This is a genomic window from Streptomyces sp. NPDC056479 (assembly GCF_042795335.1).
Classification (GTDB): domain Bacteria; phylum Actinomycetota; class Actinomycetes; order Streptomycetales; family Streptomycetaceae; genus Streptomyces.
Genome location: NZ_JBHTRZ010000008.1, coordinates 503,801 through 549,475, shown reverse-complemented (window position 1 = coordinate 549,475; position 45,675 = coordinate 503,801). Strand labels below are relative to the sequence as shown.

Below are 45,675 nucleotides of genomic sequence, written 5' to 3'. Positions count from 1 at the left end.
GCGGGGGCGGGGGCCGGGGCAGCCGGGGCCGGGGCGGCCGCCGGAGCGGCACCCGCGACGCCGATGACGGCCAGCTTGGCGCCGACCTCGGCCGTCTCGTCCTCGCCGACCACGATCTCCAGCAGCGTGCCGGAGGTGGGGGCGGGGATCTCGGTGTCGACCTTGTCCGTCGACACCTCCAGCAGCGGCTCGTCGGCCTCGACGCTGTCACCGACCGACTTCAGCCAGCGGGTGACGGTGCCCTCGGTGACGGACTCGCCGAGCGCGGGCAGGACCACGTCCGTGCCCTCGGCGGAGCCGGCACCGGCGGCGGCCTCGGCGGTGGGCGCCGGGGCGGGAGCGGCCTGCTCGGTGGACGGAGCAGCGGCGGCCGGGGCCGGGGCGGGAGCCGCGGCGGGCTCGGGCTCGGCGGCGGGGGCCGGGGCGGCAGCGGGCGCGCCCGTGCCATCGTCGATCACGGCCAGCTCGGCGCCGACCTCGACCGTCTCGTCCTCGGCCACCTTGATGGAGGCCAGGACGCCGGCGGCCGGCGAGGGGATCTCTGTGTCGACCTTGTCGGTGGAGACCTCGAGCAGCGGCTCGTCGGCCTCGACGCGCTCACCCTCGGCCTTCAGCCAGCGGGTGACGGTGCCCTCGGTGACGCTCTCGCCGAGCGCCGGAAGGGTTACGGAAACCGCCATGGTTTCGGTTGCTCCTTACGAATTGCGGAAGTCTGAGTCGTCGCTTCGTCGACCGAGGGTCAGTCGTGCGCGTGCAGCGGCTTGCCGGCCAGGGCCAGGTGGGCCTCGCCGAGCGCCTCGTTCTGCGTCGGGTGGGCGTGGATGAGCTGGGCGACCTCGGCCGGCAGCGCCTCCCAGTTATAGATCAGCTGGGCTTCGCCGACCTGCTCGCCCATGCGGTCGCCGACCATGTGGACGCCGACCACGGCACCGTCCTTCACCTGGACGAGCTTGATCTCGCCCGCGGTGTTGAGGATCTTGCTCTTGCCGTTGCCCGCGAGGTTGTACTTCAGAGCGACGACCTTGTCCGCACCGTAGATCTCCTTGGCCTTGGCCTCGGTGATCCCGACGGAGGCGACCTCGGGGTGGCAGTACGTCACCCGCGGGACACCGTCGTAGTCGATCGGAACGGTCTTCAGACCGGCCAGACGCTCCGCAACCAGGATGCCCTCGGCGAAGCCGACGTGCGCGAGCTGGAGCGTCGGGACCAGGTCACCGACGGCGGAGATGGTCGGGACGTTGGTCCGCATGTACTCGTCGACGAGGACGTAGCCGCGGTCCATGGCGACGCTGGCCTCCTCGTAGCCGAGGCCGGCGGAGACCGGGCCACGGCCGACGGCGACCAGCAGGACCTCGGCCTCGAACTCCTTGCCGTCGGCGAGGGTGATCTTGACGCCGTCGGCGGTGTACTCGGCCTTCTGGAAGAAGGTGCCCAGGTTGAACTTGATGCCGCGCTTGCGGAACGCGCGCTCAAGAAGCTTCGAGGAGTTCTCGTCCTCGACCGGGACGAGGTGCTTCAGACCCTCGACGACGGTGACGTCCGCACCGAAGGACTTCCAGGCGGAGGCGAACTCGACGCCGATGACGCCGCCGCCCAGGATGATCGCGGACTTGGGCACACGGTCCAGGACGAGGGCGTGGTCCGAGGAGATGATCCGGTTGCCGTCGATCTCCAGGCCCGGCAGCGACTTCGGCACGGAGCCGGTCGCCAGCAGGACGTGGCGGCCCTGGACACGCCGGCCGTTCACGTCGACGGAGGTGGGGGAGGACAGGCGGCCCTCACCCTCGATGTACGTCACCTTGCGGGAGGCGACGAGACCCTGCAGGCCCTTGTACAGACCGGCGATCACGCCGTCCTTGTACTTGTGGACCCCGGCGATGTCGATGCCCTCGAATGAGGCCTTCACACCGAACTGCTCGCTCTCGCGGGCCTGGTCGGCGATCTCGCCCGCGTGGAGCAGGGCCTTGGTGGGGATGCAACCCCGGTGCAGGCAGGTGCCGCCGACCTTGTCCTTCTCGATCAGGGCGACGTCCAGGCCCAGCTGCGCCCCGCGCAGGGCCGCGGCGTAACCACCGCTACCACCGCCGAGGATCACTAGGTCGAAAACGGTGCTGGCGTCGTTCGCCACGTCACGTCCTCCATGCATGTGCGCCGTACGCCGGTCAGCGTTGACCGGGCGGCGGCTGGTGTCCGGCCGCTCTTTCTTCGGCCCTGTGGTGGGGGCCCTGTCCTGCCGAGCCCCATCTTCGCACTTGTCCACACCGAACGAGACGCCGGGCCGGTGTGTGAGACGTCCCACGTTCGGCGGAGCGGGCATGGAAGAGGGGGCTCCGCCCTACCCGCGCGCGGAGCCCCCTCACTCGGAATCGACGTCAGCCCAGGTCCCCGGCCGCCGTCAGTTCGGCCAGCCGCACCAGCGTTCGCACCGCGCTGCCGGTGCCGCCCTTCGGCGTGTACCCGAAGGCCCCGCTCTCGTTGAACGCGGGACCCGCGATGTCCAGGTGCGCCCAGGTGATCCCTTCGCCCACGAACTCCCGCAGGAAGAGACCGGCGACCAGCCCGCCGCCCATCCGCTCACCCATGTTCGCGATGTCGGCGGTCGGTGAGTCCATGCCCTTGCGCAGGTGCTCGGGCAGCGGCATCGGCCAGGACGCCTCGCCGACCTCCTCGGCCGCCTCCACCACCGCGGAGCGGAACGCGTCGTCGTTGGCCATCACACCGAACGTGCGGTTGCCGAGCGCCAGCACCATCGCCCCGGTCAGCGTCGCCACGTCCACGATGGCGTCCGGCTTCTCCTGGGAGGCCGCCCACAGGGCGTCCGCCAGCACCAGCCGCCCCTCGGCGTCGGTGTTGAGCACCTCCACGGTCTTGCCGCTGAGCATGTGCAGCACGTCGCCCGGGCGCACCGCGGACCCCGACGGCATGTTCTCGGCGAGCGCCAGCCAGCCGGTGATGTTCACCTGCAGCCCGAGCCGCGCGGCGGCGACGACGGCGGCGAACACGGCCGCCGCCCCGCTCATGTCGCACTTCATCGTCTCGTTGTGCCCGGCCGGCTTCAGCGAGATGCCGCCCGAGTCGTAGGTGATGCCCTTGCCGACCAGGGCGAGGTGCTTGTCCGCCTTGGAGTGCGTGTACGTCAGCTTCACCAGCCGCGGGCCCGCCGCCGAGCCGGAGCCGACGCCGAGGATGCCGCCGTAGCCGCCCTTGGTCAGCGCCTTCTCGTCGAGCACCTGCACCTTGATGCCGTGCTCCTTGCCGGCCGCCGTGGCGATCGCGGCGAAGGACTCGGGGTTGAGGTCGTTGGGCGGGGTGTTGATCAGGTCGCGGGCGCGGTTGAGCTCCTCGGAGACGGCGGTGGCGCGCTCGATCGCGGCCTTGTGCTCCTTGTCGCGGGGCTTGGTGCCGAGCAGCGCGGCCTCGGCGAGGGGAGCCTTGCCGTTCTTCTTGCCCTGGGCGCCGCGGCCGGACTGGGCGTCCTTGCCGTTGTCCTTGTAGACGTCGAAGGAGTACGCCCCGAGCAGCACGCCCTCGGCGACGGCACCGATGTCACCGGAGTCGCCCAGCGGCAGCGCGAACGCGGCCTTCTTGGAGCCGGAGAGGGCGCGGGCGGCGACACCGGCGGCCTTGCGCAGCGCCTCGCCGTCCCAGGCTCCGTCCTTGGTGTCCTCGGGCGCGGCGCCCAGCCCCACCGCCACCACGAGCGGGGTCTTGAAGCCGGCGGGTGCGGGGAGCTTCGTCACCTCGCCCTCGGCGCCGGAGGCACCGAGGGTCTCCAGGACGCCGGCGAGCTTGCCGTCGTAGGCCTTGTCCACGGCTTCGGCGCCGGGCGCGACGACCAGTCCGCCGGACTTGGACACGGCGCCCTTGGCGACACCGATCACGATCGCGTCGGCTCGCAGGCCGGGCGCCGCGGCGGTGCTGAGAGTGAGAGCAGTCACGGTGGTGAAATCTCGCTTCCGATGTGAAGTTGCGATGGCCGAATAGTGTGGGTCGACCGGGCCCGACGGCCGACCCTAGTTCCGACCTATGGGTGCGGTGGCAGCGGGGCCTTCCCCGGTACGGCGAACACTCGGGATGAGCCTACGCTCGCGTGAGCGTTCGCTCATTCTTTCGGGCGTTCACCTGTCGGTGGCGTCGCGGCCATTTCTTGATTCCCGCCCCCGGTGAGCTGAGTCACACTCGTCTGGTTCCGGCGAGCTTCCCGCTTGCCGCTTTGCATGATTTCCACGGATCCTCCGCCGATTCACCACATGCGGTCACAAGAGGATCTTCTGGGGGGAAGGGACAACCAATGGCGCACACCGCGCACAGACGGAGAAACCACAGAAACGCGGCCGCCGTACTGGCGGCCGCCGGTCTGCTGACACTGGGCCTGTCGGTGCCCGGCGCCGCGGCCGCCGAGGAACCGCGCGTCGATCTCAGGGTGCTGGTGGTGGACAACGGCGACGGCCCCGTCCAGGCCATCACCGCTCAGTTGCGGAGCACCGGCATCCCGTACACCACCGTCGACCTGAACGACGCGAACCGCCCGGCCATCACGTCCGCGTTCCTCAGCGACACCGTGGGCGGCAGGCCCCGAGCCAGGTTCCAGGGCGTCGTCCTGCCCAACGAGGCGCCCTTCGGCGCGGGTTCGGCCGAGCAGACCGCGCTGGAGGGCTACGAGCGGACCTACGGCATCCCGCAGGTCGACGCCTACACCTGGGCCCACCCGGGCGTCGGCCTCGACTACACCAGCGAGGGCGGCTGGGCGGGCACCCTGGACGGGCAGGAGCCCTCGGTCACCACCCAGGGCAGGGCCGGGTACTTCGGCTATCTCGACGGCGCCTTCGACTTCGAGGACAACGACCCGTCCGTATCGGAGAGTTACGGCTACATCGCCCGGCCCCGCACGGGCTTCACCAGCTACGTCGACGTCCCCGTGCCGGGCGGCTCCGGGCGTGGCAGCCTGGTCGGCGAGTACAGCCACGACGGGCGCCGCGAGCTGGTGGTGACCTTCGCGTACAACCAGTACCAGCAGCAGTTCCGCGTCCTCGCCCGCGGCATCGTCGAATGGCTGACCCAGGGCATCCACCTCGGTCAGGCCCGCAACTACTTCGCGGTGCACGTCGACGACGTCTTCGCGCCCGACGCCCGCTGGGACACCGAGCGCAACTGCACGCCCGGCGACATCGACTGCGTGGGCGGCGGCGGCGAGGAGGCCGCGCCGATCCGGATGACCGCCGCGGACGCGGTGTACGCCGCCCAGTGGCAGCGGGACCACGGCTTCAAGCTGGACATGGTCTACAACGCCGGCTCCGGCGAGGAGTGGAAGAGCGAGAACGGCGGCACCGACGCCCTCACCGACCGGCTGCTCGCGGACCGCACGCAGTACCGCTGGATCAACCACACCTACACGCACCCGTTCCTCGGCTGTGTCCAGGACACCTCGACCGTGCCATGGAGCTGCGCGAAGAACGCAGGCGGCTCGACGCAGTACATGAGCCGCTCGGAGATCTCGGCGCAGATCAGGAACAACCACAACTGGGGTGTGAGCAAGGGGCTCCCGCTCGACCGCACGGAACTCGTGACCGGCGAGCACTCGGGCCTGAAGACCCTGCCGCAGCAGCCGGCCGACAACCCCAACCTGGCCGGCGCCCTCGCCGACAACGGGGTCAAGTGGATCGCCTCGGACAACTCCCGTGAGCCCGCGCAGCGTTCGGCCGGCGCCGCGCTCACCGTGCCCCGGTACCCGATGAACGTGTACTACAACACGGGCACCGAGGCGGAGATGGCCGACGAGTACAACTGGATCTACACCTCGACGGCCGACGGCGGCAGCGGGATCTGCGCGACCAACCCCGCCTCCACCTGCCTGGACGAACCGCTGGACACCGCCACCGGATACGACGACCACATCGTGCCGCAGGAGGCCCGCATCGCCCTCGGGCACGCCGTCTCCAACGACCCGCGTCCGCACTACGCCCACCAGTCCAACCTGGCCGAGGACCGCATCCTCTACCCGGTGCTGGACAAGGTGCTCGCCGACTACCAGGCCCTCTTCGCCGCCGACACGCCGGTGGAGAACCTCGCGCAGAGCGCCATCGGCACCGAGCTCCAGCGCCGTACCGCCTGGCAGAACGCCGTCGCGAACGGCTCCGTCACGGCGTACCGCATCGGCAGGACCGTCACCGTCAACGCCCCCTCCGGGACACAGATCCCGGTGACCGCACCGGAAGGCACCGTCAAGCAACTCCTGCTCGGCACCTCCGCGTTCGGGACGCCGTACGCGGGCAAGCGCTCGGGGTGGACCACGCCGGGGCTGCTGCAGTCGGCGGTCACGCTCAGGCTGCCGTAGCAACAACGCCTTGAGGGGCGCGGGGCTGTATTTGATCTGCGGCTGCCGCCGCGTGGGCGCGACCAGCCACGACGCGGCGGCAGCCGGGGTCGGACGGCAGTTCCCCGCACATCATCCGCACATCAGGGGGGAGCCGCGCAGCGATGCGCACGGGCCGTCGTGTCACCATGCTCACAGAAGGCACCTATCCGCATGTCCACGGCGGCGTCAGCACCTGGTGCGACCAGCTCGTCAAGGGCATGCCGGAGGTCGACTTCCATATCGTCTCGCTCACCGGAACGGGCCGCGAACCCGTCACCTGGGAGCTGCCGCCGAATGTCCAGCGGCACACCTCCGTACCCACCTGGGGTCCGCGTCCGGGTCGCAAACGAGCGCCGTACGGCCGGGCCCGTCGCCGTTTCACCGACTCCTACGAACGTTTCCTGCTCTCCTTCCTGGACCCCGAGGCCCACTGCGACTTCGGCGAGGCGCTGGACGAGCTGACCGAACTCGCCCGCGACGGACGTCTGCCGGCGGCGCTGCGCACCGAGTCGGCGCTCAGGTCGCTGATGTGGATCTGGACGATGCCGCATCTGCCGACCGCGGCCGCCCGCCCCACCGTGCACGACGCCCTGACCGCGACCGACCTGCTGGAACACGCGCTGCGTCCCCTCGGGATCCGCGTCCCCGAGGACTCCGTCGTCCACGCCGTCAGCAGCGGCCTCGCGACCCTCCCGGCGCTGGCCGCCCGCAGGCTGGACGGCGTCCCCTTCCTCCTCACCGAGCACGGCATCTACCTGCGCGAGCGCTACCTCGGCTATCGCGGCGAGGCCCAGCGCTGGCCCGTGAAGGCGTTCATGCTCGGCTTCTACCGCGCGCTGAACTCGCACGGGTACCGCACCGCCGACCTGATCACCCCGTGCAACCAGTACAACCGCCGCTGGGAGGAGCGCGGCGGCGCCGACGCCGACAAGATCCGCACCGTCTACAACGGCGTCGACCCGCATGCCTTCCCGCACGCCGGGCCCGAGCCCGACGTCCCCACCCTCACCTGGTGCGGCCGCGTCGACCCCATCAAGGACCTGGAGACCCTGCTGCGGGCCTACGCCATGATCCGCGCCGAACTCCCCGAGACCAGGCTGCGGTTGTTCGGCCCGGTCCCGCCCGGCGGCGAGGCCTACCGCACCAGGCTGGAGAAGCTCGCCGCCGAACTCGGCGTGACGGACGGCCTGACCTTCGAGGGCCGGATCAGCGAGGTCTGGCGCGCCTACGGCGCCGGTCACCTCGTGATGCTGTCGTCGATCTCCGAGGGCTTCCCCTTCTCCATCATCGAGGCCATGTCCTGCGGCCGTACGACGGTCTCGACGGACGTCGGGGGAGTGCGCGAGGCCGTCGGCGACACCGGCCTCGTCGTCCCGCCGCGCGAACCGGAGAAGATGGCCGCGGCCGCCCTGACCCTCCTCCGCGACGACGAACGGCGTCTGGAACTGGGCGAGTTGTCCCGTCAGCGGGTGATCGACCGGTTCACGCTGCGCCGCTCCGTGGACAATTTCCGGACGATCTACCAGGAGCTCGCGGGCAGCTCCGAGGTGTACGAGCCCACGCTGGAGACGGTCACCGACTGGACCGTCGAACTGCGCGACCCCTGGTACGAGAAGGTCGCGACGGACGGAACGGGCTGGTGAGCGGAAGCATCCGGATGCCGCCCGGCTCCCGCCCGGACACCCTGCCCGCGATCCCGCGCCCGCGCACCAGACCCGGCTGGGCCCAGGCCGACCCCATCGACGAACTCGCCGCCCGCCTCGACGACTTCACGGCCGCCGCCGTCCACCCGGACGAGATAGCCGCGCTGCTGGAGTCCGACGGCTTGTCGGACGACCAGATACGCGAGCGCTACGGCGTGAAGAACTCCTTCGCCCTCGCCGAGGAGTTGTACGAACGGGTCGAGCGCCGCCACCCGGAACCGGACGGCCCGGTCCACGACCCGTGGCGGGTGGGTCTGCTGGGCTGTCTGCTGCGCGGCGTGGTCTTCGCGCTCCCGGGCCTCGGCTACGTCCTCGGCGCTCCCCTGCTCGCCGGCCCGAGGGACGACTTCGGCCTCCCGGCGGGCACGGTCCCCATGCTGGCCGGAGCCCTGGTCGGCTGGACCTGGAATCAAGGGCTCGCGCATCGGGCGTACTCCTGGCTGGGGTTGGGTGATCGATCGGCGGCCCGCCGCTCACTTCTGTTCGGCGCACCGCTGGGTGCCCTGCTGGGGTCCCTGGTCGCGTTCGCCGTGGCCGGCCCCGGCCATCCGGCGGCCCCGGCCTTCGCCGCCGGTCAGTCCTGCTACCTGGGCGCGGCCACGGTCCTGTTGGTCATGGGCCGGGAACGGGCCCTACTGGTGGCTCTGCTGCCCATGGCGGCGGGCGCGGTCGTGGCGTTGGCCCACTCCGTACCGGACGCTGTGCGACTGACCCTGCTGTTGGGGTCACTGACGGTGGTGGCCGTCCTCGGCCTACGCGAGGTAGCGCCGCGCAAGGGGCGCGGGGCCGCACACGGAACCCGCAGCCGATCGGCCACAAGCGGCCCCCCACTCATCGGCTCCCTCCCGCACGCCCTCTTCGGCCTGGCCACCGGCGTCCTCGTCCTGTACACCGCCCTCGGGGACTCGCTCACCGACGACGGGACCGGCCTGGTCGCCCTCACCCTCAGCATGGGCCCCGCCGAATGGCTGCTGTACCGCTTCCGCAGCGACAGCCTCGCGGGCCTGCGCTCCAGCAGCACAACGAGGGCGTTCCGGCGGACGACGCTGCTCACGGTCGTGAAGTGCCTCGCCGGCTACCTGGCCGCCCTGCTCGCGCTCGGCCTCGCCCCGGCGGCCCTGTGGCCCCAGGGCCCCGGAATCTCCGGCGTCCGCCTCGCCGGGCTGCTCCTGCTGGGTGTGGTCCTGTGGACGGGCCTGCTGCTCCAGTCCTTCGGCGCGGTGCTCGGTGCGACGACGGTCTGCTGTGTGGCGGCCCTCGCCCAGACCTTGGCCCTGGTGACCCACACCGGCAGCCCGCACTGGATCGGCCCGATCGTCCAGGGGACTGCGGCCGTGGCCCTGGCCGCCCTGGTCTGCGGCCTGTTGGGGAGAGCGACCGCCCACCGATGACCGACCTGCTGATCCCCTACTACGAGCACCCGTCCGTCCGCCCCGCCGAATGGAACGCGATCATCGCGGCCGCGCCCTGCCTGTACGGAGTCGTACTGAACCCGGCCGGCGGCCCCGGCGAGACGCCCGACCCGGCGTTCGCCGAGGTCGCGGCCCGGCTGCGGAACGCCGAGGTGAGGGTGCTCGGCTATACCGACACCGACTACGGCCGCCGACCGTACGCAGACGTCGTACGCGACATCGCGCGGCACCGCCACTGGTACCGCGCGGACGGCGTCTTCCTCGACCAGGTCGCCGCGAACCGCGAGGAGTTCGCGCACTGCCAACGGCTCGCGACGGCGGCGTGGGGCGCCGGCTGCGGCACCCTCGCGCTGAACCACGGCACGACCCCCGACCCGTGTTACGCCAGGATCGCGGACCTGCTGGTCACCTTCGAGGGAACCTGGAAGTCGTACAGAACCCTCGCCCCGCGGGAGTGGCGCGGCGCCGGGGGAGTGCGACTGTGCCACCTGGTGTACGGCGTCCCGGCAGGCGTAGACCTGACGGAGCAGGCGCGGTCGCGCGGCGCCTCGGTGCACTGCGCGGTACCGGGCACGGGCGCTCATCCGTGGGGCACGCTGCCGTACGGCGTGGAGCCCCTGCGGTGAGTCGGTTCGCTCCGGTCAGCCCAGGGCCAGCACGACGAGCGCGGTCGTCGCCGACGTCTCCGCGAGGCCGCCGAAGACATCACCGGTGACACCGCCGAAGCGGCGGACGCAGTGCCGCAGGAGCAGTTCGGCGACGGCGAGCGCGGCGAGCACCGCGAGGGCGGTGCGGACGATGTCGTCCGTCCCGAGCGGCGCCCCCGCCGCGGCGGCGACGCCGGTCACGGTCAGCGCGACGGCCAGCGCGCCCCGTACCGGAACCACCCCGGCCACTGCGGCTCCCAGCCCCTCCGGCCGGGCCGCGGGCACGCCGGTCCGGGCGGCGAGGGTGAGGGCGAGGCGGGCGGCGACGGCCGAGACGAGCGTCGCGAGCGCGCCCCGGGCCCAAGAGTCGTCGTACAGCTGCGACAGCGCCGCCACCTGCGCGAGCAGGACGAACAACAGGGTGATCACGCCGAACGGCCCGATGTCCGACTGCTTCATGATCCGCAGCGCGTCCTCGGCGGGCTTGCCGCTGCCGAGCCCGTCGGCGGTGTCGGCGAGCCCGTCGAGATGCAGCCCCCGGGTGAGCACGGCGGGGACGGCGGCGGCCGCGACGGCGGCGAGCAGGGAACCGGCACCGAGGACGAGCAGGACCAGGGCGAGGGCGGCGGCACCGCAGCCCAGCACCACCCCCACGAGCGGGGCACACAGCATCCCGCCGCGCGCTGCCTGCCGGTCCCAGCGGCTCACCTTGACGGGGAGGACGCTCAGGGTGCCGAAGGCGAAGCGGAGGCCGTGCAGCGGCGGCGGGGTCATGGACACGGCGGCAGACTAGCTCGGACGTCGTACCCGCCAGGCAGCCCACCCCCGTCGGGAACACACTGAGAACATGGGTGACTGGTGGCAGCGCAACATCATCGAACCGGGCAAACTCCCGCTGCTCCTGGCCCTGGCCGCCTTCGTGGTCACGTTCGTGGTCACCCGCGTCATCACCCGCCTCATCCGGGCCGGCAAAGGGCCCTTCCGCAACATCGAGACCGGCTCCGTCCACATCCACCATGTCGTCCCCGGGATCGTCCTCACGATCATCGGCGGCTTCTGCGCGGTCGCCGGCGGGCAGCGCGGCTTCGGCTCGGCCACGGCCGCCGTGATCTTCGGGGTCGGGGCGGGCCTGGTCATGGACGAGTTCGCACTGATCCTGCATCTCGACGACGTCTACTGGACCGAGGCCGGCCGCAAGAGCGTCGAGGTCGTCGTGCTCACCGCCGCCCTCGTCGGCCTGCTCCTCCTCGGCTACGCGCCCTTCGGGGTGAACGACCTGAACGACAACGAGATGCAGAACCGCGGGACGGTGCTCGCCACGATCGCCGGAAACTTCCTCCTGGCCCTGATCGCCCTCGCCAAGGGCAAGGCCCGCGTCGCGATCTTCGGGGTGATCATCCCCTTCATCGCCCTGTTCGGTGCGATCCGGCTGGCCCGCCCCACCTCGCCCTGGGCGAAACGCTTCTACCGTCGCCGCCCGCGTGCCCGAGCCAAGGCCCAGTTGCGCGCCTACCACCACGACCGGCGCTGGGTCGGCCCCAGCCGCAAATTTCAGGACTGGATCGGCGGCGCGCCCGACGTGGCCCCGGACCGGGCCCTGGAACGCCGCTGACGCACCGCAGCCAGCGCGCACAGCACCAGTACCGCCGCGATGGCCGCCAGGTGCTCCTTGCCGGCGAGGTTCCCCTTCAGCGCGACCTCGAGCACCATCGCCACGATCACCACTGCGGCCGTGACATACGCGCCGTAGCGCCAGCCGAGGAAGACGGCGAGGCCCACCACCGCGGCCGACGGCCCCGTGTCCACGACCCGCGCGTCGGAGGCGGGCAGCCCGAAGGGGTTGTCCGGGCCGAGCGCGATGCCCACGCGTGCGTAGAGGGTTCCGGCGAGGGTGGCGACATAGGCGATGAGGAGCGTCCGCCACCAGCCGAGGCACATCTCGGCGATCCCGAACACGAGCAGGATCTGCGCCAGCGCACCCCACACCGGCAGATCGAGGGCGGGCACGAACAGGGAGAGCGGCGTGCGCAGGAGCGCCAGCCACAGGGGGTCCTCGGCGCGCACGGCCCCGAGGTCCTGGACGACCGGGTATCCCCAGGACTGGTTCTGCACGGCCTGCGTGAGCCCGGTCAGGCAGACGGCCCCGACGGTCATGGGCGCGGCCCGCCACCGCCGCGTCACCAACGCCTCTCGCACGGCGAGATACAACGCCCCCCACTCGGCACGGGCCCAGCGGCCGAGGGTGTCAACGCTCACGAAGGTTGATCTTATGGGCGTATGTCCGTATTTTCCCGCCGTGACGGTGTAGTCCGGCGGCGCCGAACCACCCGCGCCCCCTACTCGGCCTCGGCCGCCCCCGTCGGCTCCGCCGTCTCCACCGTCTCGGTGTCGTTCGGCTCCTCCGGCTTCTCCGGCTCCTCCGGCTTCTCCGGCTCCTGCGGCTTCTCCGTCAGCTCCGCGGCCAGTGCCGCGGCCGCCTGTACCAGCGGCAGGGCCAGCAGCCCCCCGGCGCCTTCGCCGACCCTCACGCCCTGGTCGAGCACCGGCTCCAGGGCCATCCGGTCCAGCGCCTTCGCCTGGCCCGGCTCCCCGCTGTCGTGCGCCGCCAGCCACCAGTCCGGCGCCCGGAACGCGACCCGCTGGCCCACCAGCGCACAGGCGGCGACCACGACCCCGTCCAGTACGACCGGCATCTTCCGCACCGCACTCTGCAGCAGGAACCCGGTGATCGCGGCGAGGTCGGCACCGCCCACCGTCGCGAGCAGCTGCAGCTGGTCGCCGAGTACGGGCCGGGCCCGACGCAGCGCGTCCCGGATCGCCGCGCACTTGCGCATCCACGTCAGGTCGTCGATGGCCAGGCCGCCCCGCCCGGTCACCACGGACGCGTCCGTACCGCACAGCGCCGCGACCAGTACCCCCGCCGCCGTGGTCCCTCCGACGCTCACATCGCCGAGCACCACCAGATCCGTACCGGAGTCGGCCTCCTCGTCGGCCACCGCCACGCCGGTCCGGAAAGCGGCCTCGGCCTCCTCGGCCGTCAGTGCGTCCTCGACGTCGATACGACCGCTGCCGCGCCGCACCCGATGCCGTACCACCGTCTCCGGCAGTGACTCCGGGTCGCAGTCCAGCGCCATGTCGACCACCCGCACCGGGATCCCGAGCCGCCGCGCGAGCACGGACACGGGCCGGCCGCCCTCGAGGATCTCCCGCACCAACTCCCCGGCACCGCCCGCGGGCCGCGCCGACACGCCCAGCTCGGCAATGCCGTGGTCACCGGCGAACAGGACGACCCGCGGCTGTTCGATCGGCCGCACCGGAACCGCGGACTGCGCCGCCGCCAGCCACTCGCCCAGTTCGTCGAGGCGGCCCAGCGCCCCGGGCGGCACGATCTGACGCTCACGGCGCGCCTCGGCATCGCGGCGCACCCCACCGTCGGGGCGCTCGATCAGATCAGTGAAGTCGTCGAGATTAAGCGAGCTCATTCGCCGAACAGTACCGGCACCGGTCGAACAGAGCGGCGCCACATGGCCACCACCGGCTGCGCCACGTCACCCCCGTTTCCATGCGACGTCGTTGCACCCAAGATCGCCATCCCATACGTTCCGTTTTGCAGTGGATTGTCGGGGCATGCTCGCACCGTCTCGCACCGCCATCGCCGTACGCCCCAGCCGTACGCCCCCACGCCCGGGAGCCGCCCATGACCGCGACCGCATCCTCCGAACGCCCGCACGCCGTCTGCGCGTTCACCCTCACCCCGTGCCGGGAGCACACCTACGTCCCCCGTCACCTGGGGCTCACCCGGCGGGGGCCACGCCGGCTCAGAGCCGCGGCCCGCACGGCGCTCGCCTTCCCGGAGCCGGAGAGCTGGCTGGATGTGGGCACGGGATACGCCCGCTTCCCGGAGACGGCGAAGGAGCTCTTCCCGTACACGTCGTTCGACGGCCTGGACCCGACCTACCGCGTCCTGCACGGGCGCGTGGCCGAGCGCGTGGAGGAGGCCCATGTCGGCGGCCTCAGCGACCGGCGCATCACGGCCCGGCTGCGCGGCCGCTACGACATCGTCAGCATGTTCCGCCACCTGGAACACGCCCGCGACCCCCGCGAGGAACTCCGCGCCGCCCTCACCGTCCTGCGCCCGGGCGGCCACCTCCTGCTCGAACTGCCCGACCCCCACTGCCTGTTCGCCGCACTGCTCGGCAGACTGTGGGTCCCGCACAGCCCTCCGGGCCATCTGCACCTGCTGCCCATGGACACCCTGTGCGAGGAACTGCGGGCCCAGGGCTGCACGATCGTCTCGACGGACCGCCGGGCCGCGCACATCCCCTACGACATCGCGGCCGCGACCTCACTGGTGGTGTCACACCTGCTGCCGTCCCTGCTGTCGAGCCTGGGCGCGCCCCTGGTGGCCGTGGCCTGGGCGCTGGACCACCTCCTGGCCCCGTTCCTCCGCCACACCCGCTTCTCCAACGCCTACAGAGTCATCGCCCGCAAGGAACCGGCCTGAGGTTCGGCGCGGCACTCTCATCCGCGAAGCACCAGCGCCTGCCCCGCCACAACGAGAACCACCTGCTCGCACTCATTCGCGAACGCGGCGTTCAACCGCCCGAGCTCATCGCGGTACCGCCGTCCCGAAGCTGTGGCAGGCACAATCCCCGACCCCACCTCGTTGGACACGGCGACCACGGTCCGCCGCGTCTGACGGACCGCCTCCGTCAGCTCCCGCACCCGCTCCCGCAGCGCCTTCTCCCCGCCGTCGGCCCACACCGCGTCGTCCCACGCCCCGACGGAGTCCATCGCGTCCGTCAGCCACAAGGACAGACAGTCGATCAGCAACGGCGCCCCACCCTCGGAGAGAAGCGGCACCAGGTCGCACGTCTCGGTCGTACGCCATGACCCCGGCCGCCGCTCCCGGTGCAGGGCGACCCGCGCCGCCCACTCGCTGTCGCCGCCCCGCGTGCCTCCGGTCGCGACGTACAGCACGTCCGGAAAGGCCTCCAGCCGCCGCTCCGCCTCGACCGACTTCCCGGACCGGGCGCCGCCCAGCACCAGGGTCCGCCGCGGCACGTCCGGCACGTCCTCGTACGCCCCCACCACCAGCGTCGTCCCGTCCGGCACCGCCCGCGCGCCCGCCGCGGCCAGCCGCCGCCGCAATTCGCCGCCCGGCGGCGCGTCATGGTCCAGATGGACGGCGATGACATCCGTAGTCGGCCCGACGGCCCCGACCGCCCGCAGCTTGGCCACGGCGTCCGGCCGCCCCACGACGTCGGCGACCACCATGTCGTACATCCCGACGGCCCCGTTCTCCAGCCCGGCCGGCGCACCCCCCGGCGGCAGATAGAGCAGCCGCTGCCCGTCCGGCCCGGTCACCGCGTACCCCGTGCCCGGCGCGTCCATCGCCACCGCCCGCACCCGGTGTCCCGTCAGCAGCGCCAACTCCCGCCCGTCCGGCACCCGCCCGGGCTGCGGCACCCCCGCCGGCACCTCCACGGCGGGCCCGTTGTGCGGATGCGACAGCAGCACCTGCTGTACGGCCCCCAGCGAACGCCCGGCCCGCGCCGCGGCGAACGCCGCCCCGGGCGTCAGATCGAGCAGCAGCGCCCCGTCCACGAGCAACGCGGTCGCCGCCCGCGCCTCGTCACCGAGGGCACTGGCACACGCCGCGCAGGGACAGTCGGGGCGGGGGAGTCCCGCGGGGGCACCGGTGCCGAGGAGAGTAAGTTCCACGGGACCGATTTTCGCGTGTCCTGCAGGTCTCGCGCTCCCCCACTCCCGACTTCGTTCGAGCGGAGGGACCCCCGCGACTAGGCTCAGGAGAGGAGCCGGACCTCGATCCGGCTTTCACTGTGCATGTGCTGAGACCTTGGAGGCGTACATGGCGGCATGGACGTGGCGGTTCGAGAAGGCCGACGGGGCGGAGGTCCAGCCCGCGGTGCAGCCCGAGGAGTTCACCACCCAGGGCGACGCCGAGTCCTGGATCGGGGAGCACTGGAAGGCGCTGCTCGAGGGCGGTGTGGACCAGGTACGGCTGTTCGAGGACGCCGCGGAGATCTATGGGCCGATGAGCCTGAGCGCCGCGGAGGCGTAGTCACCCGGGCGAGGGTCGACCGGCCCTCGCCCGCCCCCGTCACTGCTCACCCAGCGTCACATCAGCCTTCTTCTCACTGCCGTCGCGGGTGTACGTCACCGTCGTCCGGTCCCCCGGCTTGTCGGCGGCCAGCGCCTCGGACAACGAGGTGATGGTGGTGATGTCCGTGTCCCCCAGTCGGGTGATGATGTCCCCGGACTCCAGACCGGCCTTGTCGGCCGCCCCGCCCGACTGCACCTCGACCACGGCCACACCCGCGGCCCGGAGGTCGTCGTTCACGACCGTACGGCCGGTGATGCCCAGCGCCGCCCGACCCGAGTCGGTCACTCTGCCGTCCTGGACGATCTGGTCGGCGATCGTCTTCACCGTCGACGCGGGGATCGCGAACCCGATGCCGGGCGCCGCGCTGCCGCCCAGGTCGGGGTCGGTGGCGGCGAGAGTCGGCACGCCGATCACCTCGCTGTCGAGGTTCACCAGTGCGCCGCCGCTGTTGCCGGGGTTGATGGCCGCCGAGGTCTGCACCATGTTGGCGATCGTCGCGCCCGTACCGCCGTCGTCACTGCCCTCGGTGACGGTCCGTCCGGTCGCCGAGACGATGCCCTGCGTCACGCTGGACGACAGCCCGAGCGGCGAGCCCATCGCCAGCACGATCTGCCCGACCTCGGCCTTCGAGGAGTCCCCGAACTTCGCCGCCCGCAGCCCGTCCGGCGGGTCGGCCAGCTTGATGACGGCGAGGTCCTGCTGCGGGTAGGAGGAGACGAGGTCGGCGGTGAACTGTTTCTCGCTGTTGGCGGTCGTCACGGTGAAGGTCTTCTCGTCACCGACGACATGCGCGTTGGTGACGATGTGCCCCTGGTCGTCGTAGACCACGCCCGAACCCAGGTCGCTCTGGCCCTGGATCTGCACGACCGACGGCAGCACGTCCTTGATCACCTTCAGATAGCCGTCCTGAAGATCGTCGGCCGCTCCGACCGTCCTCGGCACGACGGCCTGCGTCGTCGCGTCCTCCTTCTCGCGCGTGGACGAGGAGGACGAACAGGCGCAGAGGAGGCCGAGGCAGCAGACGAGGGCGATGGCCGTGACGGCCGAACACCGGGCACGCAAGCGGCGAGCATCCATGCCCCGAGTCTCGCCGCGGGGCCGGGGGTCCGGCGCGTACTGCTCACCCGAACGGGATCAGCCGCGCACCCCGCACAGATGCAGCAGCGCCGCCACGCTGCGATAGGGGTCCGTCTTCCCGGCGCGCTCCTCGACGGCCAGCAAAGCCTCGAGGTCCGCCGGGATCTCCGCCCCGTCGGCCGCCGTGTCGGTGAACGCCCGCACCCCGTACCAGGCGTGCAGGGGCGCCCCGATCCCCGCGAGGGTCGCGGTCAGGTCGGACAACCGGTCGGCCCGTACGTCCAGGCCCAGCCGGTTGCGATAGGCGGTCGTGTCGAAGGCCGACAGAGCCGCCACCCAGTCCCCGGACAGTCCGGGCCGCATGGCGAGCGCGTCGCCGTTGCGGACGAGGAGGGAGAGCAGTCCGCCCGGGGCGAGCATCCGGGCCAGCCCGGCCAGCATCGGATCGGGCTCGTCGATGTACATCAGCACCCCGTGGCACAGCACGAGGTCGAAGCTGCCCGGCAGAAAATGGACGCCGGTGTCCCGCCCGTCGCTCTGGACCAGGCGCACCCGCTCCCGGATCCCCTCCGGCTCGGCGGCCAGCTCCTCGCGGGCCGCCGCGATCATTCTGGGGTCCTGCTCGACACCGGTCACCTGGTGCCCGGCCCGGGCCAGGCGCAGCGCCTGGGTGCCCTGGCCCATCCCCACGTCGAGCACACGCAACCGCTGCCCGACCGGGAACCGCCCGGCTATCTGCTCGTCGAGCTGGCGGGCCACCAGCTCCTGCCGTACGACATCACGCAACCCACCCAGCCTGCTGAGCCACGCGTCGGCCGCACCCCCGGAGAAAGCCGCAGCGCTCAGGGCCGCTCTCCACGCTTGACCTGCGGCTTGGGCAGCCGGAGCCGGCGCATCTGGAGGGAACGCATCAGCGCGTAGGCGACGGCGCCGCGCTTGTTGTCGTCGGGGAAGCGCTCGGCGAGCCGCTTCTTCAGGCGGACACCGGTGACGACCGAGTCGAGCACGATGAGCACGATCACGATCAGCCACAGCAGCAGCGCGATGTTCTGCAACGCAGGCACCTGCACCATGCTCAGCACGAGGATGACCACGGCCATCGGCAGGAAGAACTCCGCGATGTTGAAGCGCGAGTCGATGAAGTCACGCGCGAACTTGCGGGCCGGACCCTTGTCACGGGCCGGCAGATACCGCTCGTCGCCCCCGGCGAGTGCCTTGCGCTGACGCTCCAGGGCGGCCCGGCGCTCCTCTCGCCCGCGCTTGGCGGCATCCTTGCGCGTCGTCGACGTGTTGGCCACGCTGCGACGCTGCGACTGGGCCTCACTGCGCTTGGGCGTGGGGCGGCCCTTCGGGGCCTCGGGGTGACGGGTCTGAGTGGAGTCGGTCACCAGCGCCTTGTCGGCGGCCTGGGCCTTCTCTTCCTTGGCACGGCTACGGAACACAAAACCCAAGGGTACGGGGTGCCAGGGGTTGGACCCCAGCCCCGTGGGGAACGATCCGGCAACACCAGTCGTCGTAGGGGGACAGAGGGGACGTTGCAGACGGTTCGTCCGGCGGTCACGGGGGAGGCACTCGGGCGGCACCGGGTGGTCACCATGAGCTCACCCATGAGCTCGCTCATGAGGCCCCCGGGAGTCACCTACTCCTTACGCCGGAGCGGGAACGTCAGCAGTCGTCCTTGGGGATGAGCGCATCCGTCCCCGAACAGTGCGTCAATGGATGCAGGGCCCGTACTGTGGGTTCTGTCGCAGGTGCTGGAGTGGAGTCCGTCAGAAGGGGGCGCGCGAAGCCCATGAGCGGTGTCATGAAGCGTATGGGGATGATCTTCCGCGCGAAGGCGAACAAGGCCCTTGACCGGGCCGAGGACCCGCGCGAGACCCTCGATTACTCGTACCAGAAGCAGCTGGAGCTGCTCCAGAAGGTCCGCCGCGGAGTGGCCGACGTGGCCACCTCCCGCAAGCGCCTGGAGCTCCAGCTCAACCAGCTCCAGTCGCAGTCGTCCAAGCTGGAGGACCAGGGCCGCAAGGCGCTCGCGCTCGGTCGCGAGGACCTGGCCCGCGAGGCGCTGTCGCGCCGCGCCGCCCTCCAGCAGCAGGTGACCGACCTGGAGACCCAGCACGCGACCCTGCAGGGCGAGGAGGAGAAGCTCACCCTCGCGGCGCAGCGCCTCCAGGCCAAGGTCGACGCCTTCCGCACCAAGAAGGAGACGATCAAGGCCACGTACACCGCGGCCCAGGCCCAGACCCGGATCGGCGAGGCCTTCTCCGGCATCTCCGAGGAGATGGGCGACGTCGGCCTGGCGATCCAGCGGGCGGAGGACAAGACGGCCCAGCTCCAGGCCCGTGCGGGAGCCATCGACGAGCTCCTCGCCTCCGGCGCCCTGGACGACCAGTCCGGCATGCACAAGGACGACATCCAGGCCGAGCTGGACCGGCTCTCCGGTGGTACGGATGTAGAGCTGGAGCTGCAGCGCATGAAGGCGGAGCTGGCGGGAGGCTCCTCGTCGCAGCAGGCGATCGAGGGCGGCTCCGGTGAGCCCAAGTCCCAGCAGCAGCCGCAGGACACCCCGCGCTTCGACAAGCAGTAGCCGACGGGCCGGGGCCCACGCCTAGGAGGGCGCGATGGGCGACATGATCGTCCGGATCATGGGTGAGGGGCAGGTGAAGCTGTCCGACAGCCACCTGCCCGAGCTGAACAAGCTCGACGACGAGTTCCTCGCGGAAATGGAGAACGGCGACGGCCCCGGCTTCCGCCGCACCCTCACCGCTCTCCTGTCCAAGGTCCGCGACCTGGGCGAGCCGCTGCCGGACGACTCCCTGGAACCGTCGGAACTGATCCTGCCGTCGCCGGACGCCACCTTGGAGGAGGTCCGGGAGCTGCTGAGAGACGACGGCCTGATCCCGGGGTGAGCCCTGCCGACACCGGGCACCCGACGTGAGAAACCTCCAGTTCGACCCCGTTCCAAGCCCCGCGGGTACGCCGTACCGTAATCAACCGTGAGCACCCTCGAACGCGCCCGGCGACACCTCAAGGCGCACCCCCTGGCGCTGGACGCGGCATTGGCGGTGGGTGTGCTCGCCTGCATGGTGGCCGGCTCGTTCGTCGACCCGCACGGGAAGAACGGGGTCACCTGGGCCCTGCGCACCCCGGACGTGCTCAGCCTTGTGCTCATCACCCTCGGCTCCGCCGCCCTGGTCTTCCGCCGCCGCGCTCCCATCACGGTGCTCGCCCTCACCGGCGCCGTCTCCCTCGTGGAGTCCGTCACCGGGGACCCCCGCGCCCCCGTCGCCATGTCCGCGGTGATCGCCCTCTACACCGTCGCCTCCACCACCGACCGCACCACCACCTGGCGGGTCGGCCTGCTCACCATCACCGTCCTGACCGGCTCCGCGATGCTCGCCGGCCCCCTGCCCTGGTACGCCCAGGAGAACCTCGCCATCTTCGCCTGGACCGGCATCGGCGCCACCGCCGGTGACGCGGTCCGCAGCCGCCGGGCCGTCGTCCAGGCCATCCGCGAGCGTGCCGAGCGAGCCGAGCGCACCCGCGAGGAGGAGGCCCGGCGCCGCGTCGCCGAGGAGCGCCTGCGGATCGCCCGGGACCTGCACGACGTCGTCGCCCACCACATCGCCCTGGTCAATGTGCAGGCCGGCGTCGCCGCCCACGTCATGGACAAGCGCCCCGACCAGGCCAAGGAAGCCCTCGCCCACGTACGCGAGGCCAGTCGCTCCGCGCTCAACGAACTGCGCGCCACCGTCGGCCTGCTCCGCCAGTCCGGCGACCCCGAGGCCCCCACCGAACCGGCCCCCGGCCTCGAGCGCCTCGACGAACTCGCGGGCACCTTCCGCAGCGCCGGCCTGCAGGTCCAGGTCGCCCGCGCCGACCAGGGCGCCACGCTCCCCGCCGCAGTCGACCTGGCCGCCTACCGGGTCATCCAGGAGGCCCTCACCAATGTGCAGAAGCACGCGGGCCCGGAGGCCAAGGCCGAGGTCAGCGTCGTCCGGGTGGGCCCGAACGTCGAGATCACCGTCCTCGACGACGGCGCCGGCGAGGACGACACGATCGACGGCGGCGGCCACGGCCTGCTCGGCATGCGCGAGCGCGTCACCGCCCTGCGCGGCACCCTCACCACCGGCCCCCGCTACGGAGGCGGCTTCCGCGTCCATGCGATCCTGCCGCTCAAGAGCCGCACGCGTGCCGCTGAGGAAGCCGTCTGACGGCCGAGGACGCGGTACGCCCATGACAGACGAGGACCCCGCATGACCATCCGCGTCCTGCTCGCCGACGACCAGGCCCTCCTGCGCAGCGCCTTCCGGGTGCTGGTCGACTCCGAGTCCGACATGGAGGTCGTGGGCGAGGCGTCCGACGGGGCGGAGGCGGTGCGGCTGGCCAAGGAGCAGCGCGCGGACGTCGTGCTGATGGACATCCGGATGCCCGGTACCGACGGCCTCGCCGCGACCCGCATGATCAGCGCCGACCCGGCCCTCGCCTATGTCCGCGTCGTCATACTGACCACCTTCGAGGTCGACGACTACGTCGTGCAGTCGCTGCGCGCCGGTGCCTCCGGCTTCCTCGGCAAGGGCTCCGAACCCGACGAACTCCTCAGCGCCATCCGCATCGCGGCCGGCGGCGAAGCGCTGCTGTCCCCGGCCGCCACCAAGGGGCTGATCGCGCGTTTCCTCGCCCAGGGCGACGGCGCGGACGACGACCGGGACCCGGCCCGCGCCGAGCGGCTCGGCGCCCTCACCGGCCGGGAGCGCGAGGTCCTGGTCCAGGTCGCCGGCGGGCACTCCAACGACGAGATCGCCGAGCGCCTGGAGGTCAGCCCGCTGACCGTGAAGACGCACGTCAACCGGGCCATGTCCAAGCTCGGCGCCCGTGACCGGGCCCAGCTCGTGGTGATCGCGTACGAGTCCGGCCTGGTACGTCCAAGGGTGGAGTGAGCTCGACCGCGTGTACTGCGCCCGGAGTATGCGCCGTATAAGGAAATGGTCCTGGGGCCTGGGAAAAACGGCTCTCCGATGGCTCAGGGTGTAGGGGCGGGCGCTCACTTGTGCGCCACAGACGCCCCTGCCACGTCCGCTGCCCACTTCTGCCGCTCCAGAAGAGAGACCCTGACCCATGTCCTGGCTGTCCCGAATCAGCCTCGCCCAACGTGCCCTGATAGGCCTGATGTCGATCATCGCGATCGCCTTCGGTGCCATCGCGATACCTCAGCTCAAGCAGCAGCTGCTGCCCTCCATCGAACTGCCCATGGTGTCCGTGCTGGCGCCGTACCAGGGCGCCTCGCCGGACGTGGTCGAGAAGCAGGTCGTCGAGCCGATCGAGGACAGCCTCGAGGCCGTCGACGGCATCACCGGCGTCACCTCCACGGCCAGCGAGGGCAATGCCGTGATCATGGCGTCCTTCGACTACGGCCCCGACACCCAGCAGCTCGTCTCCGACGTCCAGCAGGCCGTCAACCGGGCCCGAGTCCAGCTGCCGGACGATGTGGACCCGCAGGTCATCGCCGGTTCCACGGACGACATCCCGACCGTCGTCCTCGCCGTCACCTCCGGCAAGGACCAGCAGGCCCTCGCCGACCGGATCGACCGGACCATCGTCCCGGACCTGAAGGACATCGACGGCGTCGGCCAGGTCACCGTCGACGGCGTACGCGACCTCCAGGTCACCGTCACTCCGAACGACGCGAAGCTGGCGGACGCGGGCCTGACCTCGGCTGCGATCTCCCAGGCCCTCCAGGCGGGCGGCGCCACCGTCCCGGCGGGCTCCTTCGACGAGGACGGCGACAACCGCACCGTCCAGGTCGGCGGCGGATTCACCTCGGTCCAGCAGATCGAGGACCTCATGATCACCGGCGAGGGCGCTTCCGCGAAGAAGCCGGTCCGCCTCGGTGCCGTCGCCACGGTCGAGCAGGAGCAGGCCCCGGCCGACTCCATCACCCGCACCGACGGCAAGCCGTCCCTCGCGGTCGCGGTCACGATGGACCGTGACGGCAGTGCGGTCGCCATCTCGGACGCCGTCGAGGACAAGCTCGCGGAGATGCGGAGGGATCTCGGCTCGGACGCCACGGTCACCGTGGTCAGCGACCAGGGCCCGGCGGTGAAGAAGTCCATCGACGGTCTGACGACGGAGGGCGCGCTCGGTCTGCTCTTCGCGGTGCTGATCATCCTGGTCTTCCTCGCGTCGATCCGCTCGACGCTGGTGACGGCGGTCAGCATCCCGCTCTCCGTCGTGCTGGCCCTGATCGTGCTGTGGACGCGGGACCTCTCGCTCAACATGCTCACGCTCGGCGCCCTCACCATCGCCATCGGCCGGGTCGTCGACGACTCGATCGTGGTCCTGGAGAACATCAAGCGGCACCTCGGCTACGGCGAGGAGCGCGAGGACGCCATCCTCAAGGCGGTCCGCGAGGTGGCCGGCGCGGTGACGTCGTCGACACTCACCACGGTGGCCGTGTTCCTGCCGATCGGCCTGGTCGGTGGCATGGTGGGCCAGCTGTTCGGCTCGTTCAGCCTGACGGTGACGGCCGCGCTGCTGGCGTCGCTGCTGGTGTCCCTGACGGTCGTACCGGTGCTGTCGTACTGGTTCCTGCGCGCGCCGAAGGGCACCCCCGAGGACGCCGACGAGGCTCGCCGGATCGCCGAGGAGAAGGAGGCGAAGAGCAGGCTTCAGCGCATCTACGTCCCCGTCCTGCGGTTCGCGACGCGCCGCCGGCTGACCAGTGTGCTGCTCGCGATCGTCATCCTCGTCGGCACGTTCGGCATGGCGCCGCTGCTGAAGACGAACTTCTTCGACCAGGGCGAGCAGGAAGTCCTCACGGTCAAGCAGGAGTTGAAGCCGGGCACCAGCCTCGCGGCGACCGACGAGCAGGCGAAGAAGGTCGAGCAGCTGCTCGCCGGCACCAAGGGCGTGAAGGACTACCAGGTCACGATCGGCTCGTCCGGTTTCATGGCGGCCTTCGGCGGCGGTACCGACACCAACCAGGCGTCGTACCAGGTGATGCTGGAGGACTCGGCGTCCTACGACGACGTCCAGGACCGTATCGAGTCCGGCCTGAAGAAGCTGGACGGCATCGGCACCACCACGATCGCCGCCGGTGACGGCTTCGGCGCCCAGGACCTGAGCGTCGTCGTGAAGGCGGCCGACGGGGACGTGCTGCGCAAGGCGTCCGAGCAGGTCCGCGAGGCGGTGGCCGGACTGGACGACGTCACCGACGTCACCAGCGACCTGGCGCAGAGCGTGCCGCGCATCTCGGTCAGGGCCAACGACAAGGCGGCCGCGGCCGGCTTCAACGACCAGACGCTCGGCCTGGCGGTGGCCCAGGCGGTCCGTGGCAACACGGCGGCCCAGGCGACCCTCGACGACACCGAGCGGGACGTCGTCATCAAGTCGGCGAAGCCGGCGACGACCCTGAAGCAGCTTCAGGACCTGCGGCTGGGCCCGGTGAAGCTGGGTGACATCGCGGACGTGAAGCTGGTGGACGGCCCGGTCTCGATGACCCGGATCGACGGTCAGCGGGCGGCCACGATCAGCGCGAAGCCGACCGGTGACAACACCGGCGCGGTGAGCGCGGACCTCCAGTCCAAGATCAACCAGCTGACGCTCCCGGCGGGTGCTACGGCCTCGATCGGCGGTGTCTCCGAGGACCAGGACGAGGCGTTCGTCAACCTGGGCCTGGCGATGCTGGCGGCCATCGCCATCGTCTTCATGCTGCTGGTGGCGACGTTCCGCTCCCTGGTCCAGCCGCTGATCCTGCTCGTCTCGATCCCGTTCGCGGCGACGGGCGCGATCGGCCTCCTGATCGCGACCGGCACCCCGATGGGCGTCCCCGCGATGATCGGCATGCTGATGCTGATCGGCATCGTGGTGACGAACGCGATCGTGCTGATCGACCTGATCAACCAGTACCGCAAGCAGGGTTACGGCGTCGTGGAGGCGGTGATCGAGGGCGGCCGGCACCGTCTGCGCCCCATCCTGATGACCGCACTGGCGACGATCTTCGCCCTGCTGCCCATGGCGCTGGGAGTCACCGGCGAGGGCGGCTTCATCGCCCAGCCACTGGCCGTGGTGGTGATCGGCGGTCTGATCACCTCGACCCTGCTGACCCTGCTCCTCGTCCCGACGCTCTACGCGATGCTGGAGCTCCGCAAGGAGCGCCGGGCGAAGAAGCGGGCGGCCAAGCGGGCGAAGAAGGCCGGCACCCAGGCCGAGCCGACGCCGGCATCGGACGAGCCGGAACCCGCGTCGGTCTGAATCGCGCCACCCGTGGCCGATTGACCCACCACGGCCGGGTCCCGAACCGCGAAGCGCGGTTCGGGACCCGGCCGTCGCCGTTTCCCCGTTACGTATCCTGAGCCTCCAGAGGCATCACGGGGGAGGGGATTCGGGCGTGCCGCTGCACAAGGACGACCCGAGGTCGATCGGCGGCTACAAGCTGGTCGACCGGCTCGGGTCCGGGGGGATGGGGATCGTCTACCGGAGCAGGGCCCGCTCGGGGCGCGAGGTCGCCGTCAAGGTGGTGCACGCCCAGTACGCCGAGGACGCCGTCTTCCGGGCCCGCTTCCGCCAGGAGATCGAGGCCGTCCGCAAGGTCAGCGGTGCCTTCACCGCGCCGGTCGTGGACGCCGACCCGGAGGCGGTACGGCCCTGGATGGCGACGCAGTACGTGGCCGGGCCCTCGCTCGCCGCGCTGATCCGCGACCAGGGCCCGCTGCGGGGTGCCGAACTGCGGCGGCTGGCGCTCGGGTTGGTGGAGGCGCTGCGGGACATCCACCGGGCGGGGGTCGTGCACCGCGACCTCAAGCCCGCCAACGTCCTGATGGCCGAGGACGGTCCCCGCGTCATCGACTTCGGCATCTCCCGCGCGGCCGAGAACCACAACACCCTGACCGAGACCGGCCAGATGATCGGCACCCCACCGTTCATGTCCCCGGAACAGCTCACCGACGCCCGCTCGGTGGGAGCGGCCTCCGACGTCTTCTCCGTGGGCGCCCTGCTGGTCTACACGATCACGGGCCGGGGTCCCTTCGACGCCGACAGCCCCTACCTCACGGCCTACCGGGTGGTCCACGACGCCCCCTTCCTGGACGGCGTGGCCCAGCCGCTGCGTGCGATCCTGGAGCGCTGCCTCGCCAAGGAGCCCGCGGAACGGCCCGAACTGGACGCACTGGCACACGAGTTCGTGGCCGCACTGCCGGAGCCGGACGCGGACGACCGGCCCACCGTGACACTGCGCTCGGACGAGGTGGCCGTGGTCCGGACCCGGCCCGCCCCGGCGGCCCCCGTCCGGCGCCGGAGCCGGGTACGCCCGCTGTGGGCCACGGCCGGAACCGTCGGCGCCCTCGCGCTCGGCCTGGCGGGATACCTGCTGCTGGGACCCGGGCTCGCGGACGACGACGCCCGTTCGAGGGCCGACACCGCCGCCCCCTCCCGGTGGACGGCCGTGCCGCCCGGCTGGAAGCCCTGGCAGACGACGGTGGACGCCATCGCCGCGCAGGGCGTGAAGGACGCGACCGACGTCGCCGGCTTCGGCCCGGGGGGCACCCCCGGGTGCGAGGTGTACGAGAGCGCGGTCCACTGCGCGGGCGACGGGGTCCTGCCCATGCGCATCGACGCCCTGACCGGCCGGGTCGTCTGGCGAGCCGACGGGGTGCCGTCCGCCGTGGGCAACGGGACGTATGTCTTCTCGGTCCTCGGTGTCGTGGACGACACCATGGTCGTCGAACAGGAGTACCGCCCCGAGCAGGGGGACGACGCCGAATTCTCGGTGACCGCACTCGACACGGGGACCGGAAAAAGGCTCTGGCATCGCACGGTGAACACCCGCCAGGTCCGCCCGCACCTCTCCGGCGACCTCGTGATCGTCCCTGACGACAGCGGCCGTTCGGTGATCGCGCGCTCACCGCGCACAGGCGCCGAACGCTGGACGGCACCGCTGCCGGCGGGGCAGTACTGCGACTGGGCGGACACCGGCGAGGATCCCTATGTCCAGTGCGCCCCGGGCCTGACCGGCAGCAAGGACTCACTGCTGCTGGGATGGGACCGGGCCGACGGCTCGGCTCGGCGCTTGACGGTGCCCCGGCGCGGAACTCTGGTCGGGACGTTCGACGGTCGCCTGCTCTTCCTCGACCCGGTCGAGGACGTGGAAGTGGAGTCCTTCTCCCGGATCCGGCTGCTGGATCCGGTCACGGGCAAGGACAGTTCGACGAAGCTGGCGGAGGAGTTCGAGGGCAACGCGACCCTGTCGGACGGAACCCTGTGGTTCGCCACCTCCTCCGGCCAGGTGACCGCCGTGTCGGCCCGGACGGGCGAGCGGCTGTGGCAGACCCGGACGAGCCTGGAGCAGCCGAGCGACGTCACCTACGACCCGCGCGCCCATGTGGTCTACCTGGCCAGCGCGAGCGGCCGGGTCGCCGCGCTCGAGTCCAGGAAGGGCACGCCGCTGTGGGAGACCCTGCCGCGTACCCAGCGGCTGACGAACCAGGGTTGGTCGGAGTCCGAGGTGTTGTCCCACAAGGGCGCCCTGGTCGTCGCCACCTCGGAAGGCGACATCTTCACCCTCGACCCCGCCCACCCCGACCGGAAACCCGTGCCGGGGTGAGCATCCGAAGCACGGCCTACGGCAGCGCCAGCATCCGCTCCAGCGCCAGCTTCGCGAACGCCTCGGTCTCCTTGTCGACCTCGATGCGGTTGACCAGGTTGCCCTCGGCCAGCGACTCCAGGGTCCAGACCAGGTGGGGCAGGTCGATCCGGTTCATGGTCGAGCAGAAGCAGACCGTCTTGTCGAGGAAGACGATCTCCTTGCCCTCCGGCGCGAAACGGTTCGCCAGCCGGCGGACCAGGTTCAGCTCGGTGCCGATCGCCCACTTGGAGCCGGCCGGCGCGGCCTCCAGGGCCTTGATGATGTACTCCGTCGAGCCGACGTAGTCCGCCGCGGCCACGACCTCGTGCTTGCACTCGGGGTGCACCAGGACGTTCACGCCCGGGATGCGCTCGCGCACGTCGTTCACCGAGTCGAGGCTGAAGCGGCCGTGCACCGAGCAGTGGCCGCGCCACAGGATCATCTTCGCGGCCCGCAGCTCCTCGGCGGTGAGCCCGCCGTTGGGCTTGTGCGGGTTGTAGACGACGCAGTCCTCCAGGGACATGCCCATGTCGCGGACGGCGGTGTTGCGGCCGAGGTGCTGGTCGGGCAGGAAGAGCACCTTCTCGCCCTGCTCGAACGCCCAGTCCAGCGCGCGCTTGGCGTTGGAGGAGGTGCAGATCGTGCCGCCGTGCTTGCCCGTGAACGCCTTGATGTCCGCGGAGGAGTTCATGTACGACACCGGCACGACCTGCTCGGCTATCCCGGCCTCGGTCAGCACGTCCCAGCACTCGGCGACCTGCTCGGCCGTCGCCATGTCGGCCATCGAGCAGCCGGCGGCGAGGTCGGGCAGGACCACCTTCTGGTCCTCGGAGGTCAGGATGTCCGCCGACTCGGCCATGAAGTGCACACCGCAGAACACGATGTACTCGGCCTCCGGGCGCGCGGCCGCGTCCCGGGCCAGCTTGAACGAGTCACCGGTCACGTCCGCGAACCGGATGACCTCGTCGCGCTGGTAGTGGTGGCCGAGCACGAAGACCTTGCTGCCGAGCTTCTCCTTGGCCGCGCGGGCGCGCTCGACCAGGTCCGGGTCGGACGGCGAGGGAAGGTCACCGGGGCACTCGACGCCACGCTCGCTCCTCGGGTCGGCCTCACGGCCGAGGAGCAGCAGGGCGAGGGGCGTCGGCTGTACGTCGAGCTCCTGGGTCTGGGCGGTGGTCACGACACGCACCCTTTCTGTTCTGCGGCTCGCCGGCACCGGGAAAACCGGATCCGGCGGGTCAAACGGGACACCTTCTTCGACTTCTCGTCGAATTGACGTTATCTATCATAACCGGTTCACGTCAGTTTGACGATGGCCATCATGTCGATGTGACGTGAATCCCTGCGCCGGGCTCGCATATTCCCGAATCAGGCGTTTTCCGCTGAGCGCACCGTGTGCGAGCATGAAGAGGACCGAAAGACAAGCGCCCGGCCCGGAATGAATCCGCGGCCCCGCCGGTTGCAACCGTCGGCAAGCAGTCTCCGTACAACCCGGGAGAGATGTAGATGTCCGTATCGGACGAGACCAGCACCGCCACCGACGGCATCATCCTCAGTGACGCCGCCGCGGCCAAGGTCAAGGCCCTGCTCGACCAGGAAGGCCGCGAAGACCTCGCGCTGCGTGTCGCCGTTCAGCCCGGTGGCTGCTCCGGCCTGCGCTACCAGCTCTTCTTCGACGAGCGCTCGCTCGACGGCGACGTCGTCAAGGACTTCGGTGGGGTCAAGGTCGTCACCGACCGCATGAGCGCCCCGTACCTGGGTGGCGCGTCCATCGACTTCGTGGACACGATCGAGAAGCAGGGCTTCACGATCGACAACCCGAACGCGACGGGCTCCTGCGCCTGCGGCGACTCCTTCAGCTGAGTCCCGCCCACACGCAGAAAGGCGGCGACCCCCTCCGACGGGGCCGCCGCCTTCCCGTGTCCGTGGGCCTTACCGGGCCCCGGACGTCTGCGGTGCGTCCGGGAGCTGCGTCCCGGGCTTCTCCGTCTGGATCTTCTGACCGTCCGAGCCCACGACCTCGCGGTCACCGAGCGGCTCGTCCAGCTGCACGGTCTTGTGGAACACCTTGGCGATCATGATGCAGATCTTCTCCGGCTGCGTGGTCGAGGTCACCCGGACCGTCACCTGATCCCCGCTCTCGCTCGCCACCACCTCGTACTCCGAGCACACACCGCCCGTGAAGGCCACGGTCAGCTCCTTGCCGTCGGCGGTGTAGCCGTTCACCGGCACGTCATCGATGACCGGCGCCGAGGTCGGCTCGTCCTTCGGATCGCTCGGCCGCGGGGTCGGCTGCCCCGACGGCTCCTGTGAGGGCGTGGACGAGGCCAGATACTTCGGGTCGATCGCCGGATGCGTCACCGTGAAGCTGTCCTGCGCGCCCGGCGTCCGCACCTCGAACAGCCAGGACGGCACCAGCGTCTGCCGCGCGTTCACATAGTGCGCGGCCAGCCCGAACACCGCCTTCTCGACCGTGATGATCTCCCGGGCCGGCGCGCTCGCCGAGGCCGCCGTGTCCGGCGAGCTCTCCGCCCCGCAGGGCGCCTCCAGACGGTCCTTCAGCGGTACGGGACTGGCGCAGCCGCCGATGCCCATCCGGCCGTCGGTCCCCGGCGCCGCGTTCATCAGCCCGAGCGTCTTCTCGGCGTCCAGCACGGGGTACGTGTCCCCCTTCGCCGGCGCCTTCAACTGGCCGCTTCCGCCCACCACTTCACCCTGGGCGTTCACGGTCACCCCGGTCGTCCAGCCGTAGGTGGGCAGTCCGCCGACCACGGGGTTGGCGTTCACCGCCCGCTGGGCACCCATGACCTGGCTCGCGTCGAGCTTCGCGTCGTCCTGACCCACCGCCTTGAGCACCGGCGCGGCGGCCTTCTTCGCCACGGCCTCGCTCACCGGGTCGCCGGACGGGTCGGCGGGGGCCTCCGCGCACACGGTGGTGCTCTGGCAGTTGTCCGTGCCGGGGGCGTACCGGTAGAAGGTCCAGGTCCCCGGCGCCTGCTTGTTCACCTGCAGACTGGGCCCCGACCCGTCCGTCACCCCGACCCTCCAGGTCTGCCCCTGCGCGACCGGCTTCCCGTCCACCCCGAGCGCCTCGGCCAGCCGGGCCACCTCGTCCGCGCCGACCTCGCCGCCGGCCCGGTAGACCGGCGCCGATCCGGGCCCGTCCGGCAGTTCGCCGTCGGCCTTGTAGGTGACGCCGTAGGGGTTGGGCTCCCCGGGCGCGATGCCTGTCCTGCCACCCTCGCTGTAGCCGTCGAGGTGGAGCGGCGGGGGAGTGTCGTCGCCGGCCGCCCCGGACGACGTGCCGCCGTCCGACCCGCCGGAGGTACTGGCGGCGAGATAGGCCCCGCCGCCCCCGACGAGCAGCACCGCCGCGGCAACGGACGCGATGATCGCGGGGGAGCGGCGGCGGGAGCCGTCGCGGAGGTCGTCGTGTTCGGCGTCGGGAGTGGGGACGACGCCGGAGTCCTCGGAGCCGGGAGCGGGGGCCGCGCCGGAGTCCGCTGTGGCGGAAGCGGCGGGAGCCTCCGAGGACCCCTCGGTCTCCGCTCCGCCCTCAGCGGCCTCGCCGGCCTCCTGCGCCGCCACGGCGTCTTCGGCCCCGGTGGCCTCCTCGGCCCCGGAGCCAGGAGCTCCGCCTGTCTCCCCGTCCTTGGCGGCGAGCCCCTCAGCACCGACGGCGCCCTGCTGCGCCCGTGCTTCCTCCGCGTCCTTGCCGGAGGCGCCCGCGTCGTCGTTGTCGGGTCGCTCGGTGTTCACCGCATCGCTCCTTCGGCTGCGCACATGTCCCATGACCCTGACCCGGCCCTGTCAAAAAGGTCGGTCCATCGGGTCGTATCCCGCATCCCCTTTACGGGGGACAGCGATGGGACGCAGCGGGGGAGCGCACGGTTCCCTGAACTCGCGCCGAAGCGGCCGAACCGCGCCGATTCGGCCGCCAAATGCCGACCGGTCGCCCGATCGGCCCCGCCCGATCAGTCCCCGTAGTCGGACATCGCGTCCAGCAGTCGCGCCGACCTCGGCGGCACGCTCACCCCGTGAATGCGTGACGGGGAGACCGGACGGGAAAGAACACGGTCGGGAACGGCCCAGTGCGGAGCCATCCGCGCACAGTCACCCAGCAGTGACGCCAGGTCGACCTCCAGGTCGGCCGGGGCGGGGGCGCGGACCTCGAATTTCGTCATAGCCGCACCGTATGCACGCTCGAGCCCGCGAAGAAAGATCTACTATCGGGTAGTTTTGGCTGCTTCTGCGTCACGGTCACGAACGGTAGCGTGGAATGTCAATCCCACCTCCCCACAGGAGACTCCACGCCGTGCGCATCGCAGTCACCGGCTCCATCGCCACCGACCACCTGATGACCTTCCCCGGCCGCTTCGCCGACCAGCTCGTCGCGGACCAGCTGCACACGGTCTCGCTCTCCTTCCTGGTCGACAACCTGGACGTACGCCGGGGCGGCGTAGGCGCGAACATCGCCTTCGGCATGGGCCAGCTGGGCACGAACCCGATCCTGGTCGGCGCCGCCGGTGCCGACTTCGACGAGTACCGGGCCTGGCTGGACCGGCACGGCGTCGACACCGGCTCGGTCCGTATCTCCGAGACCCTGCACACCGCCCGCTTCGTCTGCACCACCGACGCCGACCACAACCAGATCGGCTCCTTCTACACGGGCGCGATGAGCGAGGCCCGGCTGATCGAGCTGAAGACCGTCGCGGACCGCGTGGGCGGCCTCGACCTGGTCCTCATCGGCGCCGACGACCCCGAGGGCATGCTCCGCCACACCGAGGAGTGCCGCTCGCGCGCGATCCCCTTCGCGGCCGACTTCTCCCAGCAGATCGCCCGGATGAACGGCGACGAGATCCGGATACTGCTGGACGGGGCGACCTACCTCTTCTCGAACGAGTACGAGAAGGGGCTCATCGAGTCCAAGACCGGCTGGACGGACGAGGAGATCCTGGCCAAGGTCGGCCACCGGGTCACCACCCTCGGCTCACGGGGCGTACGCATCGAGCGCCAGGGCGAGGACCCGATCGAGGTCGGCTGCGCCGAGGAGGAGCGCAAGGCCGACCCGACCGGTGTCGGCGACGCCTTCCGCGCCGGGTTCCTGTCCGGGCTGGCCTGGGGCGTCTCCCTGGAGCGGGCCGCGCAGGTCGGCTGCATGCTGGCGACGCTCGTCATCGAGACGGTCGGCACGCAGGAGTACCAGCTACGGCGCGCGCACTTCATGGACAGGTTCACCAAGGCGTACGGGCATGACGCGGGCGAGGAGGTCCGGGCGCACCTCGGCTGAGTCGTCGGCTGAACGCCCCTGAGAAGGGGCGTTCAGCTGGCCCGGCGCACGATGTACGCGGTCCCCCGCTCCGCCGGTTCCTCGCCCACGTACTCCTGGCCCCGCATCTCGCACCACGCCGGGATGTCCAGTCGGGCGGCCTCGTCGTCGGCGAGCACGCGGACCAGGCCGCCGACCGGCACCTCGCCGATGACCTTGGCGAGCTCGATGACGGGGAGCGGGCACAGCTTGCCGAGGGAGTCCACGACCAGTACGTCGTCCCGTACGACCGTCTCGGTGACGGGCGCGCCCAGCTTCTCCCGCACCCCGGCCACCGCCCCCGGCAGCACCTCAAGGAACCGTTCGACGTCCTCCGCCGCCGTCCCGAAGGGGAGGGACACCCGCACGTTCCCCTCGCTCAGCACTCCCATCGCCTTCAGCACATGGCTGGGCGTCAGCGTGCTGCTCGTACAGGATGAACCGGACGAAACCGAGAACCCCGCACGATCCAGCTCGTGCAGCAATGTCTCCCCGTCGACATAGAGACAGGAGAAGGTGACGATGCCGGGGAGCCGGCGCACCGGATCGCCGACCACCTCCACGTCCGGCACCAGCTGCGGCACCCGCGCCCGGATCCGCTCCGTCAGCTCCCGCAGTCGTACGGCCTCTTGGGCCGCCTCGGCCTGTGCGGCCCGCAGCGAGGCCGCCGCGGCGACGATCGCCGGGATGTTCTCGAACCCGGCGGCCCGCCCCGACTCCCGTTCGTCCGAGGGCCCTTGCGCGGCGAACCGCACCCCCTTGCGCACGACGAGCAGCCCGACCCCCGAGGGACCACCCCACTTGTGGGCACTCCCGGTCAACACCGACCAGTCCCCGTCGACCCGCCCCCACCCGAGCGACTGCGCCGCGTCCACCAGCAACGGCACCCCGGCCTCCCGGCACACGCCTGCCACTTCCGCCACCGGCTGCTCGGTCCCCACCTCGTGGTTGGCCGACTGAAGACACGCGAGCGCGGTGTCCGGACGCAGGGTCTCCCCGTACGCCTCCACGCCCACCGCCCCGCTCCGGCCCACCGCCACCTGAGTGACCGAACCCCCGTCGGCCTCGTGTGCGTCAGCCGCATGGAGCACAGAGGAGTGTTCGACGGCAGACACAATCAGGTGACGCCCGACCCGCCGCCGCCCGGCCAACACCCCGGCGACACCCGAGTGGACGGCTTTCGCCCCCGATGAGCTGAACACCAACTCGTCGGCCCGGCACCCTACGGCCTCGGCAGCGGCCTCCCGAGCCGCGTCCAACAGCATCCGCGCCCGCCGTCCTTCCCGATACAGACGTGCGGGATCGGCCCACCCCTCATCAAGGGAGGCCAGAAGCGCCTGCCGAGCGACAGGGTGAAGGGGAGCACTGGAAGCAGCATCGAAGTAGGCCACACAGCAACGCTAGAACGTCCGGCAACAGGGGCGCCCCTCAGGGGCGCGGCCGGCCGCGAACAACCCGCAGCCGCCAATCAAGCGAACCCCCCACTCCAGTAGGCCCCCCTCCCCGCGAACCCTCCGAGAGCGTCGGCTAGGGTTTGGTCCGCATAAACATCCAAACCCCTGCCCGACGCAGGGCGGCGACCGACCAGCGAGAAGGCCAGGCCGCAGCCGATCCGCGCGGGCGAGACTCTCGGGAAGGCGCTACGTGAGTCCCAACGGCTCCGACCGCTCGCCGCGGCGCCCGATGCGGCGGAAGCTGCTGCAAGGCATGACCGCGGGCCTGGTCCTGGCGACAGCGACCGGTTGCTCGTACAACTGGGAAGACTTCCCTCGCCTTGGTATGCCCACCCCGACCACGGAAGAGGCTCCGCGGATCCTCTCCCTCTGGCAGGGTTCCTGGGCGGCTGCGCTCGCCGTCGGCGTGCTGGTGTGGGGTCTGATCCTGTGGAGCGCCATGTTCCACCGGCGCAGCCGCACCAAGGTCGAGGTACCTCCGCAGACCCGGTACAACATGCCGATCGAGGCGCTGTACACGGTGGTCCCGCTCATCATCGTCTCGGTCCTGTTCTACTTCACGGCCCGCGACGAGTCGAAGATCCTCAGCCTCAAGGACAAGCCCGACGTCACCGTCAACGTCGTCGGCTTCCAGTGGAGCTGGTGCTTCAACATGATCGCGGATGTCGAAGGTTCCACCGGCGACGCCAAGACGTCCAAGGAACTGGCCGCGATCCCGAACCGGTTCAAGGAAGACTTCCCGGCGAACGCCGGCGGTGTCTACGACTGCGGCACCCCGGGCACCCGGAACCCGCAGACGGGCAACCCGGGCCCCACCCTGTGGCTGCCCAAGGGCAAGACGGTCCGCTTCGTCCTCACCTCGCGTGACGTCATCCACTCCTTCTGGGTGGTGCCGTTCCTGATGAAGCAGGACGTCATTCCGGGCCACACCAACGCCTTCGAGGTGACCCCCAACAAGGAGGGCACCTTCCTGGGCAAGTGCGCCGAGCTGTGCGGCGTCGACCACTCCCGGATGCTGTTCAACGTGAAGGTCGTCTCCCCCGAGCGGTACGAGCAGCACCTCAAGGACCTCGCCAAGAAGGGGCAGACCGGTTACGTTCCCGCCGGCATCGCGCAGACGAGCCACGAGAAGAACCGGGAGACGACAAACCTGTGAGCATCCTCAACGAACCCCAGGGTGCCGCGGCAGCTGAGGACTCGTACGAGAACGAGCTGCCGGTCCGGCGCAGGCAACCCGGCAACGTCGTGGTCAAGTGGCTCACCACCACCGACCACAAGACGATCGGAACGCTGTACCTCGTCACCTCGTTCGCGTTCTTCGTGATCGGTGGTGTGATGGCGCTGCTGATGCGCGCCGAGCTCGCCCGGCCCGGTCTTCAGATCATGTCGAACGAGCAGTTCAACCAGGCGTTCACGATGCACGGCACGATCATGCTGTTGATGTTCGCGACGCCGCTGTTCGCCGGCTTCACGAACTGGATCATGCCGCTGCAGATCGGCGCGCCGGACGTGGCCTTCCCCCGGCTGAACATGTTCGCCTACTGGCTCTACCTGTTCGGCTCGCTCATCGCGGTCGGTGGCTTCCTCACCCCGGACGGCGCGGCCGACTTCGGCTGGTTCGCCTACAGCCCGCTGTCGGACGCGGTCCGCAGCCCGGGCGTCGGCGCCGACCTGTGGATCATGGGCCTGGCCTTCTCCGGCTTCGGCACCATCCTCGGCTCGGTCAACTTCATCACCACCATCATCTGCATGCGCGCCCCCGGCATGACCATGTTCCGCATGCCGATCTTCGTGTGGAACGTGCTGCTGACCGCGGTGCTGGTCCTGCTCGCCTTCCCCGTCCTCGCGGCGGCGCTCTTCGCGCTGGAGGCGGACCGCAAGTTCGGCGCCCATGTCTTCGATGCCGCGAACGGAGGGGCGTTGCTATGGCAACACCTGTTCTGGTTCTTCGGGCATCCAGAGGTGTACATCATCGCGTTGCCGTTCTTCGGCATCATCAGTGAGGTCATCCCGGTCTTCTCCCGCAAGCCGATGTTCGGCTACATGGGTCTGATCGCGGCGACCATCGCCATCGCGGGCCTGTCCGTGACCGTGTGGGCCCACCACATGTACGTCACCGGCGGCGTCCTCCTACCGTTCTTCTCCTTCATGACGTTCCTCATCGCCGTACCAACGGGCGTGAAGTTCTTCAACTGGATCGGAACGATGTGGAAGGGCTCGTTGTCCTTCGAGACACCGATGCTCTGGGCGGTCGGCTTCCTCATCACGTTCACCTTCGGTGGTCTGACGGGTGTCATCCTGGCCTCGCCGCCGATGGACTTCCACGTGTCCGACTCGTACTTCGTGGTGGCGCACTTCCACTACGTCGTCTTCGGCACGGTCGTGTTCGCGATGTTCGCCGGCTTCCACTTCTGGTGGCCGAAGTTCACCGGCAAGATGCTCGACGAGCGGCTCGGCAAGATGACGTTCTGGACGCTGTTCGTCGGCTTCCACGGCACCTTCCTGGTCCAGCACTGGCTGGGTGCCGAGGGCATGCCGCGTCGTTACGCCGACTACCTCGCGGCCGACGGCTTCACCGCCCTGAACACGATCTCGACGATCAGCTCGTTCGTGCTCGGCGCGTCGCTGCTGCCGTTCTTCTACAACGTGTGGAAGACCGCCAAGTACGGCAAGAAGATCGAGGTCGACGACCCGTGGGGCTACGGCCGCTCGCTGGAGTGGGCGACGTCCTGCCCGCCGCCGCGGCACAACTTCCTCACGCTGCCGCGGATCCGTTCCGAATCCCCGGCGTTCGACCTGCACCACCCTGAGATCGCCGCGCTCGACCAGCTCGAGAACGCCCCTCACGGTGACAAGGCCCTCGCTGGTGGCAAGGAGGCCGGCAAGTGAAGATCCAGGGCAGGATGTTCATGTGGCTGGGCGTCTTCGTCCTCGCCATGGCGGTTGTCTACGGCGTCTGGTCGAAGGAGCCGGCCGGTACCACGGCCCTCTTCCTGGCCTTCGCTCTGTGCGTCATGATCGGCTTCTACCTGGGCTTCACCGCCCGGCGGGTCGACGCGGGCGCGCAGGACAACAAGGAAGCGGACGTCGCGGACGACGCCGGCGAGGTCGGGTTCTTCAGCCCGCACAGCTGGCAGCCGCTCTCCCTCGGGATCGGAGGCGCCCTCGCCTTCCTGTCGATCGCGATCGGCTGGTGGCTGATGTACTTCTCCATCCCGGTGATCCTGGTCGGCATCTGGGGCTGGGTCTTCGAGTACTACCGCGGTGAGAACCGCACCCAGTAGCACGAGCTGAGCTCAAAGGGGCCCGGACACTCCGCCAGGAGGGTCCGGGCTCCTTCGTTTGCAGCAATCGATGTCACCCGTACGAGTCACTCGGCGCGCCGCCATTGACGCTGCTTCCTAGCGTGAAGCCATGAGCAAAACAACGCCCACGAGCACCGTCATAGGCTGCACGCTGCTGCTGATCGCGCTCGGCGCGAGCGCCGCCGGCTGCAGCAGCGACGGCAACCCGCTGTCCGCCGAGCCGTACGACGCGGCGGGCCAGATCGCCTTCAACGGCCCGGGCGATGGCGAGAAGGCCGACCCCGACAAGCCCCTGGAGGTCACCGCGGCGAACTCCGACGGCCGGATCACGGACGTCACCGCCAAGGACGCCGCAGGACGCCATGTCGCGGGCGAACTCTCCGCCGACGGCACCCGGTGGCACAGCACCTCTCCGCTCGCCGCCAACGCCCGTTACACGGTGCGCGTGAGCACCGAGGACGAGGACGGGGCCCCCGGCCGCAAGGTCCTCACCTTCGACACCAGCAAGCCCACGTCCAAGAAGCACCTGACGGTGAAGTTCGGCCCCAAGGCGGGCAAGTACGGCGTCGGCCAGCCCATCACGGCCGAACTGAGCCGACCGGTCAAGGACAAGAACCAGCGCGCCATCGTCGAGCGGGCCCTCAGGGTCGACTCCATCCCGGCCGTGGACGGCGCCTGGCACTGGGTGGGCGACAAGGAACTCCACTACCGCCCCAAGGAGTACTGGCCCGCCGGGGCGACCATTCAGGCCCGCAGCGACCTGGAGGGCATCAAGGTCAGCGACCGCCTCTGGGGCGGCAGGGCCAAGCCCTTGAGGATCACCATCGGCGACCAGGTCATCGCCGTCACGGACGCCTCGACCCACCAGCTGACGCTCTACCGCAACGGCGAGGAGGTCAAGTCCGTCCCGGTCACGACCGGCAAGGCGGGCTTCGAGACCCGCAACGGCGTCAAGGTCGTGCTCGGCAAGGAGTACTTCGTACGCATGCGCGGCACGAGCATCGGCATAGCCGAGGGCTCCTCCGAGTCGTACGACCTGCCGGTCTACTACGCCACCCGGGTGACCTGGAGCGGCGAATACGTCCACGCGGCCCCCTGGTCGGTCGGCTCCCAGGGTTCCGCCAACGTCAGCCACGGCTGCACCGGCATGAGCACCGCCAACGCCGAGTGGTTCTTCGACAACGTCCGCGAGGGCGACATCGTCAAGGTCGTCAACTCGTACGGCAACACGATGGAACCGTTCGGCAACGGCTTCGGCGACTGGAACCTCGACTGGACGAAGTGGCGTGACGGCAGCGCCCTGGTGGCCGGGACCCCCGACGCCCCGAGCCCGGCGGAACGCGCAAGGCTCAGGCCGCAGAACGTCTGAACGCCCCAGGGCGGCGCCCTAGGCGCTCTGGAGCCTCTTCGTCCGCAGCAGGGAGGCCAGCGCCTGAGCGAACTCCACGGGCTCCACAGGCAGCGTCACAGCCGCCTCGGCCCGGCTCCAGGTGGCCAGCCACGCATCCTGCGGCCGCCCGATGAGCAGCAGCACCGGCGGGCAGTTGAACACCTCGTCCTTGATCTGCCGGCAGACCCCCATGCCCCCCATGGGCACGGCCTCACCGTCCAGCACACAGACGTCGATCCCGCCCCTGTCCAGCTCCTTGATGACAGCGGCAGGCGTCGCGCACTCCACGAACTCCACCACAGGCACGTCCGGAGCAGGCCGGCGCCCGGTGGCCAACCTCACCTGCTCGCGGGTGTTGGAGTCGTCGCTGTAGACCAGCACCGTGGCGGTCGGCTGCATTGTTCCTCCGTGACGTCAGCGTCGTAAGGACAGGCCCGTTGGGCCGGATGCTACTCCCTTGAACACCACGTCAACACCGGTTTGAACGGGCAAGACACTCCGAACGGCACCCCCCGGAGTGAGGGCGGGATAAGCGACCGACATAATGTCGGTCGTGGCGACAGCAACGACAGTAGAAACCGGGCACGCGCACCCGTCGGTCAACCGGCCGAACCTCACCAGCGTCGGAACCATCATCTGGTTGAGTTCCGAGCTGATGTTCTTCGCGGCCCTCTTCGCGATGTACTTCACCCTGCGATCGGTGACGGGCCCCGAGTTCTGGAGTGAGAAGGCCGAGGCCTTGAACTTCCCGTTCTCGGCGACGAACACCACGATCCTGGTGCTCTCCTCACTCACATGCCAGCTCGGCGTCTTCGCCGCCGAGCGCGGTGACGTGAAGAAGCTCCGGGGCTGGTTCATCGTCACCTTCATCATGGGTTCGATCTTCATCGGCGGTCAGGTGTACGAGTACACCGAGCTGGTCAAGAAGGACGGGCTCTCGCTCTCCTCCGACCCGTACGGCTCGGTGTTCTACCTGACCACCGGCTTCCATGGCCTGCATGTGACGGGCGGTCTGATCGCCTTCCTCTTCGTCCTCGGGCGTACCTATGCGGCGAAGAGGTTCACGCACGAGCAGGCGACCGCCGCGATCGTCGTGTCCTACTACTGGCACTTTGTCGATGTCGTCTGGATCGGCCTCTTCGCCACGATCTACATGATCAAGTAGTCGGGCCCGATCCCGCGCGCGTTCAACAAACGCACTTACCAGAAGCATCGACGCAGAAGATCCTGACACCGGGGTAATCCGTGAAAAAGCTCTCCGCACGACGACGCCATCCGCTGGCGGCGGTCGTCGTCCTACTCCTCGCGCTGGCGTGCACGGGGGGGCTGTACGCCGTGTTCGCTCCCGCGGACAAGGCGCAGGCCGAGGAATCCGCCCAGTCCCTCACCATCGAGGAGGGCAAGAAGCTCTACACCGTCGGCTGCGCCAGCTGCCACGGAACCGATGGTCAGGGCACCTCTGACGGTCCGAGCCTGGTAGGCGTCGGCGCCGCCGCCGTCGACTTCCAGGTCTCGACGGGCCGCATGCCTGCCGCCACCTCCCAGGGCGCCCAGGTCCCGGCGAAGAAGAACATCTACTCCCAGGCCGAGATCGACCAGCTCGCGGCGTACATCGCCTCGCTGGGCGCCGGCCCGACCGTCCCGACCGAGGAGCAGTACGGCCCCGAGGGAGCGGACATCGGTAAGGGCGGCGAGCTCTTCCGCAACAACTGCGCCCAGTGCCACAACTTCACCGGCAAGGGCGGCGCGCTGACGAAGGGCAAGTACGCACCGAGTCTCGAGGGTGTCGACCCCAAGCACATCTACGAGGCCATGCAGACCGGCCCGCAGAACATGCCGTCCTTCCCCGACACCACGCTGTCGGAGCAGAACAAGAAGGACATCATCGCGTACCTGCATGCGGTCAACAGTGACGAGACGGTCAACCCGGGTGGTCTGGAGCTGGGCGGCCTCGGGCCGGTCACTGAGGGCCTCTTCTCCTGGGTCTTCGGTCTCGGCGCCCTGATCGCGGTCGCCATCTGGGTCGCCGCTCGGACCGCAAAGGCCAAGAAGTCATGAGTAGCCAAGACATTCCAGAAGAGAACCTGCCCGCTGAGCAGGACGCCCGCGTAGCGGTCGCCGACGAGAAGCACCCCTTCGCGGACCCCGGCCTGCCGCCCCACGAGCACCGGGTCCAGGACATCGACGAGCGGGCCGCCCGGCGGTCCGAGCGCACGGTGGCCATGCTGTTCACCCTGTCGATGCTGGCCACCGTCGGCTTCATCGCCTCGTACGTCGCGATCCCGCACGACAAGTCGATCTTCGTCTTCCCGATCGGTCACCTCAACGCGCTGAACTTCGCGCTGGGTCTGACCCTCGGCGCGGCGCTGTTCTGCATCGGCGCGGGCGCGGTCCACTGGGCCCGCACCCTGATGTCCGACGCGGAGGTCGCGGACGACCGGCACGCGATCGCGGCGGAGCCCGAGGTCAAGGCCAAGGTCATGGCCGACTTCAAGCAGGGCGCCAAGGAGTCCGCGCTGGGTCGCCGCAAGCTGATCCGCAACACGATGTTCGGCGCGCTGGCCCTGTTCCCGCTCTCCGGCGTCGTCCTGCTGCGTGACCTCGGCCCGCTGCCCGGGACCAAGCTGCGCCACACGCTGTGGTCCAAGGGCAAGCTGCTCGTCAACATGAACACCAACGAGCCGCTGCGTCCCTCGGACGTCGCGGTCGGCTCCCTCACCTTCGCCAAGCCGGAGGGCCTCGAGGAGCACGACCACGACTTCCAGAACGAGATCGCCAAGGCCGCCCTGATGATCGTCCGGCTCCAGCCCGACGACATCAAGGACAAGCAAGAGCTCGACTGGTCCTACCAGGGCATCGTCGCGTACTCGAAGATCTGCACCCACGTCGGTTGCCCGATCTCCCTGTACGAGCAGCAGACGCACCACGTGCTCTGCCCCTGCCACCAGTCCACCTTCGACCTCGCCGACGGTGCCCGAGTGATCTTCGGCCCGGCCGGGCACGCCCTGCCGCAGCTGCGCATCGGCGTGAACGACGAGGGCTACCTCGAGGCGCTCGGCGACTTCGATGAGCCCGTCGGTCCTGCATTCTGGGAGCGCGGATGAGCACCACTGAGACCACCGAGTCCCGCTCGCGCGGGAAGGCACCGGCCGGCGAGCGCGTCGCCGACTGGGCGGACGGCCGGCTGGGGATCTACTCCCTGGCCAAGACCAACATGCGCAAGATCTTCCCCGACCACTGGTCGTTCATGTTGGGTGAGGTCTGCCTCTACAGCTTCATCATCATCATCCTCACGGGTGTGTATCTGACGCTGTTCTTCCACCCGTCGATGAACGAGGTGGAGTACCACGGCAGCTACGTCCCGCTGCAGGGACAGCTGATGTCGGAGGCGTTCAGCTCGACGCTGCACATCTCCTTCGACGTGCGCGGCGGTCTGCTCGTCCGGCAGATCCACCACTGGGCGGCGCTGATCTTCCTCGCCGGCATGTTCGTGCACATGATGCGTGTGTTCTTCACGGGCGCGTTCCGCAAGCCGCGTGAGATCAACTGGCTGTTCGGCTTCCTGCTGTTCGTCCTGGGCATGTTCACCGGGTTCACCGGCTACTCGCTCCCGGACGACCTGCTCTCCGGCACCGGTGTCCGCTTCACCGAGGGCGCGATCCTGTCCATGCCGATCGTCGGCACGTACATCTCGTTCTTCCTCTTCGGCGGCGAGTTCCCGGGCGTCGACTTCGTGGCCCGCTTCTACTCGATCCACATCCTGCTGCTGCCGGGCATCATGCTCGGCCTGGTGGTCGGCCACCTGATCCTGGTCTTCTACCACAAGCACACGCAGTTCGCGGGCCCCGGAAAGACCAACAAGAACGTCGTCGGCATGCCGCTGCTGCCGGTCTACATGGCCAAGGCCGGAGGCTTCTTCTTCCTGGTCTTCGGTGTCATCGCGGTGATCGCGGCGATCGCGCAGATCAACCCGATCTGGGCCATGGGCCCCTACCGGCCGGACCAGGTGTCCACGGGCGCCCAGCCCGACTGGTACATGGGCTTCGCCGAGGGTCTGGTCCGGTACATGCCGGGCTGGGAGGTCAACTTCTGGGGTCACACGCTCGTCCTGGGCGTGTTCATCCCGCTGGTGCTCTTCGGCCTGGTGCTGATGGCGATCGCGGTCTACCCGTTCATCGAGTCCTGGGTCACCGGCGACAAGCGCGAGCACCACATCCTGGACCGCCCGCGCAACGCCCCGACGCGTACCGCGTTCGGCGTCGCCTGGGTCACGGTGTACATGATCGGCCTGGTCGGCGGTGGCAACGACCTGTGGGCCACCCACTTCCACCTGTCGATCAACGCGGTCACCTGGTTCGTCCGGATCGGGTTCTTCGCCGGACCGGTCATCGCGTTCATCGTCACCAAGCGGATCTGCCTCGGCCTGCAGCGCCGGGACAAGGACAAGGTGCTGCACGGCCGTGAGTCCGGCATCATCAAGCGCCTGCCGCACGGTGAGTTCATCGAGGTCCACGAGCCGCTCAGCCAGGACGCGCTGTACACGCTCACCGCGCACGAGCAGTACCAGCCGGCCGAGATCGGCCCGACGGTCGACGAGAACGGCGTCGAGCGCAAGGTGAAGGGCTCCGAGAAGCTGCGCGCCAAGCTCAGCAAGTCGTACTTCAGCGAGGACGGCCAGATCCCCAAGCCGACCGTCGAGGAGTACAAGGAGATCACGAGCGGCCACGGCCACCACTGATCGCCTGCCACGCCACGGTTGAGGGCCCCGTCCGTTGTACGGACGGGGCCCTTCGCCGTGCCCCGCGGCTGGATAGGGTGGACCTCGTTGAGACTCATGTCCCGCAGTGCGGGACATCTGACCCTGGAGCGGCTTATGAGCGCTGTGACCCCCGCCGGAGGCGACACCGCGGCGGCCCGCTCCTGGCCCCTGCTGCTGAACGGTCTGCTGAACGGCTCCGACCTGGCCGCCGACGACACCGCGTGGGCGATGGACCTGATCATGCGCGGCGAGGCGACGGACGCGCAGATCGCCGGCTTCGTCGTGGCACTGCGCGCCAAGGGCGAGACGGTTCAGGAGATCACCGGGCTCGTCCGGACGATGTACGAGCACGCGAACGTGATCGAGGTGCCGGGGCGGACCGTCGACATCGTCGGCACCGGCGGCGACGGCGCGAAGACCGTCAACATCTCCACCATGTCGGCGATCGTCATCGCCGGCACGGGCGCGAAGGTCGTCAAGCACGGCAACCGGGCGGCCTCGTCGGCGTCGGGTGCCTCGGACGTGCTGGAGAAGCTCGGCGTCAATCTGGAACTGCCGGTCGGGCGGGTGGCCGAGGTCGCCGAGCAGGCCGGGATCACCTTCTGCTTCGCGGTGAAGTTCCATCCGTCGCTGCGGCATGTGGCCGCGGCCCGCGGCCAGTTGGGCATCCGGACGACCTTCAACGTGCTCGGTCCGCTGACCAACCCGGCGAAGGTGAAGGCGCAGGCGGTCGGCGTGGCGGACCCGCGCATGGCACCGATCGTCGCGGGCGTCTTCGCCGAGCGCGGCAACTCCTCGCTGGTGTTCCGCGGTGACGACGGCCTCGACGAGCTCACCACCACGGCCACCTCCCGGGTGTGGGTCGTACGCGACGGCAAGGTGACCGAGGAGACCTTCGACCCGCGCGACGTCGGCATCGAACTGGTGCCGGTGGAGGCGCTGCGCGGTGCCGACGCGTCCTACAACGCCGAGGTCGCCCGGCGCCTGCTGGATGGCGAGACGGGGCCGGTGCGGGACGCCGTACTGCTGAACGCGGCGGCGGCGCTGGTGGCGCTGGAGCCGGGCGACGGGCCGCTGACGGAACAGATCCGCGCCGGCATGGCGAAGGCGGCGGAGGCGATCGATTCGGGAGCGGCGAAGCGGACGCTCGACCGCTGGGTCGCCGCGAGCAACAGCTAGGCAGTGAGGTCGTCCCGCGATCCGGACACGGGTTGCGGGACGACGATCATTTCACGTACGTTCCTGTACCAGGTCATGAGTGACAGTCATGAGGCCCCGGCCGACTGTCCGGCAACCCTCCGTCCGTGGCGGGGTGCCCCGGGTGAAGACCAGGCCGTAGGCAGCGAGGTCTACGGCAAGCGCGGGCCCCTCTCGAAACCAGGGGTCCTGGTCGTTCGAGGGAGTCTTCCGTGAGCAAGCGAATGCGATAGGGCCGCTGAGCCCCGCCTCCGCACACCCTTTTTCTCTTCTCCGCATGCCCTCAACTCGCATGCCGCTCACGGGAGTTCGCCATGTCT

At 70.2% G+C, this 45,675-nt stretch carries 40 protein-coding genes and 1 riboswitch (1 of these 41 running past the window's edge); of the genes, 25 read left to right on the top strand and 15 right to left on the bottom strand.

Translation table 11 applies throughout. The features are described from left to right. The 3 genes from ACFQ6S_RS31515 to ACFQ6S_RS31505 form a co-directional block, all read right to left on the bottom strand. On the bottom strand, nucleotides 1-680 hold a 680-nt coding region (locus ACFQ6S_RS31515; protein WP_383417219.1), incomplete at its 3' end, for a biotin/lipoyl-containing protein. A gap of 59 nt (nucleotides 681-739) precedes the next feature. After that, entirely contained in the window at nucleotides 740-2,128 is a 1,389-nt protein-coding gene (gene lpdA, locus ACFQ6S_RS31510) for a dihydrolipoyl dehydrogenase (protein WP_383417216.1), read from the bottom strand. Nucleotides 2,129-2,372: 244 nt separating this feature from the next. Continuing rightward, nucleotides 2,373-3,938 carry a leucyl aminopeptidase gene (locus ACFQ6S_RS31505; protein ID WP_383417213.1) on the bottom strand — a complete coding sequence of 522 codons (1,566 nt, stop codon included), beginning with the start codon at nucleotides 3,936-3,938 and terminating at the stop codon, nucleotides 2,373-2,375. 353 nt (nucleotides 3,939-4,291) lie between these two features. Between ACFQ6S_RS31505 and ACFQ6S_RS31500 the strand changes: the two genes are divergently transcribed. The 4 genes from ACFQ6S_RS31500 (at nucleotide 4,292) to ACFQ6S_RS31485 (ending at nucleotide 10,096) form a co-directional block, all read left to right on the top strand. Further along, entirely contained in the window at nucleotides 4,292-6,334 is a 2,043-nt protein-coding gene (locus ACFQ6S_RS31500; RefSeq protein WP_383417210.1) for a hypothetical protein, read from the top strand. A 143-nt stretch (nucleotides 6,335-6,477) separates the two neighbouring features. Next, nucleotides 6,478-7,998 (top strand): GT4 family glycosyltransferase PelF, encoded by a 1,521-nt coding sequence (pelF, locus tag ACFQ6S_RS31495; RefSeq protein WP_383417207.1) that lies wholly within the window; start codon nucleotides 6,478-6,480, stop codon nucleotides 7,996-7,998. Then, nucleotides 7,995-9,449, top strand: coding sequence for a hypothetical protein (locus ACFQ6S_RS31490; RefSeq protein WP_383417204.1), 1,455 nt, complete (start codon nucleotides 7,995-7,997; stop codon nucleotides 9,447-9,449). Before pelF ends, ACFQ6S_RS31490 begins: the two co-directional genes overlap by 4 nt. Further along, the gene (locus tag ACFQ6S_RS31485; RefSeq protein ID WP_383417201.1) at nucleotides 9,446-10,096 is read left to right on the top strand and encodes a spherulation-specific family 4 protein; all 651 of its coding nucleotides are present in this window, start codon (nucleotides 9,446-9,448) and stop codon (nucleotides 10,094-10,096) included. Before ACFQ6S_RS31490 ends, ACFQ6S_RS31485 begins: the two co-directional genes overlap by 4 nt. A 15-nt stretch (nucleotides 10,097-10,111) precedes the next feature. Here the strand turns inward: ACFQ6S_RS31485 and ACFQ6S_RS31480 are convergent, their stop codons facing one another. Then, nucleotides 10,112-10,891, bottom strand: a complete 780-nt coding sequence (locus ACFQ6S_RS31480) for an adenosylcobinamide-GDP ribazoletransferase (RefSeq protein WP_383417278.1) — start codon at nucleotides 10,889-10,891, stop codon at nucleotides 10,112-10,114. Between the two features lie 73 nt (nucleotides 10,892-10,964). On the opposite strand from ACFQ6S_RS31480, the gene ACFQ6S_RS31475 reads away from it, so the two are divergent. Further along, nucleotides 10,965-11,729, top strand: a complete 765-nt coding sequence (locus tag ACFQ6S_RS31475) for a hypothetical protein (RefSeq protein WP_383417198.1) — start codon at nucleotides 10,965-10,967, stop codon at nucleotides 11,727-11,729. Here the strand turns inward: ACFQ6S_RS31475 and ACFQ6S_RS31470 are convergent. Both ACFQ6S_RS31470 and cobT read right to left on the bottom strand, forming a co-directional pair. Then, on the bottom strand, nucleotides 11,669-12,373 hold the full coding sequence (locus tag ACFQ6S_RS31470; RefSeq protein WP_383417196.1) for a hypothetical protein: 705 nt from the start codon (nucleotides 12,371-12,373) through the stop codon (nucleotides 11,669-11,671). The genes ACFQ6S_RS31475 and ACFQ6S_RS31470 overlap by 61 nt on opposite strands. 80 nt (nucleotides 12,374-12,453) lie before the next feature. After that, nucleotides 12,454-13,599, bottom strand: a complete 1,146-nt coding sequence (gene cobT, locus ACFQ6S_RS31465) for a nicotinate-nucleotide--dimethylbenzimidazole phosphoribosyltransferase (protein WP_383417193.1) — start codon at nucleotides 13,597-13,599, stop codon at nucleotides 12,454-12,456. Between the two features lie 215 nt (nucleotides 13,600-13,814). Here cobT and ACFQ6S_RS31460 point away from each other — a divergent pair, with 215 nt between their 5' ends. Beyond that, entirely contained in the window at nucleotides 13,815-14,621 is an 807-nt protein-coding gene (locus ACFQ6S_RS31460; RefSeq protein WP_383417191.1) for a class I SAM-dependent methyltransferase, read from the top strand. A gap of 17 nt (nucleotides 14,622-14,638) precedes the next feature. Here ACFQ6S_RS31460 and ACFQ6S_RS31455 read toward each other — a convergent pair whose 3' ends face one another. Continuing rightward, nucleotides 14,639-15,841 (bottom strand): bifunctional adenosylcobinamide kinase/adenosylcobinamide-phosphate guanylyltransferase, encoded by a 1,203-nt coding sequence (locus tag ACFQ6S_RS31455; RefSeq protein WP_383417188.1) that lies wholly within the window; start codon nucleotides 15,839-15,841, stop codon nucleotides 14,639-14,641. Between the two features lie 148 nt (nucleotides 15,842-15,989). Here ACFQ6S_RS31455 and ACFQ6S_RS31450 point away from each other — a divergent pair, with 148 nt between their 5' ends. After that, nucleotides 15,990-16,202: a hypothetical protein gene (locus ACFQ6S_RS31450; RefSeq protein WP_383417185.1), complete on the top strand. Its 213-nt coding sequence runs from the start codon at nucleotides 15,990-15,992 to the stop codon at nucleotides 16,200-16,202. Between the two features lie 39 nt (nucleotides 16,203-16,241). Here ACFQ6S_RS31450 and ACFQ6S_RS31445 read toward each other — a convergent pair whose 3' ends face one another. The 3 genes from ACFQ6S_RS31445 to ACFQ6S_RS31435 form a co-directional block, all read right to left on the bottom strand. Continuing rightward, the gene (locus ACFQ6S_RS31445) at nucleotides 16,242-17,321 is read right to left on the bottom strand and encodes a S1C family serine protease (protein ID WP_383417182.1); all 1,080 of its coding nucleotides are present in this window, start codon (nucleotides 17,319-17,321) and stop codon (nucleotides 16,242-16,244) included. Nucleotides 17,322-17,378: 57 nt separating this feature from the next. Further along, nucleotides 17,379-18,080: a class I SAM-dependent methyltransferase gene (locus ACFQ6S_RS31440; protein WP_383417275.1), complete on the bottom strand. Its 702-nt coding sequence runs from the start codon at nucleotides 18,078-18,080 to the stop codon at nucleotides 17,379-17,381. A gap of 83 nt (nucleotides 18,081-18,163) precedes the next feature. Beyond that, nucleotides 18,164-18,802 carry a DUF3043 domain-containing protein gene (locus tag ACFQ6S_RS31435; protein ID WP_383417272.1) on the bottom strand — a complete coding sequence of 213 codons (639 nt, stop codon included), beginning with the start codon at nucleotides 18,800-18,802 and terminating at the stop codon, nucleotides 18,164-18,166. A 338-nt stretch (nucleotides 18,803-19,140) separates the two neighbouring features. Here ACFQ6S_RS31435 and ACFQ6S_RS31430 point away from each other — a divergent pair, with 338 nt between their 5' ends. From ACFQ6S_RS31430 to ACFQ6S_RS31405, 6 genes are all read left to right on the top strand, one after another. Further along, a complete protein-coding gene (locus ACFQ6S_RS31430) occupies nucleotides 19,141-19,908 on the top strand; it encodes a PspA/IM30 family protein (protein WP_383417271.1) in 768 nt (255 codons plus the stop codon). A gap of 43 nt (nucleotides 19,909-19,951) precedes the next feature. Beyond that, complete coding sequence (locus tag ACFQ6S_RS31425; protein ID WP_383417269.1) at nucleotides 19,952-20,230, top strand: hypothetical protein; 279 nt, start codon at nucleotides 19,952-19,954, stop codon at nucleotides 20,228-20,230. 87 nt (nucleotides 20,231-20,317) lie between these two features. Further along, nucleotides 20,318-21,535 carry a sensor histidine kinase gene (locus ACFQ6S_RS31420; protein WP_383417179.1) on the top strand — a complete coding sequence of 406 codons (1,218 nt, stop codon included), beginning with the start codon at nucleotides 20,318-20,320 and terminating at the stop codon, nucleotides 21,533-21,535. Between the two features lie 42 nt (nucleotides 21,536-21,577). Beyond that, nucleotides 21,578-22,261, top strand: coding sequence for a response regulator (locus ACFQ6S_RS31415; protein ID WP_383417177.1), 684 nt, complete (start codon nucleotides 21,578-21,580; stop codon nucleotides 22,259-22,261). Nucleotides 22,262-22,439: 178 nt separating this feature from the next. Next, complete coding sequence (locus ACFQ6S_RS31410) at nucleotides 22,440-25,574, top strand: efflux RND transporter permease subunit (protein WP_383417175.1); 3,135 nt, start codon at nucleotides 22,440-22,442, stop codon at nucleotides 25,572-25,574. Between the two features lie 136 nt (nucleotides 25,575-25,710). Next, entirely contained in the window at nucleotides 25,711-27,921 is a 2,211-nt protein-coding gene (locus tag ACFQ6S_RS31405; RefSeq protein WP_383417172.1) for a protein kinase, read from the top strand. A gap of 16 nt (nucleotides 27,922-27,937) precedes the next feature. Here ACFQ6S_RS31405 and nadA read toward each other — a convergent pair whose 3' ends face one another. Next, on the bottom strand, nucleotides 27,938-29,122 hold the full coding sequence (nadA, locus tag ACFQ6S_RS31400; RefSeq protein ID WP_383417169.1) for a quinolinate synthase NadA: 1,185 nt from the start codon (nucleotides 29,120-29,122) through the stop codon (nucleotides 27,938-27,940). Nucleotides 29,123-29,448: 326 nt separating this feature from the next. Between nadA and ACFQ6S_RS31395 the strand changes: the two genes are divergently transcribed. Continuing rightward, on the top strand, nucleotides 29,449-29,805 hold the full coding sequence (locus ACFQ6S_RS31395; protein ID WP_147996441.1) for an iron-sulfur cluster assembly accessory protein: 357 nt from the start codon (nucleotides 29,449-29,451) through the stop codon (nucleotides 29,803-29,805). Between the two features lie 69 nt (nucleotides 29,806-29,874). Here the strand turns inward: ACFQ6S_RS31395 and ACFQ6S_RS31390 are convergent, their stop codons facing one another. Together ACFQ6S_RS31390 and ACFQ6S_RS31385 are read right to left on the bottom strand one after the other, a co-directional pair. Further along, nucleotides 29,875-31,701 (bottom strand): hypothetical protein, encoded by a 1,827-nt coding sequence (locus ACFQ6S_RS31390; protein WP_383417166.1) that lies wholly within the window; start codon nucleotides 31,699-31,701, stop codon nucleotides 29,875-29,877. Between the two features lie 215 nt (nucleotides 31,702-31,916). After that, nucleotides 31,917-32,126, bottom strand: a complete 210-nt coding sequence (locus ACFQ6S_RS31385) for a hypothetical protein (RefSeq protein WP_383417163.1) — start codon at nucleotides 32,124-32,126, stop codon at nucleotides 31,917-31,919. A gap of 131 nt (nucleotides 32,127-32,257) precedes the next feature. Here ACFQ6S_RS31385 and ACFQ6S_RS31380 point away from each other — a divergent pair, with 131 nt between their 5' ends. After that, complete coding sequence (locus ACFQ6S_RS31380; RefSeq protein WP_383417160.1) at nucleotides 32,258-33,232, top strand: carbohydrate kinase family protein; 975 nt, start codon at nucleotides 32,258-32,260, stop codon at nucleotides 33,230-33,232. A gap of 32 nt (nucleotides 33,233-33,264) precedes the next feature. On the opposite strand, the gene ACFQ6S_RS31375 is transcribed toward ACFQ6S_RS31380, so the two are convergent. Beyond that, complete coding sequence (locus ACFQ6S_RS31375) at nucleotides 33,265-34,641, bottom strand: cysteine desulfurase/sulfurtransferase TusA family protein (RefSeq protein WP_383417157.1); 1,377 nt, start codon at nucleotides 34,639-34,641, stop codon at nucleotides 33,265-33,267. Between the two features lie 253 nt (nucleotides 34,642-34,894). Between ACFQ6S_RS31375 and coxB the strand changes: the two genes are divergently transcribed. From coxB to ACFQ6S_RS31355, 4 genes are all read left to right on the top strand, one after another. Then, complete coding sequence (gene coxB, locus ACFQ6S_RS31370; RefSeq protein WP_383417154.1) at nucleotides 34,895-35,860, top strand: cytochrome c oxidase subunit II; 966 nt, start codon at nucleotides 34,895-34,897, stop codon at nucleotides 35,858-35,860. Beyond that, nucleotides 35,857-37,593, top strand: a complete 1,737-nt coding sequence (ctaD, locus tag ACFQ6S_RS31365) for a cytochrome c oxidase subunit I (RefSeq protein ID WP_383417151.1) — start codon at nucleotides 35,857-35,859, stop codon at nucleotides 37,591-37,593. Before coxB ends, ctaD begins: the two co-directional genes overlap by 4 nt. Then, entirely contained in the window at nucleotides 37,590-37,988 is a 399-nt protein-coding gene (locus ACFQ6S_RS31360) for a cytochrome c oxidase subunit 4 (RefSeq protein ID WP_383417149.1), read from the top strand. Before ctaD ends, ACFQ6S_RS31360 begins: the two co-directional genes overlap by 4 nt. 130 nt (nucleotides 37,989-38,118) lie before the next feature. Next, nucleotides 38,119-39,378 (top strand): Ig-like domain-containing protein, encoded by a 1,260-nt coding sequence (locus tag ACFQ6S_RS31355; protein WP_383417146.1) that lies wholly within the window; start codon nucleotides 38,119-38,121, stop codon nucleotides 39,376-39,378. 18 nt (nucleotides 39,379-39,396) lie between these two features. Here ACFQ6S_RS31355 and ACFQ6S_RS31350 read toward each other — a convergent pair whose 3' ends face one another. Beyond that, a complete protein-coding gene (locus tag ACFQ6S_RS31350; RefSeq protein WP_383417144.1) occupies nucleotides 39,397-39,798 on the bottom strand; it encodes a hypothetical protein in 402 nt (133 codons plus the stop codon). Between the two features lie 145 nt (nucleotides 39,799-39,943). Here ACFQ6S_RS31350 and ACFQ6S_RS31345 point away from each other — a divergent pair, with 145 nt between their 5' ends. The 6 genes from ACFQ6S_RS31345 to ACFQ6S_RS31320 form a co-directional block, all read left to right on the top strand. Next, entirely contained in the window at nucleotides 39,944-40,564 is a 621-nt protein-coding gene (locus tag ACFQ6S_RS31345) for a heme-copper oxidase subunit III (protein ID WP_383417141.1), read from the top strand. Nucleotides 40,565-40,644: 80 nt separating this feature from the next. Then, nucleotides 40,645-41,457, top strand: a complete 813-nt coding sequence (locus tag ACFQ6S_RS31340) for a c-type cytochrome (RefSeq protein WP_383417139.1) — start codon at nucleotides 40,645-40,647, stop codon at nucleotides 41,455-41,457. Further along, nucleotides 41,454-42,503 (top strand): Rieske 2Fe-2S domain-containing protein, encoded by a 1,050-nt coding sequence (locus ACFQ6S_RS31335; protein WP_383417136.1) that lies wholly within the window; start codon nucleotides 41,454-41,456, stop codon nucleotides 42,501-42,503. Before ACFQ6S_RS31340 ends, ACFQ6S_RS31335 begins: the two co-directional genes overlap by 4 nt. Next, nucleotides 42,500-44,137, top strand: coding sequence for a cytochrome bc complex cytochrome b subunit (locus ACFQ6S_RS31330; RefSeq protein WP_383417133.1), 1,638 nt, complete (start codon nucleotides 42,500-42,502; stop codon nucleotides 44,135-44,137). Before ACFQ6S_RS31335 ends, ACFQ6S_RS31330 begins: the two co-directional genes overlap by 4 nt. A gap of 135 nt (nucleotides 44,138-44,272) precedes the next feature. Beyond that, nucleotides 44,273-45,337, top strand: coding sequence for an anthranilate phosphoribosyltransferase (gene trpD, locus ACFQ6S_RS31325; protein WP_383417130.1), 1,065 nt, complete (start codon nucleotides 44,273-44,275; stop codon nucleotides 45,335-45,337). Nucleotides 45,338-45,408: 71 nt separating this feature from the next. Continuing rightward, nucleotides 45,409-45,525: riboswitch (SAM riboswitch) on the top strand. Between the two features lie 144 nt (nucleotides 45,526-45,669). Beyond that, nucleotides 45,670-45,675 carry the start of an aminotransferase class V-fold PLP-dependent enzyme gene (locus ACFQ6S_RS31320; RefSeq protein WP_383417127.1) on the top strand. Its footprint extends 1,377 nt past the window's final position, so 6 of the gene's 1,383 nt are visible here — the first part of the coding sequence; the start codon lies at nucleotides 45,670-45,672; its stop codon lies beyond the right edge, outside the window.

Coding starts and splice junctions, on each gene's coding strand:
- ACFQ6S_RS31475 (WP_383417198.1), top strand. CDS start 10,965: ATGGGTGACTGGTGGCAGCGCAACATCATCGAACCGGGCAAACTCCCG.
- ACFQ6S_RS31460 (WP_383417191.1), top strand. CDS start 13,815: ATGACCGCGACCGCATCCTCCGAACGCCCGCACGCCGTCTGCGCGTTC.
- cobT (WP_383417193.1), bottom strand. CDS start 13,599: ATGAGCTCGCTTAATCTCGACGACTTCACTGATCTGATCGAGCGCCCC.
- ACFQ6S_RS31335 (WP_383417136.1), top strand. CDS start 41,454: ATGAGTAGCCAAGACATTCCAGAAGAGAACCTGCCCGCTGAGCAGGAC.
- ACFQ6S_RS31485 (WP_383417201.1), top strand. CDS start 9,446: ATGACCGACCTGCTGATCCCCTACTACGAGCACCCGTCCGTCCGCCCC.
- pelF (WP_383417207.1), top strand. CDS start 6,478: ATGCGCACGGGCCGTCGTGTCACCATGCTCACAGAAGGCACCTATCCG.
- ACFQ6S_RS31500 (WP_383417210.1), top strand. CDS start 4,292: ATGGCGCACACCGCGCACAGACGGAGAAACCACAGAAACGCGGCCGCC.
- ACFQ6S_RS31430 (WP_383417271.1), top strand. CDS start 19,141: ATGATCTTCCGCGCGAAGGCGAACAAGGCCCTTGACCGGGCCGAGGAC.
- trpD (WP_383417130.1), top strand. CDS start 44,273: ATGAGCGCTGTGACCCCCGCCGGAGGCGACACCGCGGCGGCCCGCTCC.
- ACFQ6S_RS31450 (WP_383417185.1), top strand. CDS start 15,990: ATGGCGGCATGGACGTGGCGGTTCGAGAAGGCCGACGGGGCGGAGGTC.
- ACFQ6S_RS31345 (WP_383417141.1), top strand. CDS start 39,944: ATGTCGGTCGTGGCGACAGCAACGACAGTAGAAACCGGGCACGCGCAC.
- ACFQ6S_RS31355 (WP_383417146.1), top strand. CDS start 38,119: ATGAGCAAAACAACGCCCACGAGCACCGTCATAGGCTGCACGCTGCTG.
- ACFQ6S_RS31385 (WP_383417163.1), bottom strand. CDS start 32,126: ATGACGAAATTCGAGGTCCGCGCCCCCGCCCCGGCCGACCTGGAGGTC.
- ACFQ6S_RS31350 (WP_383417144.1), bottom strand. CDS start 39,798: ATGCAGCCGACCGCCACGGTGCTGGTCTACAGCGACGACTCCAACACC.
- ACFQ6S_RS31410 (WP_383417175.1), top strand. CDS start 22,440: ATGTCCTGGCTGTCCCGAATCAGCCTCGCCCAACGTGCCCTGATAGGC.
- ACFQ6S_RS31445 (WP_383417182.1), bottom strand. CDS start 17,321: ATGGATGCTCGCCGCTTGCGTGCCCGGTGTTCGGCCGTCACGGCCATC.
- ACFQ6S_RS31330 (WP_383417133.1), top strand. CDS start 42,500: ATGAGCACCACTGAGACCACCGAGTCCCGCTCGCGCGGGAAGGCACCG.
- ACFQ6S_RS31395 (WP_147996441.1), top strand. CDS start 29,449: ATGTCCGTATCGGACGAGACCAGCACCGCCACCGACGGCATCATCCTC.
- ACFQ6S_RS31425 (WP_383417269.1), top strand. CDS start 19,952: ATGATCGTCCGGATCATGGGTGAGGGGCAGGTGAAGCTGTCCGACAGC.
- ACFQ6S_RS31480 (WP_383417278.1), bottom strand. CDS start 10,891: ATGACCCCGCCGCCGCTGCACGGCCTCCGCTTCGCCTTCGGCACCCTG.
- ACFQ6S_RS31415 (WP_383417177.1), top strand. CDS start 21,578: ATGACCATCCGCGTCCTGCTCGCCGACGACCAGGCCCTCCTGCGCAGC.